General features: G+C 70.6%; 45 protein-coding genes (2 of these 45 running past the window's edge). 24 read left to right on the top strand and 21 right to left on the bottom strand.

Annotated elements, in window-relative coordinates; all coding sequences use genetic code 11:
* Window positions 1-198 carry the end of a maleate cis-trans isomerase family protein gene (locus tag EIY87_RS27760; RefSeq protein ID WP_125312800.1) on the top strand. Its footprint begins 549 nt before the window's first position, so 198 of the gene's 747 nt are visible here — the last part of the coding sequence; its start codon lies off the left edge, out of view; it ends in the stop codon at window positions 196-198.
* Window position 199: 1 nt separating this feature from the next.
* Window positions 200-919, top strand: coding sequence for a GntR family transcriptional regulator (locus EIY87_RS27755; RefSeq protein WP_125312799.1), 720 nt, complete (start codon window positions 200-202; stop codon window positions 917-919).
* Window positions 920-1,295: 376 nt separating this feature from the next.
* Here the strand turns inward: EIY87_RS27755 and EIY87_RS27745 are convergent, their stop codons facing one another.
* The 3 genes from EIY87_RS27745 to EIY87_RS27735 are packed head-to-tail and all read right to left on the bottom strand — an operon-like array spanning window position 1,296 to window position 4,345.
* Entirely contained in the window at window positions 1,296-1,766 is a 471-nt protein-coding gene (locus tag EIY87_RS27745) for a DUF4262 domain-containing protein (RefSeq protein ID WP_125312798.1), read from the bottom strand.
* Between the two features lie 60 nt (window positions 1,767-1,826).
* A complete protein-coding gene (locus EIY87_RS27740; protein WP_125312797.1) occupies window positions 1,827-2,885 on the bottom strand; it encodes a tartrate dehydrogenase in 1,059 nt (352 codons plus the stop codon).
* Window positions 2,882-4,345 carry an NAD-dependent succinate-semialdehyde dehydrogenase gene (locus EIY87_RS27735; protein ID WP_125312796.1) on the bottom strand — a complete coding sequence of 488 codons (1,464 nt, stop codon included), beginning with the start codon at window positions 4,343-4,345 and terminating at the stop codon, window positions 2,882-2,884. Before EIY87_RS27735 ends, EIY87_RS27740 begins: the two co-directional genes overlap by 4 nt.
* Window positions 4,346-4,437: 92 nt before the next feature.
* Here EIY87_RS27735 and EIY87_RS27730 point away from each other — a divergent pair, with 92 nt between their 5' ends.
* Together EIY87_RS27730 and EIY87_RS27725 are read left to right on the top strand one after the other, a co-directional pair.
* On the top strand, window positions 4,438-5,694 hold the full coding sequence (locus EIY87_RS27730; protein ID WP_125312795.1) for an aspartate aminotransferase family protein: 1,257 nt from the start codon (window positions 4,438-4,440) through the stop codon (window positions 5,692-5,694).
* A 2-nt stretch (window positions 5,695-5,696) separates the two neighbouring features.
* The gene (locus tag EIY87_RS27725) at window positions 5,697-6,194 is read left to right on the top strand and encodes a DUF3830 family protein (RefSeq protein WP_125312794.1); all 498 of its coding nucleotides are present in this window, start codon (window positions 5,697-5,699) and stop codon (window positions 6,192-6,194) included.
* A 542-nt stretch (window positions 6,195-6,736) separates the two neighbouring features.
* Here EIY87_RS27725 and EIY87_RS27720 read toward each other — a convergent pair.
* Window positions 6,737-7,558: an aldo/keto reductase gene (locus tag EIY87_RS27720; RefSeq protein ID WP_125312793.1), complete on the bottom strand. Its 822-nt coding sequence runs from the start codon at window positions 7,556-7,558 to the stop codon at window positions 6,737-6,739.
* A 180-nt stretch (window positions 7,559-7,738) separates the two neighbouring features.
* On the opposite strand from EIY87_RS27720, the gene EIY87_RS27715 reads away from it, so the two are divergent.
* The 4 genes from EIY87_RS27715 to EIY87_RS27700 are packed head-to-tail and all read left to right on the top strand — an operon-like array spanning window position 7,739 to window position 12,386.
* Entirely contained in the window at window positions 7,739-9,124 is a 1,386-nt protein-coding gene (locus EIY87_RS27715) for an FAD-binding oxidoreductase (RefSeq protein ID WP_125312792.1), read from the top strand.
* A complete protein-coding gene (locus EIY87_RS27710) occupies window positions 9,121-10,683 on the top strand; it encodes an acetolactate synthase large subunit (RefSeq protein WP_125312791.1) in 1,563 nt (520 codons plus the stop codon). The genes EIY87_RS27715 and EIY87_RS27710 overlap by 4 nt, the downstream gene beginning before the upstream one ends.
* A 44-nt stretch (window positions 10,684-10,727) precedes the next feature.
* Window positions 10,728-11,528, top strand: a complete 801-nt coding sequence (locus EIY87_RS27705; protein ID WP_125312790.1) for an SAM-dependent methyltransferase — start codon at window positions 10,728-10,730, stop codon at window positions 11,526-11,528.
* Window positions 11,529-11,579: 51 nt separating this feature from the next.
* Window positions 11,580-12,386, top strand: a complete 807-nt coding sequence (locus EIY87_RS27700) for an SAM-dependent methyltransferase (RefSeq protein WP_125312789.1) — start codon at window positions 11,580-11,582, stop codon at window positions 12,384-12,386.
* Here the strand turns inward: EIY87_RS27700 and EIY87_RS27695 are convergent.
* The gene (locus EIY87_RS27695) at window positions 12,383-13,795 is read right to left on the bottom strand and encodes an MFS transporter (protein ID WP_125313560.1); all 1,413 of its coding nucleotides are present in this window, start codon (window positions 13,793-13,795) and stop codon (window positions 12,383-12,385) included. The genes EIY87_RS27700 and EIY87_RS27695 overlap by 4 nt on opposite strands.
* A gap of 237 nt (window positions 13,796-14,032) precedes the next feature.
* Here EIY87_RS27695 and EIY87_RS27690 point away from each other — a divergent pair, with 237 nt between their 5' ends.
* The 3 genes from EIY87_RS27690 to EIY87_RS27680 all read left to right on the top strand — a co-directional run bounded on the left by EIY87_RS27690 (window position 14,033) and on the right by EIY87_RS27680 (window position 17,933).
* Window positions 14,033-15,097: a sensor histidine kinase gene (locus tag EIY87_RS27690; RefSeq protein WP_125312788.1), complete on the top strand. Its 1,065-nt coding sequence runs from the start codon at window positions 14,033-14,035 to the stop codon at window positions 15,095-15,097.
* A gap of 7 nt (window positions 15,098-15,104) precedes the next feature.
* Complete coding sequence (locus tag EIY87_RS27685; RefSeq protein WP_125312787.1) at window positions 15,105-15,770, top strand: response regulator; 666 nt, start codon at window positions 15,105-15,107, stop codon at window positions 15,768-15,770.
* A gap of 114 nt (window positions 15,771-15,884) precedes the next feature.
* Window positions 15,885-17,933 carry an MMPL family transporter gene (locus EIY87_RS27680; RefSeq protein WP_125312786.1) on the top strand — a complete coding sequence of 683 codons (2,049 nt, stop codon included), beginning with the start codon at window positions 15,885-15,887 and terminating at the stop codon, window positions 17,931-17,933.
* Here EIY87_RS27680 and EIY87_RS27675 read toward each other — a convergent pair.
* The 4 genes from EIY87_RS27675 to EIY87_RS27660 all read right to left on the bottom strand — a co-directional run bounded on the left by EIY87_RS27675 (window position 17,930) and on the right by EIY87_RS27660 (window position 25,315).
* Window positions 17,930-19,405, bottom strand: coding sequence for a hypothetical protein (locus EIY87_RS27675; protein ID WP_125312785.1), 1,476 nt, complete (start codon window positions 19,403-19,405; stop codon window positions 17,930-17,932). The genes EIY87_RS27680 and EIY87_RS27675 overlap by 4 nt on opposite strands.
* A 73-nt stretch (window positions 19,406-19,478) precedes the next feature.
* Window positions 19,479-21,815: a GH92 family glycosyl hydrolase gene (locus tag EIY87_RS27670; RefSeq protein ID WP_125312784.1), complete on the bottom strand. Its 2,337-nt coding sequence runs from the start codon at window positions 21,813-21,815 to the stop codon at window positions 19,479-19,481.
* Between the two features lie 108 nt (window positions 21,816-21,923).
* Window positions 21,924-24,095: a 3-hydroxyacyl-CoA dehydrogenase NAD-binding domain-containing protein gene (locus EIY87_RS27665; RefSeq protein ID WP_125312783.1), complete on the bottom strand. Its 2,172-nt coding sequence runs from the start codon at window positions 24,093-24,095 to the stop codon at window positions 21,924-21,926.
* Window positions 24,096-24,103: 8 nt separating this feature from the next.
* Window positions 24,104-25,315 (bottom strand): acetyl-CoA C-acetyltransferase, encoded by a 1,212-nt coding sequence (locus EIY87_RS27660; protein ID WP_125312782.1) that lies wholly within the window; start codon window positions 25,313-25,315, stop codon window positions 24,104-24,106.
* Window positions 25,316-25,464: 149 nt separating this feature from the next.
* Between EIY87_RS27660 and EIY87_RS27655 the strand changes: the two genes are divergently transcribed.
* The 3 genes from EIY87_RS27655 (at window position 25,465) to EIY87_RS27645 (ending at window position 28,779) form a co-directional block, all read left to right on the top strand.
* On the top strand, window positions 25,465-26,643 hold the full coding sequence (locus tag EIY87_RS27655; protein ID WP_125312781.1) for a TetR/AcrR family transcriptional regulator: 1,179 nt from the start codon (window positions 25,465-25,467) through the stop codon (window positions 26,641-26,643).
* Between the two features lie 100 nt (window positions 26,644-26,743).
* Window positions 26,744-26,932, top strand: coding sequence for a hypothetical protein (locus EIY87_RS27650; RefSeq protein ID WP_125312780.1), 189 nt, complete (start codon window positions 26,744-26,746; stop codon window positions 26,930-26,932).
* A complete protein-coding gene (locus EIY87_RS27645) occupies window positions 26,932-28,779 on the top strand; it encodes an HEXXH motif domain-containing protein (RefSeq protein ID WP_125312779.1) in 1,848 nt (615 codons plus the stop codon). The genes EIY87_RS27650 and EIY87_RS27645 overlap by 1 nt, the downstream gene beginning before the upstream one ends.
* 36 nt (window positions 28,780-28,815) lie before the next feature.
* Here EIY87_RS27645 and fxsT (EIY87_RS27640) read toward each other — a convergent pair whose 3' ends face one another.
* Genes fxsT (EIY87_RS27640) through EIY87_RS48485 form a run of 3 tightly spaced genes read right to left on the bottom strand, consistent with a single transcriptional unit; the run spans window position 28,816 to window position 35,747 of the window.
* Window positions 28,816-33,228, bottom strand: coding sequence for an FxSxx-COOH system tetratricopeptide repeat protein (fxsT, locus tag EIY87_RS27640; RefSeq protein ID WP_263855627.1), 4,413 nt, complete (start codon window positions 33,226-33,228; stop codon window positions 28,816-28,818).
* Between the two features lies 1 nt (window position 33,229).
* On the bottom strand, window positions 33,230-34,321 hold the full coding sequence (locus tag EIY87_RS27635) for an AAA family ATPase (RefSeq protein ID WP_404800101.1): 1,092 nt from the start codon (window positions 34,319-34,321) through the stop codon (window positions 33,230-33,232).
* Window positions 34,305-35,747, bottom strand: a complete 1,443-nt coding sequence (locus tag EIY87_RS48485; RefSeq protein WP_263855643.1) for a VMAP-C domain-containing protein — start codon at window positions 35,745-35,747, stop codon at window positions 34,305-34,307. Before EIY87_RS48485 ends, EIY87_RS27635 begins: the two co-directional genes overlap by 17 nt.
* A 383-nt stretch (window positions 35,748-36,130) precedes the next feature.
* On the opposite strand from EIY87_RS48485, the gene EIY87_RS27625 reads away from it, so the two are divergent.
* Window positions 36,131-36,319 (top strand): hypothetical protein, encoded by a 189-nt coding sequence (locus EIY87_RS27625; RefSeq protein ID WP_125312777.1) that lies wholly within the window; start codon window positions 36,131-36,133, stop codon window positions 36,317-36,319.
* Between the two features lie 55 nt (window positions 36,320-36,374).
* Entirely contained in the window at window positions 36,375-38,156 is a 1,782-nt protein-coding gene (locus EIY87_RS27620; RefSeq protein WP_125312776.1) for an HEXXH motif domain-containing protein, read from the top strand.
* Between the two features lie 4 nt (window positions 38,157-38,160).
* Here EIY87_RS27620 and fxsT (EIY87_RS48965) read toward each other — a convergent pair whose 3' ends face one another.
* The 4 genes from fxsT (EIY87_RS48965) to EIY87_RS27600 all read right to left on the bottom strand — a co-directional run bounded on the left by fxsT (EIY87_RS48965) (window position 38,161) and on the right by EIY87_RS27600 (window position 45,943).
* Window positions 38,161-42,366: an FxSxx-COOH system tetratricopeptide repeat protein gene (gene fxsT / locus EIY87_RS48965; protein WP_263855626.1), complete on the bottom strand. Its 4,206-nt coding sequence runs from the start codon at window positions 42,364-42,366 to the stop codon at window positions 38,161-38,163.
* 1 nt (window position 42,367) lies between these two features.
* Window positions 42,368-43,432: an AAA family ATPase gene (locus EIY87_RS27610; RefSeq protein ID WP_125312775.1), complete on the bottom strand. Its 1,065-nt coding sequence runs from the start codon at window positions 43,430-43,432 to the stop codon at window positions 42,368-42,370.
* Window positions 43,410-44,855: a VMAP-C domain-containing protein gene (locus tag EIY87_RS27605; protein ID WP_125313557.1), complete on the bottom strand. Its 1,446-nt coding sequence runs from the start codon at window positions 44,853-44,855 to the stop codon at window positions 43,410-43,412. Before EIY87_RS27605 ends, EIY87_RS27610 begins: the two co-directional genes overlap by 23 nt.
* Window positions 44,856-45,028: 173 nt before the next feature.
* Window positions 45,029-45,943 (bottom strand): effector-associated domain 2-containing protein, encoded by a 915-nt coding sequence (locus EIY87_RS27600; protein WP_125312774.1) that lies wholly within the window; start codon window positions 45,941-45,943, stop codon window positions 45,029-45,031.
* Between the two features lie 117 nt (window positions 45,944-46,060).
* Here EIY87_RS27600 and EIY87_RS27595 point away from each other — a divergent pair, with 117 nt between their 5' ends.
* A complete protein-coding gene (locus tag EIY87_RS27595) occupies window positions 46,061-47,269 on the top strand; it encodes a low temperature requirement protein A (protein ID WP_125312773.1) in 1,209 nt (402 codons plus the stop codon).
* Here EIY87_RS27595 and EIY87_RS27590 read toward each other — a convergent pair.
* Window positions 47,261-48,085: a helix-turn-helix transcriptional regulator gene (locus EIY87_RS27590; protein WP_125313556.1), complete on the bottom strand. Its 825-nt coding sequence runs from the start codon at window positions 48,083-48,085 to the stop codon at window positions 47,261-47,263. The genes EIY87_RS27595 and EIY87_RS27590 overlap by 9 nt on opposite strands.
* 305 nt (window positions 48,086-48,390) lie before the next feature.
* On the opposite strand from EIY87_RS27590, the gene EIY87_RS27585 reads away from it, so the two are divergent.
* Genes EIY87_RS27585 through EIY87_RS27570 form a run of 4 tightly spaced genes read left to right on the top strand, consistent with a single transcriptional unit; the run spans window position 48,391 to window position 52,072 of the window.
* A complete protein-coding gene (locus tag EIY87_RS27585; RefSeq protein WP_125313555.1) occupies window positions 48,391-49,686 on the top strand; it encodes an acyl-CoA dehydrogenase family protein in 1,296 nt (431 codons plus the stop codon).
* Between the two features lie 22 nt (window positions 49,687-49,708).
* Window positions 49,709-50,914, top strand: coding sequence for an acyl-CoA dehydrogenase family protein (locus EIY87_RS27580; protein WP_125312772.1), 1,206 nt, complete (start codon window positions 49,709-49,711; stop codon window positions 50,912-50,914).
* A gap of 48 nt (window positions 50,915-50,962) precedes the next feature.
* Window positions 50,963-51,196, top strand: a complete 234-nt coding sequence (locus tag EIY87_RS27575; RefSeq protein WP_125312771.1) for a hypothetical protein — start codon at window positions 50,963-50,965, stop codon at window positions 51,194-51,196.
* A gap of 3 nt (window positions 51,197-51,199) precedes the next feature.
* Window positions 51,200-52,072: a peptidoglycan recognition protein family protein gene (locus tag EIY87_RS27570; protein ID WP_191984290.1), complete on the top strand. Its 873-nt coding sequence runs from the start codon at window positions 51,200-51,202 to the stop codon at window positions 52,070-52,072.
* Window positions 52,073-52,159: 87 nt separating this feature from the next.
* Here the strand turns inward: EIY87_RS27570 and EIY87_RS27565 are convergent, their stop codons facing one another.
* The 3 genes from EIY87_RS27565 to EIY87_RS27555 form a co-directional block, all read right to left on the bottom strand.
* The gene (locus EIY87_RS27565) at window positions 52,160-53,221 is read right to left on the bottom strand and encodes an alpha/beta fold hydrolase (protein ID WP_125312770.1); all 1,062 of its coding nucleotides are present in this window, start codon (window positions 53,219-53,221) and stop codon (window positions 52,160-52,162) included.
* Window positions 53,222-53,333: 112 nt separating this feature from the next.
* The gene (locus tag EIY87_RS27560; RefSeq protein WP_125312769.1) at window positions 53,334-54,179 is read right to left on the bottom strand and encodes an SDR family oxidoreductase; all 846 of its coding nucleotides are present in this window, start codon (window positions 54,177-54,179) and stop codon (window positions 53,334-53,336) included.
* Between the two features lie 59 nt (window positions 54,180-54,238).
* Entirely contained in the window at window positions 54,239-54,751 is a 513-nt protein-coding gene (locus EIY87_RS27555) for a GNAT family N-acetyltransferase (RefSeq protein WP_125312768.1), read from the bottom strand.
* Window positions 54,752-54,910: 159 nt separating this feature from the next.
* Here EIY87_RS27555 and EIY87_RS27550 point away from each other — a divergent pair, with 159 nt between their 5' ends.
* Genes EIY87_RS27550 through EIY87_RS27540 form a run of 3 tightly spaced genes read left to right on the top strand, consistent with a single transcriptional unit; the run spans window position 54,911 to window position 57,123 of the window.
* Window positions 54,911-55,432 (top strand): YbaB/EbfC family nucleoid-associated protein, encoded by a 522-nt coding sequence (locus tag EIY87_RS27550; protein WP_125312767.1) that lies wholly within the window; start codon window positions 54,911-54,913, stop codon window positions 55,430-55,432.
* A 15-nt stretch (window positions 55,433-55,447) separates the two neighbouring features.
* On the top strand, window positions 55,448-55,783 hold the full coding sequence (locus tag EIY87_RS27545) for a hypothetical protein (RefSeq protein ID WP_125312766.1): 336 nt from the start codon (window positions 55,448-55,450) through the stop codon (window positions 55,781-55,783).
* Complete coding sequence (locus tag EIY87_RS27540) at window positions 55,780-57,123, top strand: hypothetical protein (RefSeq protein ID WP_125312765.1); 1,344 nt, start codon at window positions 55,780-55,782, stop codon at window positions 57,121-57,123. Before EIY87_RS27545 ends, EIY87_RS27540 begins: the two co-directional genes overlap by 4 nt.
* Before the next feature lie 170 nt (window positions 57,124-57,293).
* On the opposite strand, the gene EIY87_RS27535 is transcribed toward EIY87_RS27540, so the two are convergent.
* On the bottom strand, window positions 57,294-57,671 hold the 3' portion of the coding sequence (locus EIY87_RS27535) for an acyl-CoA dehydrogenase family protein (protein WP_125312764.1). It continues 777 nt past the right edge of the window; 378 of the gene's 1,155 nt are visible here — the last part of the coding sequence; its start codon lies off the right edge, out of view — the gene reads right to left on this strand; its stop codon occupies window positions 57,294-57,296.

Here is a 57,671-nt window from a genome sequence, read left to right as displayed (position 1 = left end):
GACGCCGACGCCGTCCTCGTGCCGGACACCGCGATGCGGACCCTCGCCGAGATCAACGCCATCGAAGCCGCGTTGAAGAAGCCCGTGCTGACCGCCAACCAGGTCACGGTGTGGGAGGGGCTGCGCCTGACCGGGCAGCACCGCCTCGTCCGCTCGCTCGGCGCCCTCTTCCGCCATCTGCCGGACGGGAGCGCCTGACATGGCCCTGCCGCCGGGCACGCTGCCCGAGATCGAGCCGGTCAGCCGCGAGTCGACGGCCGCCGTCATCGCCCGCCAGCTGCGTGACGCGATCATGACCGGCGCCCTCCCGCCCGGGACCCAGCTCGGCGAAACCGAGCTGGCCGCACGGTTCCAGGTGTCACGGGGGCCGCTCCGGGAGGCCATGCAGCACCTGGTCTCCGAGGGGCTCCTCCGCAGTGAGCGGCACCGCGGGCTGTTCGTGATCGACCTCGAGCCCGGCGACGTTTACGACATTTACGCAGCTCGAACGGCGATCGAACGCGCCGCGATGCTTCGCGCGCTTCGGGGCGGGGACCGCGACCGGATCGCGGACCTGCTCGAACACACCGTCGCGGAGATGGCGACCGCCGCGAGTGAAGACGATCCGAACGCGCTCTCCACCGCGGACCTCAAGTTCCACGAGGCCCTCATCGACGCTTCGGGCAGCAAGCGGCTCGTCCGGATGGCCCGGACGCTCCTCATCGAGACGCGGATGTGCCTCACCGCGCTGCAGGGCACTTACCAGCGGGTCGAAGAGCGCGTGGAAGAGCACACGAAGCTCATCCAGGCGCTGCGGGACGGCGACGAGGAGACGGCGCTTGCGCTCCTCGAGGCGCACATGGAGGACGCGGTGCAGCGGCTCGCGCCCGGCACCAGCCTCCGGGACGGGCACGCGCCGCCAGTACCGGGAAACGCTTGACCGGAAGGCCGCCAAGCGCGACCGCAGGGGTGACACGCGGACCGTGACGGACGGCCCGCGCACCCCGGTGACAGGCTCGTCCGCCCACGCCGCCGATTCGCCCGCCGCCGCGGCCCGCTCGTCCGCCCACGCCGCGGGCTCGTCCGCCGCCGGTTCATCCGCCGCCGGCTCGGCCACGGGTGCGGCCCGCTTGCCCGGCCCGACGGCGGACTCGTCCGCCCAGCCGGGCATTTCGTCCGCCCAGACGCCCCGCTCGTCCAGCCAGGTCGGCTCGTCCAGCCGGACGGTCACCATGCCCGCCCGGCCGGACGGCACGCGTGCGTGGACGGCGGGCACGGGTATCGGGAAACAGTTCCTGGGCACTCTGCACGCGCAGTCAGCCGGCACGGCGCACCCCCAGCACCGGCTGGCCGCCCCGGCCGTCGCGGAAGTCGGGCGACCACGGCCAGCGGCCCTGCTCGTCCGCGTGGACCAGTTGCAGCGCACGGATTTCCGGGCCGTACAGGGCGACCGCGAACACCAGGTGCGCCGACGGCTCCGTCAGCGGGACGACCTCGACCACGGGACCGTCCCGCAGCGGAATCCGTTCCCCCGGCTCGGGTGGCGACGCGTGCAGCGTGTGCGACGCCAGGTCGTTGAGCAGTTCGGCGGCTTCTTCGAGCGGCAAGCCGGTCGTGACCAGTTCGGGCAGGCCGTACCCGCTGAGCCCGATCGTGTAGGCCCACGGCGGATAAAGCTCGTTGCCCTCCACGCCTTGCACGAGCCAGCCCCGGTCGGCCACCTTCTCCTGGAGCATCGTCAGGTAGTCGGACTGTGGCCGATCCGGGTTTTCACATTGCCAGCACATCGGTTTCTCCTCCCCCTCGGTGGGCTTGGGGCCACCGTGCCGGAGGGCACCGACAAAAACTCAGCCCAGCGCTTCGGCCACCGCCGTGCCGAGCCGTTCTGTGGTATCCGTGCCGCCGAGGTCGGGGGTGCGGACGCGGCCCTCGTCGAGGACCCGGTCCACGGCGGCGCGGATCGCTTGCGCGGCAACGGTTTCACCCAGGTGTTCGACCAGCATCGCGGCCGCCAGGATCTGCGCCACGGGGTTCGCGATCCCCTGTCCGGCGATGTCCGGGGCGCTCCCGTGGACCGCCTCGAACATCGACGGGGATTCACCCGATGGGTTGATGTTGCCGGACGGCGCCATGCCGAGCCCGCCCGTGATCGCGGCCGCCAGGTCGCTCAGGATGTCCCCGAAGAGGTTCGACGCCACCACGACGTCGAGCCGGTCCGGCGCCTGAACCATCCGCGCGGCCAACGCGTCCACGTGCATCCGTTCACTGCGCACATCCGGGAACTCCGCGGCCACCTCGGCGAAGATCTCGTCCCAGAACGGCATCGAGTGGATCAGGCCGTTGGACTTCGTCGCCGAGCAGACGCGCGAAGACCGCGTACGCGCCAACTCGAACGCGTACCGGATGATCCGTTCGACGCCGACGCGCGTGAAAACCGATTCCTGCAGCACGAATTCGTCCGGCCGCCCGGCGTTGTGCCGCCCGCCGATCGCCGAGTACTCCCCTTCGGAGTTCTCGCGGACGATGACCAGCTCCAGCTCCTCGGCCTTGCGCCCGGCCAGCACGGACGTCGTGCCCGGGAGCAGCCGCACCGGGCGCAGGTTGACGTACTGCTGGAACGCGCGCCGCAGCGGGATCAGCAGGCCCCACAGCGAAACGTGGTCCGGGACGCCGGGGAAGCCGACCGCGCCGAGCAGGATCCCGTCGTAGGCCGAAAGCTGCGCGACGCCGTCTTCCGGCATCATCGCGCCGAGTTGCGCGTACCGTTCGCAACTCCAGTCGAATTCGGTCCACTCCAAGGAAAAGCCGAAGCGGGCGGACACCCGGTCGAGGACCTTGCGGGCCTCGACCGTGACGTCGACACCGATCCCGTCGCCCGGGATGCTCGCCAAGCGGTAGGTCGTCACAGGGCCACCGCGATGTACTTGGTCTCCAGGAACTCCTCGATGCCGACCGTGCCGCCCTCGCGGCCGAGGCCGGACGCCTTGATCCCGCCGAACGGCGCCGCCGGGTTCGAGACGATGCCCTGGTTGAGCCCGATCATGCCGGCTTCGAGGGCCTCGGACACGCGCAGCGCGCGCTTGAGGTCGCTGGTGAAGACGTAGGAGACGAGACCGAATTCGGTGTCGTTCGCCTTCGCCACCGCCTCTTCCTCGGTGTCGAACGGGGTGATCGGCGCGACCGGCCCGAAGATCTCCTCGTGCGTCAACCGCGCCTCCTGCGGGACGTCGGTGAGCACGGTGGCCTGGTAGAAGTGACCGGGCCCGTCGACGCCGGCGCCGCCGGTGAGCACCCGCGCGCCGCGGTCGGTGGCGTCCTTGACCAGCTCCGTCACCTTGTCGACGGCCTTGTCGTCGATCAGCGGGCCGACCACGACGTCCTTCTCGGTGCCGCGGCCCATCGGCAGCGCCTGCATGCGCTCGGTCAGCCGCCGCGAAAACTCCTCGACGACGCCGCGCTGCACGTAGAACCGGTTCGCCGCGGTGCACGCCTCGCCGATGTTGCGCATCTTCGCCTGCATCGCGCCGTCGATCGCCGCGTCCATGTCGGCGTCGTCGAAGACCAGGAACGGCGCGTTGCCGCCCAGCTCCATCGATGTGCGGAGGATCTTGTCGGCGCACTGCTCCAGCAGCTTGCGGCCGACGCCGGTGGACCCGGTGAACGAGAGCTTGCGGGCCCGGCCGTCGCGGATCAGCGGTTCCATCACGCCGCCGGAGTCGCTGGTCGTGATGACGTTGAGCACGCCTTCGGGCAGCCCGGCTTCGGCGAGGATGCCGGCCAGCGCGAGCATCGACAGCGGAGTCTGCGCGGCGGGCTTGATCACCGACGTGCAGCCCGCGGCGATCGCCGGGCCGATCTTGCGGGTGCCCATCGCCATCGGGAAGTTCCACGGCGTGATCAGCAGCGTCGGGCCGACCGGCTGCTTCGTGATGAGGAACCGGCCCACGCCGTTCGGGGCGGTCGCGAAGCCGCCGTCGATGCGGACGGCCTCTTCGGCGAACCACCGGAAGAACTCCGCCGCGTAGGCGATTTCCCCCTTCGACTCCGCGAGCGGCTTGCCCATCTCGAGCGTCATGAGCAGCGCCAGCTCCTCCTGGCGCTGCATCAGCAGCTCGTACCCCCGGCGCAGGATCTCACCGCGCTCCCGCGGCGCCATCTTCGCGAAATCCGCTTGCGCGGCGACGGCGGCGTCCAGCGCGGCGAGGCCGTCCGCCGGGGAGGCGTCGGCGACCTGGCACAGCTCCTTGCCGGTGGCCGGGTCGACCACCGGGAACGTCTTCCCGGACTCGGCGGCGACCCACTTGCCGCCGATGAACAGTTCCTTGCCGACCGCGTCGACGACGCCGGACTCGGTGCTCACGCTCATCCCGACTGCTCCTCACGTGTTGTCCCGAGGGCCATGCTATGGATATTGTCAACAATCGACAACCCGCTCAACCGACCTAGGAGCACGCTGCCATGGCCCAGCTATCTCCGCTGCTCAAGCAGGCAACGCCCGTCGTGGTCGACCACGGTGAAGGGGTTTACCTCTACGACGTCGACGGCAAACGCCACCTCGACTTCACCGCCGGCATCGGCGTCACGAGCACCGGGCACTGCCACCCGCACGTCGTGCGCGCGGCGCAGGAGCAGATCGGCAAGCTCGTCCACGGGCAGTACACGACGGTGATGCACCGGCCCCTGCTCGAGCTCACCGAGCGCCTCGGCGCCGTCCTGCCGAACGGACTGGACTCGCTCTTCTACGCGAACTCGGGCAGCGAAGCCGTCGAAGCGGCGTTGCGCCTTGCGCGGCAAGCGACGAAGCGCCCGAACGTCGTCGTCATGCAGGGCGGCTTCCACGGCCGGACGGTCGCGGCGGCGTCGATGACCACGTCCGGGACGCGGTTCAGCGCCGGCATCGGCCCGCTGATGGCGGGCGTGCACGTCGCGCCGTTCCCCTACGCCTACCACTACGGCTGGGACGAGCAGACCGCGACGAAGTTCGCGCTGCGCGAGCTGGACTTCCTGTTCCAGACGGTCAGCGCGCCCAACGAGACCGCCGCGATCTTCGTCGAGCCGGTGCTCGGCGAGGGCGGCTACGTCCCGGCGAACACCGAGTTCATGGCGGGCCTGCGCGAGCGCGCCGACCGGCACGGCATCCTGCTGGTCGTCGACGAGATCCAGACCGGCTTCGGCCGCACCGGCAAGTTCTGGGGCCACGACCACTTCGACGTCTCCCCCGACATCGTGCTCATCGCGAAGGGACTGGCGAGCGGCTTCCCGCTGTCCGGCATCGCCGCTTCGCAGGAGCTGATGGCGAAGGCGTTCCCGGGATCGCAGGGCGGCACGTACGGCGGCAACGCCGTCTCGTGCGCGGCGGCGATCGCGACGCTCGAGGTCATCCAGCGGGAGAACCTGGTGGAGAACGCCGCCGAGCGCGGGCGTCAGCTGCTCGAAGGGGCGCGGGTGATCGCGGACAAGACGCCGGCGATCGGCGAGGTGCGCGGCCTCGGGCTGCTGGTCGGCTCGGAGTTCACCACTGCGGACGGCGAGCCCGACGCGGCGACGGCGGCGGCCGCGCAGCAGACCGCGTCGAAGAACGGCCTGCTGCTGCTCACCTGCGGGCCGTACATGAACGTCGTCCGCATGGTGCCGCCGCTGGTCGTCAACGCCGAGCAGGTCGACGACGCGCTGCGCATCTGGGGCGAGGTCGTCGCGTCGGTCACGGGGAGCTGAGCATGGCGCGGTACATCACGATCACGCTCGACAAGCGCGGGGTCTCCTGCCGGGCCCGGCTGCTCGACGACGAGGCGCCGCGCACCTGCAAAGCGGTGTGGGACGCGTTGCCGCAGAGCGGTTCCGCCTACCACGCGAAGTACGCGCGCAACGAGGTCTACACGCTCGTGCCGCCGTTCGCGGAGCCGAAGCCGGGGCGGGAGAACCCGACCATCACGCCGATCCCGGGCGACGTCGTGTACTTCGGCTTCGAAGCCTGGGAGATCGGCAATCCCGCGTACGGCTACGACGAAGCCAGCGAAGCACACAGCGACCAGGGCGCGACCGACCTCGCGATCTTCTACGGGCGCAACAACCTGCTGATCAACGGCGACGCGGGCTGGGTGCCCGGCAACGTGTTCGCCACGATCGAGGAGGGCCTGACCGAGATGGCGGCGGCCGCGCAAGACCTGTGGCTGCGGGGCGTGGAGGGCGAGACGCTCTCGTTCGCGCGAGCCTGATTCCCTTCTCCCCCAAGGGGACGCCGGGTGCGGATCACCGCGCCCGGCGTCCCCTTTTCCCTGCTTGGCGCCACTCGAATGGGTGATCGTCGGAATCTCACCTTTCGTGTCCGGCGATCACCGGATCGAGCTAGCCGCATACCCGGGATGCCGGATCAAGACCGGAATCACCGACAGTGATGATCGACTCGCCCGCTACCCAGAGTGGCTGACCGCCGAAATGAGCACCCCGGCGTCAAACACGAAGGGATTACGTGTTTAGAGTAGGAAGATTCCGCGATACCGGAACCGCCCGGAAACGGCTCTTTGACAGCTCGCCAGCACGGTGAAAACCTGACTCCGCTCTTACCGGAGCATCTCCAGGGAAATCATTTTGAGTCACTGAAGGAGCCATTCCATGCAGACGTTCGCCCAGCACGCGCACTACTGCCACGACATCATCTCGGGCGCGCTGGCGCACCTCGCGCACCTCATCGGCTGGCTCGTCTGATCCAGGCCCGAACCGGACGGTCAGGCCGCGGGAAACCGCGGCCTGACCGTTTTCAGCTCAGCTCACCCAGCCTCGCGAAATCGTCGTCGGAAAGCTCGATTCCTGCGGCACCGCAGTTTTCTTCGAGGTGCGCGATCGACGACGTGCCGGGAATGGGGATCACCACGGGCGAACGGCGCAGCAACCAGGCGAGGGACACCTGGGCGGGTGTCGCGCCGAGCCCGGCCGCGACCTTTCCGAGTACCCCGCCGCCCGTCGCGTGGTCACCGCGCGCGATCGGCAGCCACGGCACGAACGCGATCCCCTCGCGCTCGCAGTACGCGAGGACGTCTTCGGACGCCCGGTCGGTCAGGTTGTAGCGGTTCTGCACGCTGGCGATCGGCGCGATGGCCCGCGCCTCGGCCAGTTGCGCGACCGTCACCTCCGAAAGCCCGATCCGGGCGACCTTGCCTTCCTCCCGCAGCCGGGCGAGCGCGCCGATCTGGTCGGCGAGCGGCACCTGCGGGTCGAGCCGGTGCAGCTGCAGCAGTTCGAGGCGGTCGATACGGAGGCGTCTCAACGAAAGTTCGGCCTGCTGCCGCAGGTATTCGGGCCGGCCGAGCGGTACCCACTCACCGCGGCTCGGCCGCGCGTGCCCGCACTTCGTCGCCACGAGCAGCCCCGGGTACGGGTGCAGCGCGCGGGCGAGCAGCTCTTCGTTCAAGCCGAGGTCGTAGGCGTCGGCGGTGTCGAAGAACGTCACGCCGAGTTCGGCCGCGCGGCGGGCGACCGCCTCCGCGCCGTCGCGCGCGCGGTCCCACTCGGTGAGCCGCATGGCGCCGAAACCGAGGCGGTGCACGGAAAAGCCGTCTTCGAAGGTGTACGTCGAGGTCATGGGAGAAGCTTCGCCGCCGCCCGCGTCACCCACCAGAGATTTAGCCTGAGCTAAATCCAGGCAGGTGTAACCGGTCGATCACCGAGCGCGTCCGTAATGTGAAAAACCTTCATGGCGGCGTACCGGCGGTACGTACTACGCTGCGGTAACCACAGCAACGGCGCGGAGGAGAAACTCTCGATGGGCGACGTGGCGGCACAGCTGGCCGGGATCGTCGGGGACAAGAACCTGCTCACGGGCGAGGCGATCTCCGAGGACTACGCGCACGACGAGGCACTGACGGCGAAGCCGCAGAAGCCCGCGTACGTCGCGAAGCCGGCAACCGCCGAGGAAGTCGCGGAGCTGCTGAAAGCGGCTTCGGAGCACAACGTCCCCGTGACCGCGCGCGGCTCCGGAAGCGGCCTGTCCGGCGCCGCACGCCCTCGCGAAGACGGGCTGCTGATCTCGTTCGAGCGCATGAACGCAGTCCTGGAGGTCGACACCGGGAACCACGTCGCCGTCGTGCAGCCCGGCGTCACGCTCGCCGAACTCGACGCCAAGACCGCCGAAGCCGGGCTGAGCTACACCGTCTACCCCGGCGAGCTGAGCGCGAGCGTCGGCGGGAACGTCGGGACCAACGCCGGCGGGATGCGCGCGGTCAAGTACGGCGTCACCCGGAACAACGTGCTCGGCCTGCAAGCCGTCCTGCCCACCGGCGAGATCGTCCGGACCGGCGGCAAGACGTCGAAGATCTCCACCGGCTACGACCTCACGCAGCTGATCATCGGCTCCGAAGGCACCCTCGCGCTGGCCACCGAGATCACCGTCAAGCTGCACCCGCGGCTGACCCACGGTGCCACCGTGCTCGCTCCGTTCGGCGACTTCGGGCAGGTCATGGCAGCGGTGCCGGAGATCCTGTCCAGCGGGCTCGGGCCGCACATCCTCGAGTACATCGACAACCTGACGATGGCGGCGATCGTCTACAACGAGAAGCTCGAGCTGGGTGTACCCGACAAGATCCGCGAGACCAGCGAGGCCTACCTCGTCGTCGCGCTGGAGAACCGCGAGGCCGGCCGCCTGGCCGAAGACGTCGAGACGGTCGGCGAGCTGCTCGGCGAACTCGGCGCCACCGACGTCTACGTCCTCGAAGGCAGCGCCGCGCGCAAGCTCATCGAAGCCCGTGAGAAGGCGTTCTGGACCGCGAAGGCGGCGGGCGCCGACGACGTGATCGACGTCGTCGTGCCGCGGACGGCGATGCCGCAGTTCATCTCGAAGGCACGCGAGCTGGCGATGGCGGCCGGCGGCGGCGCGCTCGGCTGCGGGCACGCCGGCGACGGCAACGTCCACCTCGGGATCTTCTGCAAGGACGCGGACAAGCGGAAGCAGCTGCTCACCGACATCTTCGCCTACGCGATGGAACTCGGCGGCGCGATCTCCGGCGAGCACGGCCTCGGCCGCACCAAGGCGAGCTACCACCAGGAACTCGAAGACCCGGCGAAGATCGAGCTGATGCGCCGGATCAAGCAGAGCTTCGACCCCGCCGGGATCCTCAACCCCGGCGTTCTCTTCCCCGAAGGAACCGCATGAGTGAGTTGAACGGCGCCCAGTCCCTGATCCGCACGCTGGTCGACTCCGGCGTCGAGGTGTGCTTCGCGAACCCCGGCACGTCGGAGATGCACTTCGTCGCCGCGCTCGACACCGTCCCGGAGATGCGGGGCGTGCTCGCGCTGTTCGAAGGCGTCGTCACGGGTGCCGCGGACGGCTACGCGCGCATCGCGGACAAGCCGGCCGCGACGCTGCTGCACCTCGGCCCGGGCCTGGGCAACGGCCTGGCGAACCTGCACAACGCGCGGCGCGCGCACACGCCGATCGTCAACGTCGTCGGCGACCACGCGACCTACCACAAGCAGTACGACGCCCCGCTGGAGTCGGACATCGAGGCGGTCGCGGGCTCGCTGGAAGGCTGGGTGCGGCGCTCGGAACACACCAAGGACGTCGGGGCCGACGCCGCCGCCGCGGTCGCCGCGGCCCAGGACGCGCCCGGCCGCGTCGCGACGCTGATCCTGCCCGCGGACGCGTCGTGGGGTGACGGCGGCGAGACCTGCGCTCCGATCCCGCCGCGCGTGCCGCAGGCCGTCGACGTCACGACGGTCAAGGACGTCGCCGCGGTGTTCGGCACCGGAGAGCCGGTCGCGCTGCTCATCGGCGGTGGCGCGTGCCGCGAGGAGGGGCTGCGCGCGGCAAGCCGGATCGCCGCCGCGACCGGTGCGAAGACTTTCGTCGAGACGTTCCCGTCTCGTCTGGAGCGCGGCGCGGGCCTGCCGAACATCGAGCGCCTGGGCTACCTCGCCGAACAGGTCGCGTACCAGCTCGACGGGATCAAGCACCTCGTCGTCGCGGGCACGAAGGCGCCGGTGTCGTTCTTCGCCTACCCGGGTAAGGCGAGCGACCTTACGCCGGAAGGTGCGCAGGTGCACACGCTCGCGTCCGTCGGCCAGGACGTCACGCGCGCGCTGAACGAGGTCGCGGAGCTCGTCGCCGCGGACACCGAACCGGTGCTGCAGGAGCCGTCCCGGCCCGCGCTGCCGACCGGGCCGCTGACTCCGCAGAACTGGGTCGACGTCATCGGCGCGCTGCTGCCGGAGAACGCGATCATCGCCGACGAAGCCAACACGTCCGGCCTGATGCTGCCGGCGGCGACCGCGGGCGCGCCGCGCCACGACGTCCTGACGCTCACCGGCGGCGCGATCGGCTACGGCATGCCGGTCGCGACCGGCGCGGCGGTGGCGGGACGGGACCGTCCCGTCCTGAACCTGCAATCGGACGGCAGCGCGTTGTACACGATCTCGGCGCTCTGGACGCAGGCGCGCGAGAACCTGAACGTCACGACAGTGGTGCTCAACAACCGCGCGTACGCGATCCTGCGGCTGGAGCTGCAGCGCGTCGGTGCGGCGTCGGGCGGCCCGAAGGCGAACGAGCTGCTCGACCTTTCGCGCCCGGACATGGACTTCGTGAAGATCGCGGAAGGCATGGGCGTTCCCGCGACGCGGGCGACGACCGCCGAGGAGCTCGCCGAGCAGTTGCAGCGCGCCTTCGCCGAACCCGGTCCGCACCTCATCGACGCCGCGGTGCCGCCGCTGCTGTAGAACCGGACTATTCTCCCGTCACACCCTGAGCCCGGGAGCGGCGGATGAGCGAAGACGAACACGCGAAGCGGGGCATCGACCTCGAGAGACCGAACGCGGCACGCGTGTACGACTACATGATCGGCGGGAGGCTCAACTACGCCGTCGACCGGATGTTCGCCGACCAGATCCTCGGGGTGCTGCCGAACGCGCAGCACATGGCGCTGACCAACCGGGCGTGGCTGCGCCGGGCCGCGCGGTTCGGCGCGGAGCAGGGCATCCGGCAGTTCCTCGACATCGGGTCGGGCATGCCGACCGTCGGGCACGTGCACGAGGTCGTCCAGGCGGTCGATCCGGCGTCGCGGGTGGTGTACGTCGACAACGAGCCGATCGCCGTCGCGCACAGCGAAATCGTCCTCGAGAACAACGACAACGCGGCGATGGTCCAGGCCGACGCCGAGTACGCGGACGAGGTGCTGGAGCACCCGACGACCGAGGCGATGATCGACTTCAGCGAGCCGGTCATGGTCATCATGGCCGCGTTCGTGCACTTCATCCCGGACTCCCGCGACCCGGCCGGCCTGATCGGCCGCTACCGGGACGTGCTCGCGCCGGGCAGCTACCTGGCGCTGTCGTCGGGGACGTGGGAAGGGCAGGGCGAGGAGACGCAGCGCTCGGTTGCGCTGTACGAAAAGAGCGGGACGCCGTTGACGCTGCGCTCCCCCGACGAGCTGAGCGCGCTCGTGAAGGGCTTCGAGATCCTGCCGCCGGGCGTGGTGTTCACGCCGGAGTGGCGCCCGGACGAGCCGCTCGAGGACCCGCCGGAGCGCTCGGGCGGGCTGGCGCTGGTGGCGCGGAAGATCTAGGCGGCGCGGTCCGGTTATCCTCGGCCGCACACCCTGATCACGGGAGCCGCAGTGAGCGAAGACGAGTACGCCAGACGGGGTATCGACCTCGACAAGCCGAACCCCGCGCGGGTGTACGACTACATCCTCGGCGGCCAGCTGAACTACGCCGTGGACCGGATGTTCGCCGAGCAAGTGCTGACCGCGCAGCCGAACGCGCGGGAGCGGGCGCGGCTGAACCGGCAGTGGCTGCGCCGGGCCATCCGGTTCGGGATGGACCAGGGCATCCGGCAGTTCCTCGACATCGGGTCGGGCATGCCGACCGTCGGGCACGTGCACGAGGTGGCGCACGCGGTCGACCCCACCGCGCGGATCGTCTACGTCGACAACGAACCGATCGCCGTCGCGCACAGCGAGATCGTCCTCGAGGACAACGAGAACGCCGCGATGGTGCACGCCGACGCCGAGTTCCCCGATGACGTCCTCGAACACGACATCACCGAGACGATGCTGGACCTGGACCAGCCGGTGATGGTCGTGATGGCGCTGTTCGTGCACTTCATCCCGGACGAACGGGACCCGGCCCGGCTGATCGCCGCCTACCGCGACGCGCTCGCGCCCGGCAGCTACCTCGCGCTGTCGTCCGCGACGTACGAGCAGCAGAGCGACGGCACTGCCCGCGCGGTCGCGATGTACCAGAAGAGCGCGAACCCCGTGACCCCGCGCTCGGCCGACGAACTGCGCGCGCTGGTCGACGGCTTCGAGATCCTCGACCCGGGCGTCGTGTTCATCCCCGAGTGGCGGCCGGACGACCCCGCGGACGTGCCGGCCGACCCGGCCGAGTGCGGCGGGCTGGCGCTGGTGGCGCGCAAGAACTAGGCGGGGACCAGCTCCGGCGCGGTGCGCGTCTTCGGCACCAGCCCGGCGAGCAGCACGCCGGTCAGCGCGGCGAGCGCGGCCACCGCGAACGTGGCCCGGAAACCGAACAGCGACGGCACCGCGAGCCCGCCGACGGTGATCGTCAGCTGGGCCAGCATCGCGGCCATCACCGCGCTGGAGACCGCCGTGCCGACCGAGCGCATCAGGGAGTTCAGGCCGTTCGCCGACGCCGTTTCGGTGACCGGCACCGAACCCATGATCAACGCGGGCATCGCCGCGTACGCGATGCCGACGCCCGCGCCGATGATCACCGACGCCGTGATCAGCTCGAAGGCGTTGCCCATCAGCAGGATCGCGAACACGTACCCGGCGGCGATCACCAGCGCGCCGGTCATCAGGGTCGGGCGCGGGCCGAAGCGGGTGATGAGCCGTGCCGAGACGGGCGACAGCAGCATCATCACGAGGCCGTTCGGCGCCAGGGACAGCCCGGACTGCACCATCGTCTGGCCCAGGCCGTACCCGGTCGACGCCGACGCCTGCAGCAGCTGCGGGAACGACAACGCCATGGCGTACATCGAGAACCCGACCATGATCGACGCGAGGTTCGTGAACAGCACCGGGCGGCGCGCGGACACCCGCAGGTCGACGAGCGGGTCGCGCCGGCGCAGCTGGTAGGTGCCCCAGGCGAGCAGCACGACGACGGCCGCCGCGGCGAACCCCAGCGTCGGCGTGCTGGTCCAGCCCCAGGCGGCTCCCTTCACCACCGGCAGCAGCAGGCAGACCAGACCCGCGGCGAGCCCGAAGGCGCCGAAGTAGTCGAACGGCGCGGGGGTGCGCAGCGGCGACTCCGGGACGAACTTGAGGATCAGCAGCGCGAAGAAGAGCCCGAGGCCGGCGGCCATCCAGAACAGCACGTGCCAGTCGGCGTTCTCGGCGACGACGGCCGCGACCGGCAGCCCGATCGCGCCGCCCACCCCGAGCGTCGCGCTCATCAGCGAGATCGCGCCGCCGACGCGTTCGGGCGGGAGCTCGTCGCGCATGATGCTGATGCCGAGCGGGATCACGCCCATCGCGCAGCCCTGCAGCCCGCGCCCGATGATGTGGAACGCGAGCGCGCTCGTCGTCGCGGACACGACCGAGCCGGCGATGAGCAGCGCGAGGCTGACCAGGATCATCCGCCGCTTGCCGTAGAGGTCGCCGAGCCGCCCGCTGACCGGGGTGATGACGGCGGCGGCCAGCAGCGTCACGGTGACCACCCAGGACGCGTCGGCGGGCGAGGCGTTCAGCAGCCGCGGGAAGACCGGGATCAGCGGCACGACCAGCGTCTGCATGAACGACGCGACGAGCCCGCACGAAGCGAGCACGACGACGATCGCGCGGCCGGACCGCTCGGGACGGGACACCAGCACCCCCACGGTGTGTAGTTAGTTCGCATCATGCAACTTCATGCACTGTACCTACGGGGTGGCGGGTTTCCGTCCGAGTGGCGGTTTCGTCACAGCCAGGTGCGCACGCCTCCGTGTCCGGAGCAGGTCCCGAGCGGTGCTGGCCCCGCGTCCTTCGGCAGCACCGAGCCGACGCCACAGCCCGCGACCAGCAGGACGGCGGCCACGATCAACTCCAGTTACGCCGCCTAAACTCGGCGCATGTCCTGGTTGCGGCGCTACGCGGCCGAGCTCGCGGTCACCGTCGCCGTGCTCGTCGGCTCGCTCTTCGCCGTCCTGAACGACGGCGCCAAGCCGCCGCACCACGCCGCGATCGGGTGGGTGCTGACCGTCCTCTGCTGCGCCGCGCTGTTCTTCCGCCGGACGTACCCGCTGAGCGTCGCCGGGTTAACGCTCGTTTGCTGCGCGCTCTACTACCCGCTGACCGATCCGGACGGGCTCGTTCTCCTCGCCTTCGCGTACGCGCTCTTCGCCGCCGCCGCGGCCGGGCGGATCCGCGGCGCCGCGCTGCTCGCCGTCGCCGCGATGGCCGGAGTCGCGGTCGGGGAGATCAGCTCGCGGACCGGCCGGCACGTCGACAACTTCGCGTTCTTCCTCATGACCGGCTGGTTCGTCGCGCTGGTCGCGGGCGGCGCCGTCGCGCACTACCGGGCCGAGGCCGAGCGGACGAAGGAAGCCGAAGCGCGGGCGCGGGCCACCGACGAGCGGCTCCGGATCGCGCGCGAGCTGCACGACGTCCTGGGCCACCACCTCGCGCTGATCAACGTCCAGGCCGGCGCCGCGCTGCACCGCCGGGACCCCGTGCAGGCCGAAGAAGCCCTAGGAACCATCAAAGACGCCAGCAAGACCGCACTCCAGGAGTTGCGCGCGACGCTCGGCATGCTCCGGACCGCACGCCCCGCGCTGGACCGGGTCGCGGAGCTGGCCGAGTCGGTCGGTGCGTCCGGGCTGACCGTGCGCACCGAGATCGACGGCGTCGCCCGGGAACTGCCGCCGGACGTCGAGCACGCCGCGTTCCGCGTGGTGCAGGAGGCGCTGACCAACGTCGCCAAGCACGCCGGCGCGAAGACCGTCGTCGTACGGCTCGGGTACCGCGCCGACGAGCTGTCCGTGCAGGTCGACGACGACGGCCGCGGCGGGGACGCGCCGCCCGGGAACGGGATCCGCGGAATGGCCGAGCGGACCCGCGCCTTGGGCGGCGAAGTGACGGCCGCGCCGCGCGAAGGCGGCGGTTACCGGGTGCGCGCACGGCTGCCGGTGCGATGATGGGCCGATGATCCGGGTCCTGCTCGTCGACGACCAGCGGCTGGTGCGGGCCGGCTTCCGGTCCATTTTGGACGGCGAGGACGACATCACCGTCGTTGCCGAAGCCGCGGACGGCCGCGAGGCGCTGCAGGCCGCGCACGAGCACCGTCCGGACGTCGTGCTGATGGACATCCGCATGCCGGTGCTCGACGGCCTGGCCGCGACGCGGCACCTCCTCGAAGACCCGGCCGTACACTGTAAGGTCGTCATCCTTACGACGTTCGACCTCGACGAGGACGTCTACGGCGCCCTGCGCGCGGGCGCGAGCGGGTTCCTGGTCAAGGACACCGAGCCCGAGGAGCTGATCCACGCGGTGCGCGTGGTGGCCCGCGGTGACGCGCTGCTGGCACCGTCGATCACGCGGCGGCTGATCTCGGAGTTCGCTTCGCGCGGCACGCGTCCGTCGCCGCCGCCGGCGCTGGACCGGCTCACCGACCGCGAACGCGAAGTGCTGTCCCTGGTCGCGGCGGGTCTGTCGAACGACGAAATCGCGCGCGAGCTCACGCTCAGCCCGGCGACGGCGAAGACCCACGTCAGCCGCATCATGACCAAGACCGGCGCGCGCGACCGGGCGCAGCTCGTCGTGCTCGCCTACGAGTCCGGCGCCGTGACGCCCCGCTGGGTGAACCCCTGATCCGTACTCCCCCGGGAGTACGGGACGAGCCTTAAGGGACTCCGCCGGGAGCAGCGCAAGTGTCCTCCCGTGCTCGACGCGGAGCAGGCCCCCGGACGCGAATCCTTGTCCACCATGGACACCATCACTCGCCCCACCGGGGGAAGCCTGGCGAAGCTGGCCGGCTGGGCGCAGCGCCACCGGTGGCTCGCCGTCGCGCTCTGGGCGCTGCTCCTCATCGGCGTCACGTTCACCTCGCGGCTCACCGGAGCCGCGTTCCACGACGACAACTCGCTGCCCGGAACCGAGTCCCAGCAAGTCGTCGACCTGCTGCGGAACACGGCGCAATCGGACACGAGCGCGCAGATCGTGTTCCGGGACGACAACGGGCTCGAGACGCGGCGCGGCGCAATCGACGCTGTTCTGGCCGATGTCCGATTGCAGCCGCACGTCCGGTCGGTGACCGGGCCGTTCGACACGCTGTCGGCCGACGGCCGGATCGGCTACGCGACCGTCGCGTTCGACGCGGCCTCGGCCGACCTGCCCTACGACGACATCGTGAAGTTCGCCGGCGTCGTCGAACGCAGTCCCGTCGAGGCCGCGCTCGCCGGGGAGCCCATCGAGCGCATCTCCGGCGGCGGCGGGCCCGCGGAAGGCGTCGGGCTACTCGCCGCGCTGGTCATCCTCGTGTTCCTGTTCCGCTCGCTGCTCGCGGCCGGGCTGCCGGTCATCACCGCGGTGTTCGCCGTCGGCAGCACGCTCGGCGTGATCACGGTCGTCTCGCACTACGTCGACATCGCGAGCTACACCTCACCGCTGATGATGCTGGTCGGCTTCGGCGTGGGCGTCGACTACGCGCTGCTCGTCTTCTCCCGCTACCGCACAGAGATCCTGAACGGCCTCGACCGCGAAGCGGCGGCGAGACGCGCACTCGACACCGCCGGGCGCTCGGTGCTGTTCGCCGGGACGACGGTCATCATCGCGCTGCTCGGCCTGCTCGCGCTCGGGCTCGGCGGGCTTCGCGGCGTCGCGCTGTCGGTCGCGCTGACCGTCCTGATGACGATGCTCGCGTCGGTGACGCTGCTCCCGGCGCTGCTTTCGCTGTTCGGGAAGCGGCTCGAACGCGGGATCCGGCGGCACGCGGAGAAGCGCGAGCACGGACGGGCGTGGCGCCGGCTCGCGGACCGCGTCCAGCGCCGGCCCGCGGCACCGCTGGCGATCGGCCTGCTGCTCCTCGTCGGACTGTCCATCCCGGCGCTGGGGATGCGGCTCGGGTTCGCCGACGCGAGCACCGACCCCGCCGGATCCACCACGCGCAAGGCGTACGACCTGCTGGCGGAGGGCTTCGGCCCGGGCTTCAGCGGCCCTCTCGCGGTTGTCGCCGAAGCAGGCGACGCCGTCGCGCTGCAGCAACGGCTGGCGTCGACGCCGGGGATCGCTCGCGCGCTACCCCCGATGGGCCGGACGGTCATCACCTTCCCGACGACGTCACCGCAGGACGCGGCGACCGCCGAGCTGGTGACGCGACTGCGGACCGAGGTCCTGCCGGCGCTCCCGGGGCACTACCTGGTCGGCGGGCAGGTCGCGGCCGCGACGGACTTCGCGGACGCCGTCGCTGCCCGGCTGCCGCTGTTCGTGCTGGTCGTCGTCGGGTTGTCCGCGCTGCTGCTGATGGTCGTGTTCCGGTCGGTGCTCATCCCGCTCAAGGCGGCGCTGCTGAACCTGCTGAGCATCGGCGCTTCGCTCGGCGTGATGACGCTGGTGTTCGGCGACGGCTGGTTCGGCGCGCAGTCCGGTCCGATCGAGGCCTTCGTGCCGGTGATGATCTTCGCGATCGTGTTCGGGCTGTCCATGGACTACGAGGTGTTCCTGGTGTCGCGGATGCACGAGGAGTGGCGGCGCACCGGCGACGCGCGGCTCGCGGTGCGCGAAGGGCTCGCCGCGACCGGCGGCGTGATCACCGCGGCCGGCGCGATCATGGTGCTGGTGTTCGGGGCGTTCCTGCTCGACCCGTCGCGGATGCTGGCGCAGTTCGGTCTCGGCCTCGCGGTCGCGGTGCTGCTGGACGCGCTGGTGATCCGCTGCCTGGTCGTGCCGGCGATCATGCGGCTGCTCGGCGAGCGGGCCTGGTGGTTGCCGAAGTGGCTGGACCGGCGGCTCCCGCACCTCGCGCTCGAGCCTTAGGCCCGCAAGCGCCGCGCGACGGTGTACGCCAGCTGCCGGGCCGGGGCGCACAACCGGTCCGGTGGCTCGTCGCTCTTCTCGACGTCGACGAGCACGAGTTCGTCGGTCAGCACGTGGTTCAGGTCGGTGTACTGGCGGTAGACGATGGAGACCGTGCAGCTGGTGTCGCTGCGCTTCGCGGCTCGCACCCGCGCCGCGAAGCCGGACAGCTCGACCGGTGTGCCGTCGAGTTCTTCGGCGTCGGTCCGGTCGAAGAGCACCTTCACCACCCCGGGCCGGTCGGTGTAGTCCCAGTCGCAGCCCCAGTTCCCGAAGTCCGGCGTCCGCTCCAGCGGCCCGGCGCCGACGGCGGCCGTCACCGCGGTGCCGTCCATCAGCGCGCAGGCGTCCTTCCCGGCGAGCGATCCGGCGGGCAGCTCGCGCCGCGCGATCTCGCCCTGCCGGAGCTTCAGCAGAGCGCTCGCCAGGACCGTCTCGGTCATCCCGCACAGGTCGATCGGCCGCTCGCCGGTCTCGCGAGCCTGGAAGATCACCTGTTCGTCGTCCGGCAGGAGCACCAGCCGGACGCAGTTGTCCGGCCGCGCGGGCGGGCGCTGGATCCCCAGCGTCGCTTCCCGCTGCACCGGCAGGCTCGGGTCGGAGCCGCCCTTCGCGAACTCGACCCGGACGTCGACGAACTGCGTGCGGTCCTGCGTCAGGTACACGAGCGCGTCGCAGCGGCTGAAGTTGCCGTAGTCCTCGGACGTCTCGACCGTCCCGTAGGCGGTCAGCGCCTCGGCGTACGTCAGCGCGCACGGGTCGGCGGTGCGCGGGTCGCCCAGGAACGTGTCGTCGCCGGGCCACAGGACGACCGCGGCGGCGACGACGAGCGCGGCCGCGATCGCCACGCCCAGCCACCGCACCCAGGTCCGGCGGGCCAGCGGCGGGTAGGGGTCGTCCGGACGGGCGATCCAGGCGGTTTCGCGGGTCTCCTTGACCTTCACCTTGACCCGCCGGTAGGTGTCGGCCTTCGCGTGCGCGCTCTGTTTCACCACCTCTTCGAAAAACCATTTGGACATGACGAGCGCCAGCACGCCGTCCGATTTGGCGAGTGCTTTCTTCAGCACCTTCGCGTCGAGCAGCCGATAGGCCTTGATGATCGCCCGCGACGCCACTCCGTGCTCGTCGTAGGCGATTTCGCCGGCGTGCAGGGCGACCCGCACGCGGATCTGCGCCTGCTTCGGGTGCCGGGCGTTGTGCGCACGCACGGCCTCCGCGAGCGCGGTCGGAAACCGCTCCACGAAAGCGGATTTGGGCACGGTGGCGGGCACGAGGACGAACACGCCGTCCCCCGCGTCGTCGAGCCGTGACTCCTGCCAGGGCAGGCCGCAGTCGAGAAAGGCCTTTTCCAATGCCTCGTACAGACCGCTCCGCAACGCGAGCAGGTCGGGTGTCGTTCTCTCCGCGGCGCCGTACTTTTCGACGTCGATCAAGAAGATCGTTCTGTGAACGGGCGAAACCACCCCGCAGACCGTACCCGCGTCAGCGGTAAACCCGATCGGGTGATCAGCGCCCCCAGGCCGTCGGTGTCTCGGACAAGCGGAATTCCAGCGTGCCACCCGTGCGCAGGAATGACGCGTCGAGTTTCCAGTCGCGTTGCGGGCGCCCGCCGCGCCGGACGTCGGCGACGTACTTCCCGCTCCCGGACGTCGTGATCCGGATCGGCGCCCCGCCCGCCGGCCGCACGACGGCGGTCGCGAACAGCGGGCTCGACAGCAGCAGCTCGCCCGTGCCGGGCGTGCGCGGGTAGATCCCGAGCGCGGCGAAGACGTACCAGGCGGACATCGTGCCGAGGTCGTCGTTGCCGGGCAGGCCGGCCGGGCCGGTCGTGTAGACCGAGTTCACCAGCTGCCGGACGGTCTCCTGCGTCTTCGCCGGCTGCCCGAGCTCGTTGTACAACCACGGCGCGTGGATGTCGGGCTCGTTCGTCGGGTCGTACTTGAGCGGTCCGCCGCCTTTGAGCTGCCAGTTGCCGTTTGCGTCGTGGAAGAACCCGTCGAGCCGGGTGACCGCGTTCGCCTTGCCGCCCATCGCGTCGGCGAGGCCGGAAACGTCCTGCGGGATCATCCACGTGTAGGCCGCCGCGCTGCCCTGCGCGAACCCGCGGTCGCTCGCCGGGTCGAACGGCGTCACCCAGCTGCCGTCGAGATTGCGCGCCTGCGCGTAGCCGGTCTCCGGGTTGAAGACGTTCCGCCAGTACGCGCCGCGTGCGCGCAGCTCCGCGGCTTCGCCGGTCCGCCCGAGCTGTTCCGCCCAATGTCCGATTGCGGAGTCCGCGACGGCGTCTTCGAGCGTCTCGGCGGCGCCACCCCAGCAGTGGCAGACGTCGTTCGGCGCGTAGTGCGACGTGACGTACTGCGTAAGGTTCGGCCGCTGGCCGACGCACTGACCGGGACAGCCGCCGTCCTGCAGACCTTCGGGCCGCGGGACGGTCGCCTGCCGGTACAGCGAGTCGAACGCGCCGCGGTAGTCGAAGTTGCGGACGCCCATGGCGTAGAACGTCGCGAGCGTCGCCGCCGATGGGTCGCCGGTCATCACGTGCGTCGCGCCGTTGATGTGCACCCAGCGGTCCCAGACGCCGTCGTTCTGCTTCGCGTAGTTGTAGAGCGACTGCGCGAAGTTGCCGGCGACGCGCGGTTCGAGCAGCGCCAGCAGCTGGATCTGGGCGCGGTACTGGTCCCAGCCGGAGAAGTTGGAGTACTGCGCGTCCTGTCCCGGTTCGACGCGGTGGACCTGCCGATCCATCCCGAGGTACCGGCCGTCGACATCGCTGACGAGGTTGGGCTGCTGGAGGCTGTGGTAGAGCGCGGTGGTGAAGACGATCCGCTGGCCGGCGGTGCCGCCGCCGACGTCGATGCGGCTCAGCTCGGTGTTCCACGCGCGCTTCGTCGCGCCGGCGACGCTGTCCACGGTGGACTTCGGCGGCTGCTCCGCGCGCAGGTTGCGTTCGGCGCCCTCGAGGGAGACGTACGAGATCGCGATCCGCATGGTGACCTTGCTGCCGGGCGCGAAGGTGACGTATCCGCCCGAGCCGCGTCCCGCGCGGTCCTTGCCCGTCGCGTAGCCCTCGCCGCCGGTCTGGTCGAGACCGCCGGGCTGCAGCGTCGCGTCCTTCCACGTCCCGGTGCCGGTGAAGGGCTGGTCGAACCGCGCGGTGAAGTACAGGCGGTAGTAGGACTTGCGGTTGTTCACCCCGCCGTTCGCGCGGCGTCCGCAGAACGCCCCGGTCAGCACCGAGCCGGTGACCTGGCGGTTCGCCGGGTCGAGGTGCGTTTCGGCGTCCTCGCTGCCGTTGAGCGAGTTCGACGTGCGGAACAGCAGGCTGGCGGGCTTGCCCGCCGGGTAGGCCAGCGTGCCGATCGCGGTTCGTTCGGTCGCCGCGACGTCGGTCGTGACGCCGTTGGCCAGGCCGAGACGGTACCGTCCCGGCGACGCGCTCTCGTCGGCGTGGCTGAAGTTGCTCGCGTACACCGCGTCAGTCGTGTCCGCGGTCGGCGAGGAGGTGACGTCGCCGGTGAACGGCAGGATCGGCACGTCGCCGGCGGCGCCGGGGTTGCAGCCGGCGCCATTAACGTGCGTTAACGCGAAGCCGCGGAGGCGGGTGGTGTCGTACTGGTACCCGTTGGCGGCGCCGGTCGATGTCTGGTCGCCGCGCGTGCTGGTCGGGCTCCAGGAGAGCATCCCGAACGGCGCGACCGCGCCGGGATAGGTGTTGCCGTCCCCGGCGGAGCCGATCAGCGGGTCGACGAAGTCGGCGGGACTCAGGTCGGCGGCGGCTGACATCGTTGTCAACGCGGAGGCGAACAGGGCGGTGGCGAGCGTCACCGTCAGGGAACGGCGCATGGGCGGAGGTTAACCCGCGTTCAGTGACCGTTGGGCGAACACAAGCGGACAAACTGGCGGACACGTCGAAGGCCGCCACCGGAGTGACGGCCTTCGACGGTCCAGCCCTTATTCGTAGATCTCGCCCTTGGCGGCCTTCTCGACCAGCGAGGCCGGCGGCTCGAAGTGGTCGCCGTACCGGGCCGCGAGCTCACGCGCCCGGTCGACGAAGCCCTGCAGACCACCCTCGTACTGGTTGATGTACTGGATGACACCGCCGGTCCACGCCGGGAAGCCGATGCCGAAGATCGAGCCGATGTTGGCGTCCGCGACCGACGTCAGCACGCCTTCGTCGAAGCACTTCACCGTCTCGAGCGCCTCGGCGAAGAGCATCCGCTCCTTGAGGTCCTCGAACGGCACCTCGGTCGAGCCGGACTTGAACGCGTCGCGCAGGCCCGGCCACAGGCCGACGCGCTTGCCCTCGGCGTCGTACTCGTAGAAGCCCGCGCCGGTCGAGCGGCCCTTGCGGTCGTACTCGTCCAGCATCCGGTCGATGACCGCCTCGGACGCGTGCGCCTTCCACGTGCCGCCCGCGGCCTCGATCGCCTCGCGGGTCTCCTTGCGGATCTTGCGCGGCAGGGTGAGCGTCAGCTCGTCCATCAGCTGCAGCGGCGGCGCCGGGTAGCCCGCCTGCGAACCGGCCTGCTCGATCGACGCCGGCTCGACGCCCTCGCCCAGCGCGGCGACGGCCTCGTTGATGAACGTGCCGATGACGCGCGAGGTGAAGAAGCCGCGGCTGTCGTTGACGACGATCGGGGTCTTCTTGATCTGCAGCGTGTAGTCGAAGACCTTCGCCAGCGTCGCCGGCGACGTCTTCTCGCCGCAGATGATCTCGACCAGCGGCATCTTGTCCACCGGCGAGAAGAAGTGGATCCCGATGAAGTCCTCGGTCCGCTGCACGCCCTCGGCGAGGGTGGTGATCGGCAGCGTGGACGTGTTGGAGCCCAGGACCGCGTCGGCGTTGACGATGCTCTCGATCTCGCCGAACACCTTGTGCTTCAGCTCGACGCTCTCGAACACGGCCTCGATGACGAAGTCGACGCCCGCGAAGTCGGCCGGGTCGGCGGTCGGCTTGATCTTGGCCAGCAGCGCGTCCGACTTCTCCTGCGTGGTCTTGCCGCGCGAAAGGGCCTTCTGCTCCAGCTTCTCCGCGTAGCCCTTGCCCTTCTCGGCCGCCTCGAGCGAGACGTCCTTGAGGACGACGTCGATGCCGGCCTTCGCCGACACGTACGCGATCGCGGCGCCCATCATCCCGGCACCGAGCACACCGACCTTCTTGGCCGTGTACTTCTCGAAGCCGTCCGGCCGCGAGCCGCCCGAGTTGATGGTCTGCAGGTCGAAGAAGAACGCCTTCGTCATGTTCTTCGAGACCTGGCCGGTCGCGAGGTGGATGAAGTAGCGCGTCTCGATCGTGATCGCGGTGTCGAAGTCGACCTGCGCGCCCTCGATCGCGGCGGCCAGGATCGCCCGCGGGGCCGGCATGTTCGCACCCTTGATCTGCTTGCGCAGGTTCGCAGGGAACGCCGGGAGGTTGGCCGCGAAGCTCGGGTTCGACGGGGTGCCGCCCGGGATCTTGTAGCCCTTGACGTCCCACGGCTGGACGCCGCCCTCGGGGTTCGCCTTGATCCACGCCTTCGCGGCGGGGACGAGCTCCTCGACCGTGCCGACCAGCTCGTGCACGAGACCCAGCTCCAGCGCCTTGGCCGGGCGGTGGCGCTGGCCCTGCAGCAGGACGTTCAGCAGCGCGCTCTGGATGCCGAGCAGCCGCACGGTGCGCACGACGCCACCGCCGCCGGGCAGCAGGCCCAGCGTCACCTCGGGCAGGCCGATCTGGCTGCCCTTGACGTCGGCGGCGATGCGGTGGTGCGTCGCCAGCGCGATCTCCAGGCCACCGCCGAGCGCGGCGCCGTTGATCGCCGCGACGACCGGCTTGCCGAGCTGCTCGATGCGGCGCATCTGCCCCTTCATCAGGGTGCTGCCCTCGGTCAGCTCGACCGCGTTCTCCGGCTTCGCCTGGATGAGGTCGTTCAGGTCGCCGCCGGCGAAGAACGTCTTCTTCGCCGACGTGATCACGACGCCGGTGATGTTGTCCTTCTCCGCCTCCAGGCGGTCGACCGTGACGCCGAGCGACTCGCGGAAGTCGGCGTTCATCGTGTTCGCCGACTGGTTCGGGTCGTCCAGGGTCAGGGTGACGATGCCGTCGGAGTCCTGCTCCCAGCGGATGGTCTTGCTCTCGGCCATTGTGGTCCTCACACCCGCTCGATGATGGTCGCGACGCCCATGCCGCCGCCGATGCACAGGGTCACCAGGGCGCGGCGCGCCTGGCGGCGTTCCAGCTCGTCGACCACGGTGCCGACCAGCATCGCGCCGGTGGCGCCGAGCGGGTGGCCCATGGCGATCGCGCCGCCGTTGACGTTGACCTTCTCCTCGTCGAGGTGCAGGTCCTTGATCCACTTGAGCACGACGGACGCGAACGCCTCGTTGAGCTCCCACAGGTCGATGTCCTCGGGCTTGAGACCCGCGGTCTTCAGCACCTTTTCCGTGGCCGGCGTGGGGCCGGTGAGCATGATCGTCGGCTCGGAGCCGATCGACGCGGTCGCCACGATCCGGGCACGCGGCGTCAGCCCGAAGGTCTTGCCGATCTGCTCCGAGCCGACGAGCACCAGCGCGGCGCCGTCGACGATGCCGGAGGAGTTGCCGCCGGTGTGGACGTGGTTGATCTTCTCGACCGAGTGGTACTTCTGCAGCGCGACGGCGTCGAAGCCACCCAGCTCGCCGATGCCCGCGAAGGCCGGCTTGAGCTTGCCGAGGCCCTCGATGGTCGATCCGGGACGGCGGTGCTCGTCGTGGTCCAGCACCGTGACGCCGTTGATGTCCTTGACCGGGACGACGGACTTGGCGAAGTAGCCGCCGGACCAGGCCGCCTCGGCGCGGTCCTGCGAGCGGACGGCCCAGCGGTCGACGTCCTCGCGGGAGAAGCCCTCGATGGTCGCGATCAGGTCGGCGCCGGTGCCCTGCGGGACGATGTAGTTGTCGTACGCGGTGGCCGGGTCCATGAACAGCGCGCCGCCGTCGGAGCCCATCGGCACGCGCGACATCGACTCGACGCCGCCGGCGATGACGAGGTTGTCCCAGCCGGAGCGGATCTTCTGGGCAGCGGTGTTGGTGGCTTCCAGGCCGGAGGCGCAGAAGCGGTTGAGCTGCACGCCGGCGACGGTCTCGGGGAGACCGGCGTTCAGCGCGGCGGTGCGCGCGATGACCGCGCCCTGCTCGCCGACCGGGGAGACGACGCCGAGCACGATGTCGTCGATCACCGCGGGGTCGAGGTTCGGGTGGCGGACCTTGAGCTCTTCGATCAGGCCGACCACCAGGTCGACCGGCTTGGTGCCGTGCAGGGCACCGCCCTTGTTCTTGCCGCGAGGCGTGCGGATCGCCTCGTAGATGTAGGCCTCGCTACTCACAGAACAACTCCTCGCGAGCGTGTGGGACGTCTTCGTACCGTGGCCGATGATACCGACCAGTAGGGCTAATGGCCATTAACATATCGCCGGATAACCCCATGGTGTCAATGGGTTGCAGGTGTGCCGTTAACCGCTATCGTTCACTCACCATGACCGACGTCGAGCGCACCACGCGCCCCCGCGACCGCAAGGCCCAGCTGGCCGCGGTGGCGGCGGAGCTGTTCCGCGCGCGCGGCTTCCCCGGGGTCGGCATCAAGGACATCGCGGACGCGGCGGGCGTCACCGGCCCCGCGCTGTACCGCCACTTCGCGGACAAGCAGGCGATCCTGGCGTACGTCGTCCTCAGCGGCTTCGAGGACCTGGAGACGGCGACGGCGGAAGCGCTGTCGGACTCCGTTCAGCCTTCCGACCAGCTGGAATCCCTTCTCCGCCGGCTCGCGACGCAGGCCGTCGAGCGCCGGGAAATCGCGGCGCTCTGGCGCTGGGAGGGCCGCCACCTGCCCAAGGAGGACCAGCGGGAGATCGCGCGCCGCTCGGCGCTGGCGCTCACGGCGTGGTCGAAGGCACTGCTCGCCCGCCGCCCCGATCTGCCCGGCGAGGACGCGGAGCTGCTGTGCTGGGCGGCGCTGTCGGTGTTCGGCAGCGTCTCGGTGCACCACACGTCGGTTGCGCGCCGCCGCTTCGCCGCACTTCTGGTCGAACTGGCGCTCGATGTGCTGAACGCCACACTCCCGTCGCCGTCCACGCCGCCGGTTCCGCCGGCACTGAGCCTGGGCACGCCGTCCCGCCGCGAGCAGGTCCTGGCGGAGGCGACGGCGCTGTTCGCCCAGCGCGGCTTCCACGACGTGAGCATGGAGGACATCGGCGCGGCCGCGGGCATCGCGGGCCCGAGCGTCTACCGCCACTTCCCGAGCAAGGCGGCCCTGATGGTGGCGATCGGCCACCGCGCCGCGGACCGGCTGGCACTGGCGGCCGAGCGCGCGCTCCAGGCCCCGGACGAACACACCGCCCTGCGCCGCCTGGCGGAGTCGTACGTGCACACGATTCTGCACACGCCGGAACTGCTGGTGTCGTTCTCGGCGGACCGCGTCACGATGCCCGACCGCGACAAAGCGGATCTGTTGCGCGTGCAACGCGATTACGTCGCCCAGTGGGTCACCCTGCTTTCCGCGGTACGTCCTTCGCTGCCGCCGCGGGAAGCGAAAATCACCGTCCACGCGGCGCTGACCATCGCAAACGACCTCGCGCGCACCCGCCGCGTGGCGGCCCGCCCCCACTTCGCGGCCGAGCTGACGACCCTCCTGCACACGGTGCTGGACGTAGCCTGATCGGCGCACGGCGTCCGTCCCTGTCGAAACGGCCCGGAATGCGGGACAATCGAAACCGGGCCGACGGGGTCCGCTCTCCCTGCGGAAGGGGAAAAGCGCGATGCAAGCAGCTCGTTCCGGCGCAGAAGACGGAATCGAATCCGAACTCCTCGACCTCGGCGGCGTCTCCCTCACCAGACTGCGCACCCTGGACGGCGGCGAACTGCGCGAGTCATTGCGGCATGCGGTGGAACGGGTCTCGCACATCCAAGTCACAGCCAGCGGCAGTCAGGCCAAGCGGGTCGACTGATGTGGCGCAGCGAGGCAGCCGACGAAACGATCGAGTCCGCCGGCGGCTTGTCTCGCCACCAATTGCCCTGGACGGATTTCGACGCGGTGGCACGCGGCGAAGGGGGTCCTGAACCGGTCCGCAAGCTGCGTGCCGCCGAACGGAGCCGTCGCCTCCTGCTTCTGCGCGGTCTGGTCGAGGTGTCGGCGAAGTCCGAAGACTCATACCGGCCGCTGCCGTCGCCCGAAATCGCGTGGGAATTGCTGGCGCGAGTCGAACGAACGGCGCCGCACGCGCTCGAAACGATCCTCGCCCATCCCTACACGGGGACGTGGGCGGGCTACACCACGCGGCTTTGCCGGCAGGACATCACCGGAGTCTGCCCGTTCTGGGTGCACCTCGGCCACCTGCACTGCCTGGCCGCGGCGGCGGCGGTGCGCGGCGAAATTCCCTTCGAGGCAGAACTACCGGTGTGGCAGGGAAAAGCAGCCCTGCCGACCCTCGGTATCGCGCAACTGCGCACCGAGGCGCCGTTTTCGGTCGCCCGCATCCGGGGAAGCCGCGGACGCGTGGAAATCAGCAACTCGCGGTCACGAGTCCGCCTGCCGGCGAACTTGTCCGCCGACACGCCGGGCTGGCTCGGCGTACGCGAAGCCGTGGCGTGGTCCGACGACCGGCGGCTCCTCGTTCGCATCGACGACCTCGATCCGTACCGCGGGCTGTACGAGCCGATCCGGCCGGAACGGCTGAGCCCCGTCGAAATCGAATCCTGGCGAACGGTGCTCGCCGACGCGTGGCAGCTGCTCACCAGGCACCTGCCCGCGGTCGCGGAAGCGCTGCCGGTCGGCCTCGACTCCCTGGTCCCCGAGCCCGCTGTACCGTTCCGGCTGCCGAGTGCGTCGACCGGCGAGGCTTTCGGGAGCGCGATCATCTCCTACGGCGAGGATCCCGCGCCTCTCGCCGCCGCGCTCGTCCACGAATTCCAGCACATCCGGCTCGGTGGCCTGCTCCACCTCGTACGGCTGAACCACGACGACCCCAGAGAACGGTTGTATGCGCCGTGGCGAGACGATCCACGCCCCCTCGGAGGTGTGCTCCACGGCATCTACGCCTTTTTCGGTGTGACGTCCTTCTGGCGTGCCCTCGCCGCGGCAGAACCGGACAACGAACTGGCGGCGTTCGAATTCGCCTTGTGGCGTGGCCAAGTCTGGCGCACGCTGACCGTGGTCCGCGCGGACGAAAGTCTCACCGCGGCCGGCCGCCGGTTCTTGGACGGTGTCGCCGAGAAGCTCCTTCCGTGGCAGAAGGAATCGGTAGCCGGTGCTCCTCGGACTTGGGCGCGTCTCGCAGCCGCGGACCACTACGCGGCTTGGCGGACCAGGCATTTGCGGCCCGACCCCGGCACGGTGGCGGATTTGGCGGCTGCTTGGCGGGCCGGGGTCGCACGACCGGATTCCGCAGCTGCGGCCTTGTCGGAGCCCTCGCCGACACCGGTGCCGGACGGTGACTGGCACGACGCCCGCACGGACCTGATCCGGCTCCGCCTCGGCGTGGACGGTCGCGCGCGGTTCGCCGCACACGGGTCCGCCGTTCCTGGTGCCACGGAAGCCGATCTGCGTTTCGTGGCCGGGCGGGCGGACGAAGCCGCGGCCGGCTACCGGCAGCTCTTGGCCGCCAACCCGGACGACCCCGCGGCTCTGACAGGGCTGGGACTGGCTTTGGCGGCCAGGAGTACCGGACCGGCGGCCCGGGCATTGCTGCACCGCCCGGAACTGGTCCGGGCGGTGCATCGCCTCCTGCGTGAAGAATCGAGATCGACGCCGTCGGTCGAAGCGATCGCCGGCTGGCTGGGCCGGTTCACCCACTGAGTGACCGGCTGGAACAATTGCGCGAGAAAGGACCGGCTACAACGGCATCGGGTCGATGTCGCAGTCCGCGCGGACGCCGCGCAACGCCGACTCCGTACCCGGGTGGTTTTCGCCGAGCACCAAGCGGTATCGCGTGAGCGCATCGTCGTAGAGCGCGTCCGCCTCGGTCGTCTCACCGAGGGCCCGCAAGTCCAGCGAGCGGTTGAGCTGCACGGCCAAAGTGGTCGGGTGATCTTCGCCCAGGACTCGACGGGCACGGTCCAGCAGGTCGGCGTCCAGAGCCGCTGCCTCGGCAACCCGATCCAGTGCGAACAGGTCGCTCGCCAGGTCGATCCCGCAGACGATCGTGTTCGGATGGTCCTCGCCGAGGGTTTCCCGCATGCCCGCCAACGCCTTCTCGTCGACGACCCGGGCGCTGGCCGGGTCGCCACCGAGCCGGAGGGTCACCCCGAGGTCGAGCTGAGCCGACAACGTGTGCGGGTGTTTTTCCCCGAGGTTCTCGCGGTAGAGGTTGTAGACCTCCTCGCCGAGCGTGCGGGCGTCGGCAAACCTCCGCGCGTGCCGGAGGTCGATGGAATGCCCGAGCGCACAGGCCATCGCGTTCGGGTGGTTGTTGCCGTAACGAGCGCGGAACCTCTTCAGCGCATCACCGGAAAGCTCGAATGCCGCCACGTGGTCGCCGTCCTTGCGGCAAGCCACCGACTCGAAGTACCGACGCCGAAGCGTACCGACGCTGTCGCCACCGTAAAGCTGTTCGGCGCGCTCGGCGATGCGCTGCATTTCGATCCGGGCCCACGGGTAGTGGCCCAGCTCTCGCCGGGCAAGCACGAGCACAACCTGCGTGCCGATCGTGTTGTCGTTGTCGGGTCCGACAATTTCTACACGCCGGCTGTAAGTCGCCTCGGCCAGCTCGTGAGCTTCAGCGTATTCGCCGGTCAGGAGCAAGGCCACGATGAATTCATGGGCCGCACCCAGCGTGACCGGATCATCGCCACCAAACAGGACAGCAGCTTTTTCGTAGATTTCCCTGTTGCGGTTACGCGCCTCAGCGAAATCACCGCGCGCCTTCAGAATCAACGCGTAAGTGAGTTGTGCGTTCAGGGTCTCTTCATTGTCCGGACCGACTACCTCGACGTAGCGCCGTCTCGTCTCCTTCGCGACTTCGGCAGCTTCGTCGTAGCGCCCGACGACCCAGTAGAAGAACGCCAACCGCTCGGATGCACTGAGTTCCAGCAATGGCGGGTCTTCAGCGGGTTCCTCGCCTCGGGCGAGCCGTTCCTCCCGATCCGTCGCCCACGCCTTGACCGCCCTCTCGGCGAGTGCGAGCGCTCCTTGGTGGTCACCCCAGTGGTAAAGGAATTTGAAGAGGTTGATGACCAGCTGCCGCACCCAGGGATCGGTGCACTCGGTCAGTTCGGTGTCGTAGATGTGGGGCAGGATTTCCTGGTACCGCGGCCACGTCTGCGGTGACGCCGGGTCGCGCGGATCGAGGTTCGCGAGCAGCAGGTGCGCGCCGTGGCGCATTTCCATGCGGTCCTGGTCGCCCATCCGGTTGCGCAGCACCAGCTGGACCAACCGGTGCAGCAGGAGGGTGTCGCTGCGGTGGTCGATCTTGGCCAGGCTGTAGCGGTTGATGTCGCGGATCGCGCGGCCGAGCCGCATCGGGTCCTTCAGGGCCGAGTCGAGCTCGGGTGCAACCGAGATCCCGCGGACGCCGGCGAACAAGCTCCGCGAAATCGGCTCGGGCGCGAAGAACGCGCAGACCTGCAGCAACTGGTGAGCAGCGGGACTGCGGGAACTCAGCTCGTCGAAGGACACGTTCCACGCGGCCGCGACCGACACCTCGTAGTCCCTCGGCGCGGAGGTGTCGAGGATTTCGGTGACCTTGTCGTCGAACAGCCGCAGGTACTCCTGCGCCGGCATGCCGGTTTCGGCGAGCCACGCGGCCGCCTGCTCGACGGCGAGCGGCAGGTCTCCGAGCTTCTCCGCGATCAGGTCGGAGTCCTCGTCCGCGAGCCCGGAGCGGCGGAGGCTGAGCAGGTTCTTGCTTTCGTCGCGCTGGAAGACGGCGACTTCCAGCGGCCGCGCGATCCCGGCCCAGCTGGCGTTGCGAGAGGTGACCAGGATCTGGCCGGGCCCGTCGACCGGGAAGAAGGGCCGGACCATCTCCGGGTCTTCCGCGGAGTCGAAGACCAGCAGCCAACGCCGGTACGGACGGCCGAGCCGCAGTGCTTCGCGGACCGCCGGTACCGCGGTGATGGCTTCGTCGGCGCCCGGCAGCCTCAGGTGCTGCGCGAGTTCGGTGAGCGATTTGCGGATCTGCGTGGGCCGGGTGGCCTGGATCCACCAGACGATGTCGTAGTCCTGCAGGTGCCGGTAGATATATTCCACCGCCATCTGCGTCTTGCCAATGCCGCCCATTCCGTGCAACGCCGCGGGCAGGACAGCGGTGGTCCCCGCGCCCAGCCGTTCGCCCAATTGATCGAGGAGTTCACGCCTCCCGGTGAAATTGGGGTTCTTCGGTGGAACAACACCCCAAACGGGTGGTGCTTCATCACCGGAACGGCGGACGCTCCGGCTGGTCATGTCGGCGACTTCCCGGACAACCTTCGTCCGCAGGGCCGGAGGCGCGTCGCTCGACGACGGGGATATGTCCACGGTCCCGGCATCGGGGCGGACGACGGATTCAGGTTCGCTCGGGGAACCCATCGGCTTGAGTTCCTGCGACATCGTGTCACTCACCGCCGGGATGTTAGTGGTTCGATCGCCGAGCTGACCAATGCCGGCGATTCTACTCTCCAACCGATCCGCCCGGGACAAATACGGACCGGACAACGCACGCATCAGGTCGCGTTCCAGTGCTATCTCCGCGGGCGTCGCCGCCGGGAGCGCGGGGTCCGGGGTGGCGTCCGGAGCCGCCAGCGCGGCTTGCAGCCGGACCAGTACCGGCTTCTGGTCGCCGAAGCGCCGCGACGCGCTGATCACCGCGTGCGCCGTGTCCGAGCGCCGCGCGCCGCGCAGGAGGAGCTGACGCACGTGGCCGGCGAACTCCCATTGGGCGCGGTCCCACGGTGTTCCGTCGCGGGCCCGCTCGAGCAGGCCGCTCGTGAACACCTCGGCGAGGTGGTCGGGCCCGGAGCCCGGGACGAGCTCCGCCTGCAGGGTCCGGGCGACGCCGACGTCCACGGGGACCGCGGCGAGCAGCGTCGCCAGCCGGAACGCCGGTGGTGACGCGGAGCTGTGGAACTGCTGCACCTTTTCCCGCGCGGACCGTTCCACCGGTGCCTCGGTGTCGGCGTCGGCCGGCTGCGGCTGGTCGCGGGCGAGCACGACCGCGGCTTTCCGCGCCACGCCGCCCACTCCCGTCACCAGTGACGCCCACCAGCCGAGCCAGCGGTCCTGCAGCTCCAGCACCGGCACCGGCACCGCGCCCGCCGTCAGCTCTTCGGCTTCGTCCGGGTCCAGCAGGACGTCAGCCGACCGCACGTCGTAGGTTCCGTTGGGCCGCAGCGGTCCCGGTGGGGTGAGCACCGTCTGGCAGACGCCCATCCCGCCGCGTGACCAGAGCCGGTGCGGCAGCAGGTGCACGATCGCGACCGGCATCGCCCGCCCCCAGCGGGCGAGCATCGGGGACACCAGGTCCCGGTGCCACGCGTCGCTGACGCCGTCGGTCACCAGCAGCAGCAGGCTCCGGCCGGCCGAGCCGATCACCTCCCCCGCACCCCGCGCCGGGGCGTCGGCCGTCCCGCCGCGCAAGGTGGGACCGACGACCGCACCGCCTTCCGCGGGGCCGGTCTTGCCGGTTTCCAGCAGCCGCACCCGGACGGACCGGAAAGCGCCGACGCGTTCGACCAAGCGGACGAACGCGTTCACCGTGGGGGTCCAGAGCGCCATCGACGGCGTCGAGTCGATCACGAGCGTGAGGTCGAGCCAGCGGTCGCGGCGGCGGCGGGTGACCGGCAGCCACATCCCGCTCTGCGCCGCTTCCTCGGCGGTGCGTTCTTCGTCCAGTTCGACGTCGGCGTCGTTCCTCGACGCGACTTTCCGCTTGAACGGCCGCAACGCGCGGACCAGCTGGGCCGCGCCGGGCAGGACCGGTGCGGTCGCCACGCCGGCGAGTTCCGCGTCCGCGCGGCCGGCACCCGGCTCGGGTGCGAGCAGACCGCCGTTTCCGGCGGCCTGCTCGGTGAGCCATTCCCGTTCGTCCGGCGGCGGGTCCGGGGCCGGAGCAGCGCCGCCGGCGGCCGGTACGAGCTCGGGTTCGTCGCTGTCGCGGGAAACCGGCCCGGGGCCGTCCCGCCGGTCCTCGACCGGATCCGGTGGTCGTGCCGGGCGCTCCGCGGGGGCGGCGTCCGGGATCGCGGTCCGGTTGATCGCCGCCATGAGCCACAGGCCGTCGCCGAGTTCGGTCCACGTCAGGTCGGGCTCGCCCGCGGTGGGGTCTTGCATCTCAGGGCCCCTGCGGATTGAGCTGGCGCCACAGCGAATCGACCAGGCGCGGCCACGCGTCGTCCTCGGGCCGGTAGGCACCCGAGGTGGCCAGGAAGATCGCGTCGAGCAGCTTGTCCGCCGGCAGCCCGCCCACCCCCGCGCTGCGGGTGACGAAGTCTTCGATCAGCGCGGCCCGGCTGCCGTCCGGGTCGATGGCGTGCGCGGCGACCATCGCCGCGAGCTGGCCGGCGTCCGGGTCCCGGGTTTCCAGCCGCAGGCACCGGCGGAGGAACGCGGGCGGGAATTCCCGTTCCCCGTTGCTGGTGATGACGACGACGGGGAACGCGGCGCACCGGACCCGGCCGTGCTCGATTTCGGCGGTGTACCCCGGATCCGCGGTGAACACCTCGGCCCGCACCGAGCGGCGCGCGTCCCTGGCCAGCTCGGGGACCGCGAATTCGCCGTCCTCGAACAGCCCGAGCAGGTCGTGCGGCAGGTCCGATTCCGACTTGTCGAGCTCGTCGATCAGCAGCACCCGCGGCAGCCGCCGGGGGAGGAACGCCGTGCCCAGCTCACCCAGCCGGACGAATTCGCCGATCGGGACCTCCGCCGTGGTTCCCGCGCCGGAGGCGGCCAGCTCCTTCCACGCGGCAGCGGCCTGGACCCGGCCGATCGCGTCGTAGTCGTAGAGGCCGGACTTGAGCGTGGTCTGCGAGGTGATCGGCCAGCGGAGCACCCGGCCCAGTCCCAGTTCCCGGGAAATCCGGTAGGCCAGGCTCGACTTGCCGCTTCCCGGCCGCCCGGTGACCAGCAACGGGCGGCGCAGGTACAGCGCCGCGTTGACCATCTCGACTTCGTGCTCGTCGACGTTGCGCGCGGAGTAGCTGAGTTCGGTGCCCAGCTTGCGCTCGATTTCCCCGTCGTCGGCCGGGAAGACGTCCCGCTCGGGGAGCGTGGCTCCGCGGAAGGTGCGCCACGGCGGCGGGTCCGGCAACCGGTCGGCCAGCCTTATGTCGTGCAACGGGCGGCCAGTACCACGGTAAATCCACCAATCGGGCGGACTGTCCGGATGCTGCGACGCTCCGATCCGGGTGTCAGGAAGCTCGGTCACGCGAATCGGCACCTCCTTCGAGGTGCCCGATGATCCCGGTTTCGCCGAGGGGAAGCAACCGATTCGGGTCGTCCCATAGCACCACCAGGTCCGTGAGTACACCACCATCGCCCGACGACGGCGGATTCCGAAGAGCGTCCAGTCGAGACTCCCTCGCCACCGCGGGCAAATCCCCCAATCCGCCACGGCTTTCGGCTAGCCAGGCTACCACTTCGCGAACGACTTCCGAAGGGGCCGACGGGTGCCAGACGATGACCGGGACCCCCGCGCGCAACGCGGGCAAAAGCTCGTCGTCACCCGATGCCGCCCTGACCGGCGGCGATTCGGTGAGCACCGTCATCGCCCATTGCCGATTGCTCAAAACAGCCTCGAGCCGGAGTCGATCGGGACTATCACCCGTACCGCAGAAATACACCCGTTCGAACGAAGGATCACGGGTCCACGACTCCCAGCGCTGCCGCCAGACGCGGTGCCAGCGCGGTGAGCTCATCCGCTCCAGCGAACGCACCACGGTCGGGTAACTGAGGTACAACGGCTTGGGCGCACCGGAAGCGCGCTCGGTCGCCCACGCGTGCACGGGCAGGTTCAGCAGCTCCCGCGGCAGGACGAACTCGACCACCACGTCGGCCGCCACCTCCGACCAGGCTTCTTCGGCTTCGCCGACCAGCACGTCGACGTGGCGCTCCAGCTGGCTCTCCCGGACCAGGACCGTTTCACCCCGGGCGGGCGGCCAGTCCGCCGGATCGTCCTGCCGCCACGAAGACAGCTCGTACAGGTCGTCTTCGAGGGGATCCGGGCGCACGACCACGACGAGGTGCAGCCGGCCCGCGGCCGGCCGGGGCGCCGCCAGCTCCGCGCGCAGCTGATCGAGAGCGTCACGGAGGCGGAGCCGCCGGACCTGCCCGTCCGACCACGCGCGCAGTTCCGCGGCGAGGGCGGGGTCGCACTCGGCGGCGATCAGTTCGACGAACATCAGCAACGGCGGCAATTCCCCGGGTCCCGCGTTCAGGTCGGCAAGACCGGAGAAGGCCGCCGACGCGTCTTCGTAGCGCGGCGGCGGAGAGACGTAGCGGGCGGCACGGCGCACGGCCTTCGCGAGCCCCGGCGGCGCGAAACCGGCCAGCCGTTCGCGCAGTTTCTCCTGTTCGGCTTCCGGCACGACGTCGTGCATCCGCACCGACGAGACGAGGGCGCGCACCTCGGCGCATTCCTTGCTGCCGGGACGCAGGAACTCGATCACGCCCGCGAGCACGTTCAGCCCTTCGCGGAGGCGGCAGCACGCGGAGACGATTTCGATCAGCTGGTCACGGCCGGTCAGCTGGTCCGAAAAGGTGAACGGGTGGTCGAGCGCCTCACGCAGTTCACCGACCATCAGGGTGCGGATGGATTTGTCATCGGCGAAGCCGGCCACCACCAGCACGTCCACCACCGCCCTGCGGACCGCGATACCCGGGCCGGGCTGCCCCTGCCTCGCCACCACCTGCCGCACCACCTCCCACCCCCGAGAAGCGCACCGAAGATCGTGAGTTTACCTGTTCGGCTTAACCGTAAAAGGGCAAAAACATGACACAGCGCGTGCCTGACCACCACACGAGCGAGCTTCACGAGTCCCGCCCGGGGGAACGGCAACCTCCGGGCAACCACTTCGCGTCATTCCCGAGCCCGGCGTTCCGGCTCGTGAAAAGGGCCGGATCCCCTGAGCCGTCCGGAGTAAAGTGGCGTTCGCCGAGCCACCTCGCAAGGGTGATCGAAGGGGCGTGCTAGCTTACGCGCGCCTCCAAGCGGGTTCTCGAGAGAGGGGAAATCGCGATGCGATCACCGGGCGGCACCAGGCGACCGGAGATCGAGTCCGAACTCCTCGACCTCAGTGCGGTTCCGCTGTCCCAGCTGCGGAAACTCGACTCCGCGGCCTTGCGCAAGTCGATGCGTCGCGCCGCCGAACGAGCCGCGCACATCCCGGTAACGGCGAGCGGGAGTGAAGCGAAACGGGTCGAGTAAGCCGCTTCCCGAAGGACTGACCGTGCTCCCCTCAAGCAACACACCCGAATCCGTCATGCACACCTTCACGTGGGCGGAGTTCGACCTCCTGGCGCGTTCCGAAGGCGGCCCGGACCTGGTACGGCGACTGCGCACGGCGGATCGCAGCCGGCGGCTGCTCCTCCTGCGCGACATCATCGACAGGGTCGCGGCGGTGCCGGCCCTCCGTGGCCCGCTGCCTTCCCCCGAACGGGCGTGGGACCTGCTCGTGCTCGCCCAGGAAACCGACCCGGCCGCGCTCGACGAGGTGCTCGCGCACCCGTACACCGGCAGCTGGGCGGGGCACACCACCCGCCTGCTCCGCCGGTTGACCAGCGATCCCCGGCCGTTGTGGGTCCACATCGGACACGTCCACGCCCTGGCCGCGGCCGCCGCGGTGCGCGCCAGGATCGGCACCTTCCAGGTGCGGGTGCCGGTGTGGCGCGGTGACGTCGCGCTGCCCACCCTCGGCCTCGCGCGGCTGGGCGGTGACCCGGAGGCCGAAACGGCGGAGCTGAAGTCCGCGGGCGGCCGGATCGAGATCGTGACCGGCGACCGGGTCGTCGTGGTCCCCGCCGACCCGTCCGCCGACGCACCCGGCTGGCGCGGGATCCGCACCGCGGAACTGGGCAGCGGGGGGCGGCGGTTCTCGGTGCGGCTCGACGACGTCGACCCGTACCGCGGGCTCTTCGGCCCCTCGGCGCCCGACCGGCTGGACCCGGCGGACCTGACCGCCTGGCGCGGCCTCCTCGCCCAGGCCTGGGACTTGATCGTCCGGCTGCTCCCGGAGTTCGCGGACGCCCTGCCCGCCGGTCTCGACACGATCGTGCCGAGACCGCGGTTCCCGTTCCGGCTGCCGAGCGCGTCGAGCGGGGAAGCGTTCGGCAGCGCGCTCATCTGCCGGCCGGAAGACCCCGTGACGCTGGCCGCGGCGCTGGTGCACGAGTTCCAGCACATCCGGCTCGGGGGCTTGCTGCAGTTCGTGCGGCTCCACACCGAAGACCGGACCGAGCGGCTCTACGCCCCGTGGCGTGACGATCCCCGCCCGCTCGGCGGCGTCGTCCACGGCATCTACGCCTTCTTCGCCGTCACGGAGTTCTACCGGGCGTTGTGCGCTCAGCAGCCGGACGACGAGCTGGCGGCGTTCGAGTACGCCCACTGGCGGCACCAGGTCGCGCGGACCCTCGAAACGGTCCGCGCGGACGAGGCACTGACCGAGCCGGGACGGCGGTTCCTCGCGCTCGTCTCCGAACGCGCCGGAACGTGGCAGGACGACGAGGTCCTCGCGACCGCCGCGCGCTGGGCCGATCTGGTGGCCGCCGACCACCGCGCGGGCTGGCGGCTCCGCCACCTCCGGCCGGAGCCGGCAGCGATCGAGCTGCTCGTCGACAGCTGGCTGCGCGGAACGCCCGCTCCCGGTGCCGACAGCGTCGGCACGACACTGGTCACCGAACCGGACGGTGACTGGACCAACGCGCGCGCCGACCTGCTGCGGGTCCGCCTCGGCGAGGACGGTGCCCGTCGCGCCGATGTCCTCTGGCGGGAAGTGCCCGGCGCGTCCGAGGCGGATTTCGCCCTCGTGGACGGCCGTGACCAGGACGCACTGGAGGCGTACCGGACCGCCGTGCGCGGCGACCCGGACGCGCCGCCGGCGTTGATCGGACTGGGCCTCGCGCTGCGGACGACCGGGGATCCCGCGGCGGCCGTCCTGCTCGACCGGCCCGAGGTCGTCCGCGCGGTCCTCCGCGGCATCCGGCGGCGACCGGCGCCGGAACCCGCTCCCGAAGAAGTAGTGCGCTGGCTCGCCGCGGCCCGCTGACCGGTCAGAGGGGTGTCGGGTCGATGTCGCACACGGCACGCACCCCGTGCTCGGCGGCCACCGTCACCGGGTGGTCCGCGCGGAGCACCCGGCGGTAGCGGGCCACGACGTCCTGGTGCTGCAGCGCGGCTTCCCGGCTCCGTCCGGCCGCGCGCAGGTCGAGCGCCCGGTTGAGCTGGGCCGCCAGGGTGACCGGGTGGTCTTCGCCCAGGACGCGGCGGGCCCGCGCCAGGCATTCGGTGCCGGTGGCCAGCAGCCGCTCGGCCGACAGCTTCGGCGAGCCGGCGGCGGCGTGGTCGTTCGCGAGGTCGATGGCCGCGGCGATCGTGTGCGGGTGGTCGGCGCCGAGGGCTTTCCGCAGTTCGCCGTAGGCGGCTCGGTCCCGGTCCCGCGCCGCCGACACGGCGCCCAGCAACCGGAGTGTCACGCCGAGATCGATCTGCGCGACGAGGGTGTGCGGGTGCCGGTCGCCGAGGCTGGCCCGGTAGAGGTCGACCGCCTGCTGCCCGAGGTTCCTCGCCGCTTCGAGGTCTCCGACGCAGCGGAGATCGATCGAATGCGCCAGCACGCAGGGCAGGGTGTTCGGGTTGCCGAGACCGTAGCGGGACCGGAAGCGTTCCAACGTGCTCCGCGACAGGGCCAGCGCGGCCTCGTACTGCCCGTCTTTCCGCAGCGCCACGGCGAGGTGGTGCTCCCGCCGGACCACGCCGGCGTTCTCGTCCCGCACCAGGCGGCGGACCCGCTCGACGATCTTCTGCTGCTCGAGCCGCGCGAGGGTGTAGTCGCCGATCTCCCGGCGGCAGATCGCCAGGATGTTCAGGGTGCTGATGGTGGCGGCGTTGTCCGGCCCCAGGATTTCCGCGCGACGGGCGTAGGTGTCTTCGCCGATTCGCCGGGCTTCGTCGTACTCGCCGGTGAGGAGCAGGCACACGACCAGGTCGTGGGCGGCGGTCAAGGTCTTCGGCTCGTTCCCGCCCAGAACGGCGGCGGCCTCGTGGTAGGTCGCCAGGTTGAGCTCGCGCGCGGCGGCGAAGTCGCCACGGGCCTTCAGCACCGCGGCCACGGCCACCTGGGCGTTCAGGGTCTGTTCCGACCGCCGCCCGGTGGTTTCCTTCTGCTGGTAGAGACGGAGGGTGCGGTTGTTGATCACCTCCGCTTCTTCGTACCGGCCCAGTGCCCAGAGGAAGAAGCCGAGCCGTTCCGACGCCTCCAGCGTCAACGCGTCCGCTTCGCCGAACCGGTCCGTCCACGCGTCCACCACCCGCCGGGCGAGCATCGTCGCGCCGGTGTGGTCACCCCAGAGGTAGAGGAACTTGAAAAGGTTGATGACGAGCGTGCGCACCTCGTCGTCGCCGCAGTCGATCAGCTCCGCGGCGTCGATGTGCGGCAGGGCCAGGTGGTACTGCGGCCAGAGGCGGGCTTCGGCCGGATCACCCGGGTCCCGGTTCGCGAGCAGCAGGTGCGCGCCGTGCCGGATGTCGCGGCGGTGCTGCTCGGTCATCCGGTTGCGCAGCACCAGCTGGACCAGCCAGTGCAGCCGGATCGTGTCGGACCGGTGATCGACCTTCGCCAGCCCCCACCGGTGGATGTCGCGCAGGGCCTGGTCGAGCAGGGTGGGGTCGCGCATCGCCGAGTCGAGCTCCGGGGCGATCGACAACCGCCGGACTCCGGTGAAGAGACTGCGGGAAATCGGCTCCGGGGCGAAGAACGCGCAAACCTGCAACAGCTGGTGCGCCGCGCGGTTGCGGGTGCCGAGCTCGTCGAACGACACGTTCCACGCGGCGGCGACGGGCACCTCGTACTCGGTCGGTGTCGCGGATTCGAGGATTTCCGCGGTCTTTTCGTCGAACCGGCGCAGGTATTCGTCCACCGGCAGGGCGATTTCCGTGCGCAGCGCGGCCGCCTGGGCGAGTGCGAGCGGCAGATCGGCGAGCCGCCCGGCCATCCGGTCGGCCTGGTCCGCGTCGAGCCGCGGGTCGTGGAGGCTCAGCAGCTCCACGCTTTCCTCGCGGGTGAAGGAGCCCACCTCGACGGGGCTGGGGAAGACGTCCGGCCACCCCGGGTTTCTCGTCGTCACCAGGATTTCGCCCGGTCCCTCGGCCGGGAGGAACGGCAAGGCCGTTCCCGGGTCGTCCGCCGAATCGAACACGAGCAGCCACCGGCGGTAGGGCTCACCTTCGCCCAGTGCTTCGAGGACCTCCGGAACCGCGGTGACCGTCTCCGCGGCACCGGGCAAACCGAGTTGGCGCGCCAATTCCGTGAGGGACGCGCGGATCTGCGTCTCCTGCGCCGCACTCACCCACCACACCAGGTCGTAGCGGTCGAGGTGGCGGTACACGTACTCGGTCGCGATCTGGGTCTTGCCGAGGCCGCCCATGCCGTGGAGCACCGCGCGGCCGCCGTGGTGGAGGTCGGTGGCCAGTGCGGTCAAGAGCCGGTGGCGGCCGGTGAAGTCCGGGTTGCGGGCCGGGACCGCTCCCCAGACCGTCGGCGCGTCGGTCGTCAGCTGGCGGACCCGCTGGCGGGAGTCCGCCGCCTCTTCGTGGACGTCGGCGACCAGGCTCTCGGTCGTCGAACCGCCCGGCTCCGCCGCCGGGACCGGCGCGCCCAGTGCGGATTCCCAGTGCCGCAAGCGTTCCGCGCGTCCCGCGTACGGTCCCGACAGGGCCCGCATCACGGCGCGTTCGAGCGCGACCCCTTCCGCCAGGCTGGTGTCGGCGGCCGGCAGCGGCGCGCGTTCGGGGTCGTCCAGTGCCTCGGCGACCCGCAGCAGCACCGGGTGCCGGTCGCCGAAGCGGCCGCCGGTGGCGCGGACGACCTGGACCGTGTCGGACCGGCGGCCGGCGGCCAGCAGCGCTTCCCGCACCGCGAGCGGGAATTCGTAGACGATCTCGTCCGCTTCGACGTTCGGCGGCACGTCGAGGAGGCCGCTGCTCAGCACCTCCGCGAGGTCGGCAGTGTCCGCTTCGGGGACCATTTCGGCCTGGACGAACCGGGCGATCGGCAGGCTGACCGGGACCGCGGCCAGCAACGTCGCCAGCCGGAACGCGGGCGGCGACGCGACGCCGTGGAAGTGCTTGACCTGGTCCTGTGCCGACAGTGCCGGCCCGTCCCACGGCTCGGCGGGCTGCGGCTGCGTCCGGGCGAGCAGCACGACCGCCTGCACCGGGTCCGGCTGCGCGCGGCTGATCGTCCGCGCCCACCAGCCGAGCCACCGCGGATCCAGTTCGACGACCGGGATCGGGACCGCGCCCGCACCCGCCGTCTCCGGGTCTTCGCCGGTCAGCCAGGCGTCCGGCAGTTCGAGGCCGTAGCGCCGGTTCGGCCGGAACGGGCCCGGCGTCGTCAGCCTGGCGTGGTGCAGCTGCGGCCCGGCCCGGCCCCAGAGCCGCTGCGGAAGCAGCTGGACGATCGCGACCGGCATGGCCCGACCCCACTGGGCCAGCAGCGGTGAGACCGAGTCCTGGTGCCAGGCCTCGCCCATCCCGTCCGTCAGCACGATCAAGAGGCGGCGCCCCGACGGGTCGAGCAGCTCGGCGGGTTGCCGTTCGGGCGCACCGGGCGTGCCGCCCCGCAACACCGGACCGGGCATCCCGTCGCCGCCGCGCTTGTCGGTTTCGAGCAAGCGCACCTGGATCGAGCCGAACGCGCCGAGCTGCCGGAGCAGGGTGAGGAAAGCGGCCACGGTCGGCTGCCACAGCGCCATCGAGGAGCTCGAATCGACGACGACGGTCAGGTCCAGCCCGCGGACCATCGCCGGTTTCGTCCTCGGCAGCCAGAGCTGGCCCTGCACCGCGTCTTCCGCCGTCACCTCCTCGTCGAGGACGACGTCTTCTTCGTGCTCCGAAGGGCGTGTCTGCTTCAGCGGACGGAGCGCGCGGACGATCGCGGCGGCCTCCGGCAGGTACCTGGACGGGCCGAGCACGGCCGCGCCGGAGGTCCCCAGGAGCTCCGCGCTCTTGGCCAGCGCGGTGACGATCCGGTCGGGTGCGCTGCCGAACGACGGCGTCACCGGTCCGGCCGGTTCTTCCGGCGGCTCCGGGAAACCGTGGGCTTGCTCGTCGTCGTGGTCCTCGGCTTCGGGCGATTCGAACTCCGGGTGCACGCGCGGTGCGGAGTCCCCGATCGCCATCGCGAGCCACACCGCGTCGCCGACCTCGCTCCAGCTCAGCCCGGAGACGGTGGGAACGTCGTGCGGCTCTTGGACCACCTCAGGGAACCAGCGAGTTCAGCTGCCGCCACAGCGCGTCCACCAGTCTCGTCCACGAGGTGTCGTTTTCGCGGTAGGCACCGGAAGTGGCGAGGTACACGGCTTCGAGCAGCTTGTCGACCGGCAACCCGCCGAACGCTTCGCTCCGGCTGACGAACTCCCCGATGATGCGCGAACGGTGGTCGTCGGACGGGTCGAGCATGTGCGCGGCGACCATCGCGGCCAGCTGGTCGACGTCCGGGTCCTTGGTTTCGTAGCGCAGGCAGCGGCGCAGGAACGCGGGCGGGAAATCCCGTTCGCCGTTGCTGGTGATCACGACGATCGGGAACGCGTGGCACCGGACCCGGCCGGCGACGATCTCCGCCGTCGCGTCGGGATCCGCGGTGAAGACCTCGACGACCGGCGTCCGCCGGGCCATCCGGACCAGCTCGGGGATCTCGAACTCGCCGTCCTCGAACAGGCTGAGCAAGTCGTTGGGCAGGTCGGCTTCGGACTTGTCCAGCTCGTCGATGAGCAGCACCCGGGGGCGGCGCCGGGGCAGGAACGCGGTGCCCAGCTCGCCGAGGCGCACGAACTCGCCGATCGGGGGCTCCGCCACTTCCGCGGTCCCGGTGCCGGCGGCCGCCGATCGCGAGCCCGCGGCCTGTGCCCGGCCGATGGCGTCGTAACCGTACGTTCCCGTCTTCAGCGTGGTGTGCGAAGTGATCGGCCACTGGAGGACCCGGCCCAGGCCGAGTTCCCGGGCGATCCGGAACGCGAGACTGGATTTCCCGCTGCCCGGCCGGCCGGTGACGAGCAGGGGACGGCGCAGGTAGATCGCCGCGTTGACCATGTCGACTTCGTGCACGTCGGCTCGCGGCACCGATTCGGTGCTGGCCGCGCCGAGCCGCCGTTTCATCTCCGCGTCTTCGGGCGGTACCAGAACGTCGTCGAGCAACGGCCCGCCGTCGAATTCCCGCCACGGCGGCGGTGGCGGGAGCGGCTTCTCCGGCCCGCCCGCGGGAACCCCGGTACCGGAGTAGACCCACCAGCCCGGCCGCGGCTCAGGAAGCTCGTCCACGCTCATCGGCGCTCCCGGGTGGCGGGCCCGGCCGGAACGGCGGGCTGTCGAGGAACACCACGCGTGCCGGGTCGTCCCAGAGGACGACCAGATTCCGGACGACGCTCAGGTCCACAGGAATGGTCATTTTCCGGAATGCGGCGCACCGCGATTTCTGCACCCGGGCGGGAAGGTCTCCGAGAGCACCGCCGTCGACCAGCCACGTGACCACCTCTCGCAAGAGATCCAGCGACGCCTCGGGATGCCATAGTAGTGCGGGGAGCCCCGACCGCAATCCCGCCGCGAGTTCGTCTTCCCCCGGCCTCGGCCGTGATGCCGGTGCGGCCGCGAGAACCATGACCACCCATTGGTCTTCGCTGAGTATCGCGTCGAGCCGATGCCGTTCACCGGTGTCTTCGGCAGTGCAGAAATACACCCGTTCGGCCGAGGGATCGGTCATCATCGCTTCCCACCGCAACCGCCAGGCCCGGTGCCAATGCCGGGACCGCATCCGTTCCAGCGACCGCACGACAATCGGATAATCGAGGAACAACGGCCGCGGATCACCGGTTTCGTGTTCTTTGCACCAGAGGTGCACCGGCAGGTTCAGCAACGACCTCGGCAGCACGAACTCCAGGCGGACTTCGCCGCGGTACTCCGCCCACGCGTTTTCCGCTTCGACGACGAGCATGTCCACGTGGCGCTCGAGCTGGTCACCGGTGACCGTGTCGAGACCGCCGCGCGCCGGCGGCCATTCTTCCGGATCGTCCTGCCGCCAATAGGAAACGAGGTGCCTGCCCGGGTCGATGCCGTCGGGCTGGACGACGATCATGAGGTGCAGCCGCGCCGGTTCCGGCGATTCCGGCTCCCGCTCCGCGCGCAACGCCGCCAAACCCGCTTCGGCTTGCAGCCGTCGTGCTTGCTCGGTGTTCCAATGGCGCAGTTCGCCGGCGAGCGCCGGCGCGCATTTCGCGGCCACGAACTCGACGAACGCGAGTGCGGGCGGCAGGCCGTCCGGTGTGGTGTTGAAGTCCGAAAGGGCGCAGAAAGCGTCCCACGCGTCACGAATGTCGGCCGGTGGATCCGCCGGCCCGGCCGCTTTCCGGAGCAACGCGGACAGCCGCGGCGGAACCACGCCGGTCAATCGCGCGCGGAGCCACCACAGTTCCGGCTCGGGCAGCAGGTCGTGCATCCGCGGCTGGTGCACGAGCCGCCGCACCTGATCCGACTCCCGCGATTCCGGCCGCATCAGCCGGACGGCGTCGGCGAGCGCGACCATTCCGCCTTCGGTTTTCGCGCAGGCGTTGACGACTTCGATCAGGTGGTCGCGGCCGGTCACCTGATCCGGGACGGTCAACGGGAAGCCGAGGTTGTCGTGGATCAGCTCCAGCAGCAACGCGCGACCGGCGGGGTCGACGGCGAGGCCCGCTCCGGCGAGGACGTTGACGATCGCTTCCCGGACCGAGACCGTGGTGCCCGGCCGGTAGCGGAACCCGCGTCCGGGCCCGTAAACCCGTTCACCGGCCGACACGTGACGAACCACCTCCCCGGCGTGCGCGTGGCTCGGGAACGTGAGTTCACCGACCGGATCCGGGGGAAAAAGGGGCAAAAGCTGGACAAGCCCTACAGCGCTTGCTGTTCCGGCCAGTCGCCGATGATCGCGGCCAGCGCGGTGACCTGCGGGGATTCCGGCTCGATGGTCCGGACCGCGTCGAGCAGGTCGACCAGGCCGCCGTCGAAGCGCTGGCACGTGCGGGCCAGCGCGATCACGTGCAGCCGGTCCTCGGCGTGGTACGGCACGACGTCGGCGATCTCCCGGCGGGGGAACACTTCCAGCAGCAGCCGGCGGCTGTCGGGCTTGCGGACGCAGGGCACCGCGAGCAACGCGTCGATCAACGCGGGGAATCTTCCGCGGGCCGGCACCTTCGGCGCGGCGGTCACCACGCCGTTGACCCGGCCGAACACGCGCAGCCACGCCCAAGCGGGGTTCTCCCCCGGCTTGACCTTCACCGGGATCCGCCGGAACGCCCCCGGATCGGCGGCGGCGTCCTGGACGACGACGTCCTCGTACAACAAGGTCGACGTGATCAGCACGAGATCGGCCTCGGCCTCCTGCTGCGCCGCCTTCGCCGCCGGCGCGTCGAGGATGCGGAAGGTGAAGCTCGCCGCCTTGCTCACGCGGCCGTGGCTGCCCTCCGCCACTTCGCCCGCGTGGAGGGCCAGGCGGAGGCGGATCCGGGCTTCCTCCGCGTGGACGTGGTTGTAGCGGCGGAGCTCGTCGCGCATGCGGGCCGGGAACTGGGCGACCAGGTCCGCCTTCGCGATGTCCGGGGGCAGCAGGATCATCGCGCCGTCGCCGGTGTTCTCCACGTAGCAGGAGTCCCAGGGGATGCCCGTTTCGGCGAACGTCGTGCGCAGGACGCGCCAGAGGCCTTCGTGGACTTCGCGCAGGTGGGCCAGGGTGCGGTTCGGGTTGTTGTACCCCGCGACGTCCACGGCCATGATCGTCCGGTGCAGCGCTGCCCCATAGGAATGCACGACCCACCTCCCCGCGTCCCGCACTCAGTGTCCCAGACGTGTGCACGCTCGGCCACGTTCGCGCAGGGCGTTACCCGAAACGCGACGCGCCCGGGGTGCCGCCGTTCATAATTCGGCGTGCCCACGAGACGCCTGCACCTGGTGAGCGCGGATGAGGACCACCGCGTCTCCACCATCGAGCTCTTCTTCGACCTGGTCTTCGTCTACGCCATCACCCAGACCACCCAGCTGATGGCCGACCACCTGAGCCCGGCGGGGGTCGGGCAGGGGCTGGCCATGCTCGCCGTCCTGTGGTGGTGCTGGTGTTCCTACGCCTGGCTCGGGAACACCATCCACGTCGACCACGGGATCGCGCGGCTCGCGATGTTCGGGGCGATGGCCGTGATGTTCCTCGTTTCGCTGACCATCCCCGAGGCGTTTGTCGACTTCCCCGGCGGGCTGTACGCGCCCGCGCTGTTCGTCGTCTGCTACGCGCTCGTGCGGCTGCTGCACCTCGTCGCCTACCTCGGCGCCGCGAAGCACGACCCCGGGTTGCGGAAGGTCCTGCTCAAGATGTTCGTCGGCCTGCTGCCGTCGGTCGGGCTGCTCGCCGTCGCGGCCTTCCTGAGCGGGCCGTGGCAGCTCGGGCTGTGGGTCGCCGCGCTGCTGGCCGACTACCTGAACGTCTACCTCGCCGGGCCCGAGGGGTGGCGGCTGAACGCGCCCGCGCACTTCGCCGAGCGGTTCGGGCTGATCGTGATCATCGCGCTCGGCGAGTCGATCGTCGCGATCGGCATCGGGATCGGGTCGCTGCCGATGTCGTGGCTGGTGGCCGGCGGGGCCGTGTGCGGGCTGGCGCTCGCCGCGGGGATGTGGTGGACCTACTTCGACGTCGTCGCGCGCGTGTCCGAGCACCGGCTCACCCAGGCCACCGGCACCGAGCGCACGAAGCTCGCCACCGACTCCTACACGTTCCTGCACCTGCCGTTGATCGCCGGGATCGTGCTCGTCGCGCTCGGCCTGAAGAAGGCGTTCCTCTACCTCGCCGACACCGAGCACCACTCGCCGGGCGAAGCGCTGCACGGCGTGCCGATCTGGACGCTGACCGGCGGGCTCGGGCTCTACCTGGTCGCGCTGAGCGCGCTGCGCCGGCGCAACCTCGGCAGCTGGAACCACCAGCGGCTGGTCGTGGGCGTGCTGCTGGTCGCGGCGACGCCGTTGCTGGAGCACGTCCCCGCCGCCGTGCTGCTGGTGATCGTCGCCGCGGTCGTGCTCGGGCTCATCGCGTTCGAGCGCCTGCGGTTCGCCGAGTGGCGCAAGCAGGTGCACGCGGCGCACTCACAGTAGCTCCGGGCCGACGACGGACAGCAGCCGCAGCTTCTCGGCGTCTTCGGTGCCGGGCGTGGCGGTGAAGACGAGCAGCAGCTGCGCGAGGTCGTCGGTGAGGAGCAGCTGGCAGTCGAGCGCGATCTCGCCGAGGGCCGGGTGCACCAGCGTCTTGCGGCGCTCGAACGGCACCGCGACTTCGTGCGCTTCCCAGAGCCGCGCGAAGTCGCCGCTCTTCGCCGCGAGCAGCCGCGCGAGGTCGGCGGCCCGGGGGTCGCTCGCACTGGCCGCCCGCAGGCTCGCGACCAGGAACCGGCCGTGGCGCGCGCGGTCCGGCGGCGGGTAGAGCAGCTGCTCCGCGGGGTCGGTGAACCATCGATAACCCGCGCTGCGCGCGGGTCCGGTGTGGCCGGTTTCGTCGCCGAGCAGCGCCCGGGCCGGCGCGTTCTGCACGAGTGTTTCGCCGAGGTGCGACATGACCTGCGCGGGAGTGTCGTGCAGCCGGTCCAGCACGCGCATCAGTGCGGGGCTGACGTGGTCGGCGCGCGACACGCGGCTCGGCGCGGTGTGCCCGGCCAGCCGGAACAGGTGGTCGCGCTCGTCGAGCGTCAGGCGCAGGCCTCGGGCGATCGCGGCGAGCATCTGTTCCGACGGCCGCGGCCCGCGCTGCTGCTCCAGCCGCGTGTAGTAGTCGGTGGACATCCCCGAGAGCGTCGCGACCTCCTCGCGGCGCAGCCCGGCGGTGCGGCGGCGCTGCCCGGGCGGCAGCCCGACGTCGTCCGGGCGGAGTGCCTCCCGGCGGCGGCGCAGGAAGTCGGCGAGCTCGGCGCGGTTCACCCGGCCGATTATCGACGTTCCGGGCACGCGCACCCAGGGATCGCCGATCCCCCGCACGGCGGTCCCGGCGCCACCGCCGCGCGCGAACTCGCTGCCCGGGGAAACCGCCACGTCGGGCGGCGCGGGCGGTCTCGTACAACGTAAGGTGCACGCCCGCGCGCGGGCGTGCACCGCGGGAGATCTCGGGGTGACTTACGTCGTAAGGTAAACCCCGCACTGGCGCCGCGCCGCCGCCCGGGTTAACCTACTGGCGAGTAGGTAACGGGATGGAGGGCCACATGGCTGCGCCAAGGAAACGGGACGCGATGGGCTGGGGCCTTTCCGCGCTGACCCGGCTGGCCGGGAGCAAGGTCGTCGACCGCACGGGGCTGCGCAAGCCCCTCGAGGACCTGGTCACCGCGGGAACCCGCAACGGCTTCCGCGTCGCCGGCGCGGCGACCCGGTCGTTCAAGTCGGTGCAGAAGCTGGGCAAGCCCGCCCGGCTCGCGCCGTCCGCCGACACGGGGCTGTTCGACCTCACGCCGAGCGAGGACCAGCAGCTCATCGTCGAGACGGTGACGGAGTTCGCCGCCGAGCAGCTGCGGCCGGCCGCCGCGGACGCCGACGCGAAGCTCGAGGCGCCGGAGGGCTTGCTGAGCCGGGCCGCCGAGCTGGGCATCAGCCTGGTCGGCATCCCCGAGGAGCTCGGCGGCGTCGGGACCGAACGCTCGGTGGTGACCAACGCGCTCGTCGCGGAGGCGCTGGCGCACGGCGACCTCGGCCTGGCCGTTGCCGTGCTCGCGCCGTCCGCGGTCAGCACCGCGCTGGTCAGCTGGGGCGACGAGCAGCAGCAGGCCGACTACCTGCCCGCGTTCGTCGGCGAGAACGTCCCCGCCGCGGCGCTGGCGCTGCAGGAGCAGAAAGCGCTCTACGACCCGTTCAAGCCCGCGACGAAGGCACGCCGCACGCCGAAGGGCTACCAGCTCGACGGCGTGAAGTCGCTGGTCCCGCGCGCGGCGCAGGCGGAGCTGTTCATCGTGTCGGCCGACCTCGAAGGCCGCGGCCCGGCGCTGTTCCTGGTCGAGTCGTCGAGCGCCGGGGTGACCATCGAGGCCGAGCCGGCGATGGGCCTGCGCGGCGCCGCGACCGGCAAGCTGCACCTCGAGAAGGTGTCCCTCCCGGCGGGCGCGCTGCTCGGCGGCGGCAAGCTCGACGTCTTCACCGACCTCGTCCGGCTTTCGCGGCTGGGCTGGGCGGCACTGGCGGCCGGCACCTCCAAGGCCGTCCTCGACTACGTCGTCCCCTACGTCAACGAGCGGGTCGCGTTCGGCGAGCCGATCAGCCACCGGCAGGCGGTGGCGTTCTCGGTCGCCGACATCGCGATCGAGCTGGAGGGCCTGCGCCTGGTGACGCTGCGCGCCGCGGCCCGCGCCGAACAGGGCAAGCCGTACGCGCGAGAGGTCGCGCTGGCCCGGAAGCTGGCGGTGGACAAGGGCATGCAGATCGGCAACGCGGGCGTGCAGCTGCTCGGCGGGCACGGCTTCGTCAAGGAGCACCCGGTCGAACGCTGGTACCGCGACCTGCGTGCCATCGGCGTCATGGAAGGCGCCGTCCTTCTCTAGGCTTTCGCGAAAGGCGTTAACGATGATCAACCTGGAAGCTCCCAAGAAGGCCGGCGCCCTGATCAACCAGGCGTACCAGGCCGCGGCCGAGGTGTTCCGGCCGATCTCGCGCAAGTACGACCGCGCGGAGCACACCTACCCGGCCGAGCTGGACATGTTCGCGGCGCTGCTGGACGGCCTCAACTCCTCCGGCGAAGGCGGCGCGGGCGCGGCGGGCGTCCGCCGGTCCGCCTCCGACAAGGAGGAGAAGGGCAACCGCAACGGCGCCAACCTGAACGTCGTCCTCGGCACGATCGAGATGTGCTGGGGCGACGTCGGCCTGCTGCTGTCGATGCCCCGCCAGGGCCTCGGCAACGCGGCGATCGGCTCGGTCGCGACGGACGAGCAGCTGGAGCGCTTCTCCGGCATGTGGGCGGCGATGGCGATCACCGAGCCGGCGTTCGGTTCGGACTCGGCGGCGGTCAGCACGACAGCTCGCCTCGACGGCGACCACTACGTCCTCAACGGCGAGAAGATCTTCGTGACGTCGGGCGAGCGCGCGGACGCCGTGGTCGTGTGGGCGACGCTGGACAAGTCCAAGGGCCGCGCGGCGATCAAGTCGTTCGTGGTGGAGAAGGGCACGCCGGGCTTCGAGGTGGTGCGCGTCGAGCACAAGCTCGGCATCCGCGCCTCGGACACGGCGGTGCTGCGCTTCGAGAACTGCCGCGTCCCGAAGGAAAACCTGCTGGGCACCCCGGAAATCGACACGGCCAAGGGCTTCGCGGGCGTCATGCAGACGTTCGACAACACCCGCCCCCTGGTCGCGGCGATGGCGATCGGCGTGGCACGGGCGGCCCTGGACGAGACGCGCGAGATCCTCACCGCCGCCGGGGTTGCGATCGACTACGACCGCCCGGTGAACACCCAGCACGCCGCCGCGGCGGAATTCCTCCGCCTGGAAGCGGATTACGAGTCCGCGTACCTCCTGACGCTGGAATCCGCGTGGATGGCGGACAACCGGAAGCCGAATTCGCTGCAGGCCTCGATGGCGAAGGCGAAAGCCGGGCGTTCGGTGGTGGAGATCGCGCTGAAGTGCGTCGAGCTGACCGGCGCGTACGGCGAAGAGTCTTTGCTCGAAAAGTGGGCCCGGGACGCCAAGATCCTCGACATCTTCGAGGGCACACAGCAGATCCAGCAGCTCATCGTGGCCCGGCGCATCCTCGGCAAGTCCAGCGCCGAACTGAAGTAGGTCGCGAGGCGGTCGGCCTCCGGTACCCTCGGGTGCCGGAGGCCGATCGTGACCGAACACATCGAGACCACGCTCCTCGCCGGCGCCGTCGTGCACCGGCCCGGGGATGACACCCCGATCAAGTCGCCGCGGGAATGGGATGCCGAAGGCTGGGACGCCGATCGGCAGGGCCCGAAGAACGTCGACGAAGCCCGGATCGCGCTCGCCGAACGGATCGCCGATCCCCACGCGCCGGACACCGAAGCGGAGTCCGGGGCCTACGACGACGTCGCGGAGGGCTGAGCCGTGTACGTTCCCTGGCTCGTCGACGCCGCTCGCAGCACCGGATACCCCGTGGTCGAGGTGCCCGGGTGGCAGACCCGCGGGCACGGCGGCATGCGCGTCGTCGAAGGCGTCGTCGGGCACCACACCGCGACCGCCGATTCCGCGCCCGGGGACTACCCCTCGCTCGACCTCGTCACCAACGGGCGTGCCGATCTCGCCGGGCCGTTGTGCAACCTCGGGCTCGGGCGCAGCGGGACGGTCTACGTCGTCGCCGCCGGGTGCGCTTACCACGCCGGTGCGTCGCAGTGGCTCGGGTTCCTCGACGTCAACGACGAATTCCTCGGCATCGAAGCGGAATCCGCCGGCGCCGGTGGCTGGACGGACGCGCAGCGGGACGCCTACCCGAAGCTCGTCGCCGCGCTGTTGCGGTACATGTCGCGCGGGGTCGAGCGGTACGCCGGGCACAAGGACGTCTGCCTGCCCACCGGCCGCAAGATCGATCCCGTCGGCATCGACACCGCGTGGCTGCGCGAACGCGCCGCCGACCCCGCCGGCTCCGGGCCGCTCGGCGCGGAGGTCGAAATCCTCGAACGCATCACCGTCACCCCGCCCGACGACGGCGAGCACACCGTCCGCGTCTTCCTGTCCGGCAGCGCGGGCGCGGCGATCGTCGTGCGGCCGCGGCTGGGCGGCGACGGTTCCGCGAAACCCTTGTGGGTGCCCGACATCTTCGCGTGGGGCTCCGACCGGACGGGCATCGGCCACAACCCGCGCGAGCTGCCGGGCTACGACCCGAAGCTGACGACGCACCGGCGCTACCGCGTGCCCGGCGCGGTGTGGGCGGACGTCCGGTACAGCGCGGCCGAGCCGTTCGAGATCGACCTAGTCGGCTGAGGCCTGGTCGTCGAGGAACTCGTCCAGGTGCCCGGCGCGGTGTGGGCGGACGTCCGGTACAGCGCGGCCGAGCCGTTCGAGATCGACCTAGTCGGCTGAGGCCTGGTCGTCGAGGAACTCGTCCAGGTAGCGCCACGTCGTGCCGCGCGCCTTGCGGCCGGTCAGGACGCCGAGGTGGCCGCCCGGCGCGGTCTTGAAGCGGACTTCCGGGGCGTTGTCCAGCAGTTCCACGACCCGCTCGACCGACGGGCGCGGCGCGATCGTGTCGTTCTCGCCCGCCACCACCAGCGTCGGGACGCGCACCGAGGACAGCGAGATGATGCGCCCGTTGAGGTCGACCTTGCCCTCGGCCAGGTCGTTCGTGCGGAACAGCCGGTGGTACAGCTGGCCGAACGTGCGCCCGGGGTAGGCGTACATGTTGCTCATGAAGTGGTCGACCGCCTCGATCTGCGCGAGGTAGTCGCGGTCGTCGAGGTTCTTCAGGATCGCGATCGGCTTCGTGATCTCCTTGCTGATGCCCGTCGCGCGGAACACGCGGCTGACCAAATAGGACGGTGCGCCGCCGAACGCGCGGTAGATCGGGGTCAGCAGGTGGCCGTTCGTCAGGTCGACCAGCGGGCGGAACGGCGCCACGATCGGGATCGCCGTGAAGTCCACCGGGGAACCGATCGCCGTGATCGACGCGATCGGGAGGTCCGGCTGGTCGGCGTTCACCAGCAGCGAGAAGATCCCGCCGAGCGACCACGACACCAAGTGGACGTCCTGACCGCCCGAATCCTGGCTCACGCGCCGGATCGCGCGCGGCAGCACCTCGTCGATCCAGTGCTCGATGCCCAGGCGCCGGTCCGAGAACGCCACCATGCCGTAGTCGACGAGGTAGGCGTTGCGGCCGCGCTCGACCAGGTGCTCGATGAGGCTGCAGCCGCGACGCAGGTCGAAGCAGATCGCCGGCGCGGCCAGCGGCGGCACCAGCAGGACCGGCGGCCCGGACACCGGGCGGCTGCTGTGCGTCATCCGGTACAGCGAGCGGTTGGGGCCCTGGTCGACCAGCACCCGCGGCATCGGGCGCAGGTCGGCGACACCGCCGTGCAGCACCTTGCCGACCACGTTCGACGCCGCCGCGGCCAGTCGTGCGGGCGGTGAAACCATTTCGAAAGCCTCCTGCGACGTCCCCCGGGCACTTCCGGCCAATCTTGCCCGGTCAGCCCGGTGGACTCAACACCGCCCACGTCCAAATCGGACAGTCGCTAGGCCGTCCGAGTTACTCCTGGGACGCTCCGGGAGCGCTTTCGGCGGCGCGCGCCTCGTACTCCGCGCGAGCCGGGGAATGGGCCGCTGAAGCCAAAAGCTGGTCCGCTTTGAGCGCGCGGGCGATCGCTTCACCGGCCCGCCGCGGCAGCAGCCGGGTGAGCTTGCCCATAGTTCCCACGGACCGGGGTACGAAGACCTCGAAACGAGGCTTGCGCAGCGTGGATACGATGGCGTCGGCCACATCTTCCGGGCGCGAGGACTTGAACAGCTTCGCCTCGCCGAGGCCGCTCGCGAGTTCCGTCCGCACGATGGCGGGCATCACGCACGAGACGTGCACGCCGGACCCGTGCAGCTCCAGGTGCACCGCCTCGGACAGCCCGACGACGGCGTGCTTCGTCGCGCAGTACGTCGCCGCGCCCGGGAAACCCGCCTTGCCCGCGAAGGAAGCGACGTTGACGATGTGCCCGGACCGCCGCGGGCGCATCCGCTTGATCGCTTCGCGCGTGCCGTGGATGACCGCGTGCAGGTTGATCTCCAGCTGCCGCCGCGTGGTCGCGTCGCTCTCCTCTTCAAGGCGGGCCAGCGGCATGATCCCGGCGTTGTTGATCAGCACGTCGATGCGCCCGTGGCGGCGTTCGACCTCGTCGAGGAACCCGGTGAAGCCGGCGATGTCGGTGACGTCCAGCGGGAGCGCCTCGGCGTCCAGCTCGCCTGCCGTCTTCTCGGCCCTGACCTGGTCGAGGTCGCCGATCACCACCTTCGCGCCCAGCCGGGACAGCGCCGACGCGGTCGCCGCGCCGATCCCCTGCCCGCCACCGGTGATGACGACGACCTTGCCCGCGAGCTCCTCGGCCATGGCGACTCCTTCGTCTGTTGGCACTGCGTCAACAGTGTCACCCCTGGCCCGCGATCGCGCTACCCCACGCGTTGCTCCAGGACCTGCCCGACCCAGTCGTCGACGTGGAACCGCACGGTCGGCTTGAAGCCCTGGCTCTCGTAGTAGCGCTGCAGGTCGCCGTCGCCGCCGGCCCAGCAGTCGACGCGCACGAGGTCGATGCCGCGCCGCCGCGCCTCGTCGAGCGCGTACTCGATGAGCCGCCCGCCGACGCGCCTGCCGGTGAACCGCCGGGACGTGATCAGCAGCCGGACGTACAGTTCACGCTCGTCAACCGGCGGCACGTGCGGGTCGTGCTCTTCCGAGACGATCAGCGCGCCGGCCGCTTCGCCGTCGACCATCGCGATGCGCAGCCCCGGATCCGCGGCCATGCCCTTGACGCGTTCGACGCGCTTCGGGACGCGGCTCCACGGCTCGGTTCCCCACTGCTTCGAGCTGCCTCGCGCGACCAGCCATTCGACGGCTTCGTCGAAGAAGCCCAGGAGGATGTCGGCGTCCCCGGAATCGCCCGATCGGATGACGGTGTTGTCCATGCCCCTGTTTACCGCACACGGGGTACGCACGGGCCGACTTCGGCGATCCACACCTCGTTAAGCCGGTGGCTCGGTGCGCGTCATCCGAGCTTCAAAGAGCGCTGATTGACTTTCGCCGTTCCCCACCTCTCCCGCGACGAGGACGAATTGACTCAGTCAGTGCCCCCGGGCGATCCGTTGGCCGCGTTCACCGTCGAACTCGAAGAAATCCGGGCAAAAGCCGCGGCCACGCAGGAAACGCTCCGGTCCGCCACCGCCAGCGTGCAGTCGCCGGACGGCGCGGTCTCGGTGACCGTCGGTCCCAGCGGCGTGCTGCAGGACCTCCGGTTCGGGCCCCGCGCGTACGAACGGCCCCCGCAAGCCCTGTCCGGCCTGGTGCTGCAGCTGATCGGCAAGGCGCAGCAGAAGGTTTCGGCCCAGGTCGCCGGCGCGTTCGAGGGCATGGTCGGCGAGAGCTCGGCCGCCCGCGAACTGCTCGACGAGTTCCTGCCCGCCCCCGAGCCGGACGCGGGACCCGGCCCGGACAAGAGCGACGTGTTCATGCCGGAGCAGGAGGCCGACGACCGCCCGGCGCGGCCCCCGCACCGCCCGCCACCGCCACCGCCGCCCCAGCAAGGCCCGCCGCGCCGCCGTCCCCGGCCCGCGCCGGACGAGGACGACGGCGAAAGCAACCCCTGGTAGTACGGAGGAGAACCGGTGGTTACCGGAGAAGGATTCTCGGTCGACCCGGCCGAGCTGCAGAAGTTCAGCCAGTTCCTGTCGGGCACCACGCAGCCGGCGGTGCAGGAGGCCGCGAACCGGATGCAGGCCGCGAACGGGTTCGACAACGCCGCGTTCGGCATCCTGCTCGCCCAGGTCCTCGCCGTGCCGTCGCGGGTCACGATGGCCGTGATCACCGGGGAGATCAACAACCTCGTCGGCGACATCGGGAAGTCCGCGGCCGACGTCAAGAAGGCCGCCGAGACGTACGCGACCCACGACTCGAACACGGCTCAGGGCTTGAGCACCTTCGAAACGGAGCTGGGCAAGTGACCGTCCCCATCACGTCGGCGAACTCCACCACGGGCGCCGGCGTCTTCGACAGCTGGAAGCAGGTCGGCGACTCGATCGGCAAGGTCCAGACCGAGCACGGCGGCGACCTCGCGGCCGTCAGCGTCGAACTGGGCATCAACGTCATCAGCGCCGTGCTCGACACCGTCGCGTTCGCGATGGACCCGCTCGCGAAGCTGATCGCGGCGGGGCTGGGCTGGCTGATCGAGCACGTCTCGTTCCTCAAGTGGCCGCTCGACCAGGTCGCGGGCAACCCGTCGGAAGTCACGAAGGTCGCCAACGAGCTGCACAAGATCGGCGAGTCGCTGCGCAACACCGGCACCGAGCTGGACGAGACGCTCAAGTCGACGATCACCCAGTGGCAGGGCAAGGGCTACGACAGCTTCCTCAAGTCGATCAACGACCGGAAGGGCTGGATCGACGCCAACGCCAAGGCGGCCGACGTCGCCGGCTACATGGTCGAGACCACCGGGGCGCTGATCGGCGCGGTCCGCGCGCTGCTGCGCGACATCATCACGACGATCCTCGGCGACATCATCTCCACGATGCTGATCGCGCTCGCGCTCGCCATCCCGACCTTCGGCGCGTCGATCGCCGTCGGCGTGACCAAGTGCGTCGCCACCGTCTCGGTGCAGGTCGCGGCGATGATGGCGAAGCTCGCCAAGGTCGTCGCCTACGCCGGCCGCACGCTGGCCCGGCTCACCGGGCTGTCGAAGCTGGTCAAGGGCAAGCCGGGTTCGTCCTCGAGCGCGGGCCACGAGCTGACGCCGGTGCCGCCACCGGGCACCGCGATCACCCACGACCGTCCCGGTGGCGGCGCCACCCCCAGCACGCGACCCCCGGGCGACGGCACGACCCCGAACTTCTCGCGGCCGCTGCCCCCGCCGGGCACGGCGATCACGCACGACGGTCCCGGTGGTGGCGCCACCCCGAGCACGCGTCCGCCCGGCGACGGCACCACGCCGAACTTCTCGCGGCCGCTGCCGAAGCCGCCCGAGCCGCCGAAGCCGACGCCGCCGAAGTCGCACCTGAGCGACCACGACATCTCTGTGATCAAGAAGCACGAGGACTGGCTCAAGACCAAGTTCGGCGACAGCTACCAGAAGATGAAGTTCGCCGACGACTGGATCAAGAAGAACCACCCGGACTACTACCCGATGCTCAAGGCGCTGTCCGACGCCAAGAGCTCGAAGAACTTCGTCGGCTGGGCGGGCAAGGACATCGTGCAGGTCGACCGCGGCCTCACCGACATCCAGATGCAGGCCGAAGCCGCGTGGGCCGAAGAGGACAAGAAGCAGCAGGAACAGCAGCAGCAGCAGTAGCGGTCACCAGCAGGTGTAGCCGGCCGGAACGTCATCGGCGTGGGGCTGGGCGTGGGCACGGTGACCGTGCTGGCCGGTGGCGACGGCTCGTCGAACTCCGAGCCGTCGTCGACCGGCGCGGCGGGCGAGCACCCCGCCGCCACTTCGCCGGCGACGCCCCGGGCGTTACGTCAGGCGACGCCGAGGTGCCGGGAGATCAGCATCTTCTGCACCTCGCTCGTCCCCTCACCGATCTCGAGGATCTTGGCGTCGCGGTAGAAGCGGCTGACCGGGAACTCGTTCATGAAGCCGTAGCCGCCGAAGATCTGGGTGGCGTCGCGCGCGTTGTCCATCGCCGCGTTCGACGCGACCAGCTTCGCGATCGACGCCTCCTTCTTGAACGGCTCGCCGCGCAGCATCTTCGACGCCGCCTGGTAGTACGCCAGGCGCGCGGTGTGCGTGCGGACCTCCATGTCGGCGATCTTGAACTGGATCGCCTGGTACTCCCCGATCCGCTTGCCGAACGCGACGCGGTCCTTCACGTACTTCAGGCACTCGTCGACGCAGCC

Origin of the sequence: Amycolatopsis eburnea, from assembly GCF_003937945.1 — a bacterium.
Lineage (GTDB): Bacteria > Actinomycetota > Actinomycetes > Mycobacteriales > Pseudonocardiaceae > Amycolatopsis > Amycolatopsis eburnea.
Note: the sequence above shows the minus strand (reverse complement) of the source record. Positions and strands in the feature narration are given on the sequence as shown.

What these genes read in the sequence shown, in the direction of transcription:
- EIY87_RS27755 (WP_125312799.1), top strand. Translation starts at nt 200, where the DNA reads ATGGCCCTGCCGCCGGGCACGCTGCCCGAGATCGAGCCGGTCAGCCGC.
- EIY87_RS27745 (WP_125312798.1), bottom strand. Translation starts at nt 1,766, where the DNA reads ATGTGCTGGCAATGTGAAAACCCGGATCGGCCACAGTCCGACTACCTG.
- EIY87_RS27735 (WP_125312796.1), bottom strand. Translation starts at nt 4,345, where the DNA reads ATGAGCGTGAGCACCGAGTCCGGCGTCGTCGACGCGGTCGGCAAGGAA.
- EIY87_RS27730 (WP_125312795.1), top strand. Translation starts at nt 4,438, where the DNA reads ATGGCCCAGCTATCTCCGCTGCTCAAGCAGGCAACGCCCGTCGTGGTC.
- EIY87_RS27725 (WP_125312794.1), top strand. Translation starts at nt 5,697, where the DNA reads ATGGCGCGGTACATCACGATCACGCTCGACAAGCGCGGGGTCTCCTGC.
- EIY87_RS27720 (WP_125312793.1), bottom strand. Translation starts at nt 7,558, where the DNA reads ATGACCTCGACGTACACCTTCGAAGACGGCTTTTCCGTGCACCGCCTC.
- EIY87_RS27715 (WP_125312792.1), top strand. Translation starts at nt 7,739, where the DNA reads ATGGGCGACGTGGCGGCACAGCTGGCCGGGATCGTCGGGGACAAGAAC.
- EIY87_RS27710 (WP_125312791.1), top strand. Translation starts at nt 9,121, where the DNA reads ATGAGTGAGTTGAACGGCGCCCAGTCCCTGATCCGCACGCTGGTCGAC.
- EIY87_RS27705 (WP_125312790.1), top strand. Translation starts at nt 10,728, where the DNA reads ATGAGCGAAGACGAACACGCGAAGCGGGGCATCGACCTCGAGAGACCG.
- EIY87_RS27690 (WP_125312788.1), top strand. Translation starts at nt 14,033, where the DNA reads ATGTCCTGGTTGCGGCGCTACGCGGCCGAGCTCGCGGTCACCGTCGCC.
- EIY87_RS27685 (WP_125312787.1), top strand. Translation starts at nt 15,105, where the DNA reads ATGATCCGGGTCCTGCTCGTCGACGACCAGCGGCTGGTGCGGGCCGGC.
- EIY87_RS27680 (WP_125312786.1), top strand. Translation starts at nt 15,885, where the DNA reads ATGGACACCATCACTCGCCCCACCGGGGGAAGCCTGGCGAAGCTGGCC.
- EIY87_RS27670 (WP_125312784.1), bottom strand. Translation starts at nt 21,815, where the DNA reads ATGCGCCGTTCCCTGACGGTGACGCTCGCCACCGCCCTGTTCGCCTCC.
- EIY87_RS27665 (WP_125312783.1), bottom strand. Translation starts at nt 24,095, where the DNA reads ATGGCCGAGAGCAAGACCATCCGCTGGGAGCAGGACTCCGACGGCATC.
- EIY87_RS27655 (WP_125312781.1), top strand. Translation starts at nt 25,465, where the DNA reads ATGACCGACGTCGAGCGCACCACGCGCCCCCGCGACCGCAAGGCCCAG.
- EIY87_RS27650 (WP_125312780.1), top strand. Translation starts at nt 26,744, where the DNA reads ATGCAAGCAGCTCGTTCCGGCGCAGAAGACGGAATCGAATCCGAACTC.
- EIY87_RS27645 (WP_125312779.1), top strand. Translation starts at nt 26,932, where the DNA reads ATGTGGCGCAGCGAGGCAGCCGACGAAACGATCGAGTCCGCCGGCGGC.
- fxsT (WP_263855627.1), bottom strand. Translation starts at nt 33,228, where the DNA reads ATGCAAGACCCCACCGCGGGCGAGCCCGACCTGACGTGGACCGAACTC.
- EIY87_RS27625 (WP_125312777.1), top strand. Translation starts at nt 36,131, where the DNA reads ATGCGATCACCGGGCGGCACCAGGCGACCGGAGATCGAGTCCGAACTC.
- EIY87_RS27620 (WP_125312776.1), top strand. Translation starts at nt 36,375, where the DNA reads ATGCACACCTTCACGTGGGCGGAGTTCGACCTCCTGGCGCGTTCCGAA.
- EIY87_RS27610 (WP_125312775.1), bottom strand. Translation starts at nt 43,432, where the DNA reads ATGAGCGTGGACGAGCTTCCTGAGCCGCGGCCGGGCTGGTGGGTCTAC.
- EIY87_RS27585 (WP_125313555.1), top strand. Translation starts at nt 48,391, where the DNA reads ATGGGCTGGGGCCTTTCCGCGCTGACCCGGCTGGCCGGGAGCAAGGTC.
- EIY87_RS27580 (WP_125312772.1), top strand. Translation starts at nt 49,709, where the DNA reads ATGATCAACCTGGAAGCTCCCAAGAAGGCCGGCGCCCTGATCAACCAG.
- EIY87_RS27565 (WP_125312770.1), bottom strand. Translation starts at nt 53,221, where the DNA reads ATGGTTTCACCGCCCGCACGACTGGCCGCGGCGGCGTCGAACGTGGTC.
- EIY87_RS27560 (WP_125312769.1), bottom strand. Translation starts at nt 54,179, where the DNA reads ATGGCCGAGGAGCTCGCGGGCAAGGTCGTCGTCATCACCGGTGGCGGG.
- EIY87_RS27555 (WP_125312768.1), bottom strand. Translation starts at nt 54,751, where the DNA reads ATGGACAACACCGTCATCCGATCGGGCGATTCCGGGGACGCCGACATC.